Consider the following 57,671-nt stretch of genomic DNA (forward strand, 5'->3'; position numbering starts at 1 on the left):
GGATGCGCGCGACCATCTCGACCTTGTCGAGCGCGTGCGCGCGATAGGCGAACTGCTCGGTGCTGTCGTGGGTGGCCGACGAGTGCGGCGCCTCGGCGCGGATGTGGGTGGGCTGGTTCATGAACGTGCGGGCCAGCGTGATGATCGGGTCCGGCATGGTCGCCGAGAACAGCATCGCCTGACGCTGCGCCGGAATCTGCTTGAGGATCCGCTCGATGTCGGGCAGGAAGCCCAGGTCGAGCATCTCGTCGGCCTCGTCGAGGACCAGCGTGGAGAGCCCACCGAGCTGCAGGTGGCCCTGCTGGGCCAGGTCGAGCAACCGGCCCGGGGTGCCCACGACAACGTCGACGCCCTTCTGTAGGGCCTCGATCTGCGGCTCGTAGGGCCGTCCACCGTAGATGGCGGTCACGGTCAGCTTGCGGGTCTCGTCGGCGGTCAGGTATTTCGACGCCGCGACCAGGTCGCCGTGCACCTGGATGCACAGTTCGCGGGTCGGGACGACGATCAGCGCCCGCGGAATGCCGGATAGCGGACGGTCGGAGTCGGTGCTGATGCGATGCAGCAGCGGGACGCCGAATGCGTAGGTCTTGCCCATGCCGGTACGGGCCTGCCCAATGAGGTCGTCGCCGGCCAGCGCCAGGGGCAGGGTCAGCTCCTGGATCGCGAAGGCGTGTTCGATGCCGTACTCGGCGAGCGCGCGGACGATTTCCTCTCGGACGCCGAGTTCGGCGAAGGACGGAGTGGTATGCGGAGTAACGGGAGTCATGCTGAGTAGACGAAGCCTTTCACTGTTCGATCCTCATGCGTTGTCACGCGCGCACGAGTTGTGAAAGAGAACTTCGCCGGGCCCTGCGCTGAGGGGGCGGGCCACCGGAAACTCACATGTGCACGCACATTGCCAAGGTGTCTGCGACACGAACTTGTCGACGTGACCTGGTCTGTGATCTGCCGACGTGTGCCGACACCGTTGTCCATGGTAACGGGTCGTGCCGCCAAAGCCCGCACGCGGCGGCTGCTGCAGGCCCGGGAGTCTAGAGTTGCACCATGACTTCGACGCCGAGTTCGCCGCCGTCAGCGCCGGCCCCCGGGGAATCGGAAGTCTCCGCACCAGCCTCGCCGATCACCTCCGAGCATCCAGGGATCAACGAGCTGTTCGCGCTGCTGGCCTACGGCGAGGTGGCCGCGTTCTACCGGTTGACCGACGAGGCTCGGATGGCCCCCAACCTGCGCGGACGCATCAACATGGCCAGCATGGCGGCGGCCGAGATGAACCACTACGAGCTGCTGCGCGACGCGCTGGAACGCCGTGGAGTCGACGTCGTCCCGGCCATGACGCGCTACGCGTCGGCGCTGGAGAGCTACCACCGGCTCACGACGCCGAGTACGTGGCTGGAAGCGTTGGTCAAGACCTATATCGGCGACGCGATGGCGGCCGATTTCTACCTGGAGATCGCCGGATCGATGCCTGCCGAGGCCGCCGACGTGGTGCGGTCGGTGCTCTCGGAGACCGGGCACTCGCAGTTCGTCGTCGCCGAGGTCCGATCTGCCGTCACGGCCAGCGATCGGCAGCGCCACCGGCTGGCGCTGTGGTCGCGCCGTTTGTTGGGCGAGGCGATCACCCAGGCCCAGTTTGTGTTGGCCGACCACGACGAGCTGGTCGATCTGGTGATGTCCGGTGGCGGGCTGTCGCAGATGACGGACTTCTTCGACCGGCTGCAGCAGACCCACAACAGCCGGATCGAGGAGCTGGGCCTGGCCTGAGCGCTACCGGGTGCAGTTGGTGATCATCGAGTTGGAGTTCTGAGCGGCGATCAGCGAGCCGTTGGCGTCGGTGATGCTGCAGTTCAGCTTGCCCCGGACGCTGGTGGCCGTCACCGAGCTGAGGGTCACGCCGGGATCGAGCACCACGGTTTTCGACCACGGCAATGCGACATTGAGTTCGGTCTGCAACGCGCCCTGCTGGTCGGTGTAGATGATCGTCACCAGGTCGAGCAGCGCCCGGTCTCCAGTGACGCGGTAGGTGACCGTGCCGGGCGCGGCGGCCGGGGGCGGGGGAGCGGCCTGGGGTGGCGGCAGCACCGCGGTGGGCGCCGGCGGCGCAGCGGCCTCGGGGGTCGGGGTGACGGTGGTGACGGTCTCGGCGGGCAGCTGCTGTGACGGCGGAGCCGCGATACCGGGTGCGGGGCTGGGGGCACGCGAGGGGGTCGGTGCGGCCGCGCTCGGTGACTCGGAAACCACCGTCGCCGACACCGACCCGCTGTCACTACCGCTGAGCATCATGCTGACGACGATCACGGCGACAAACAGGATCGCCCCGGCTATCCCGCCGATCCACATCCAGCGCCGGTCCACCCGCGCCTCGTCGAGGTACTCGTCGTAGTCCTCGGCGGTGTCGTCCGGGTCGTAGGGCTCATAGGAGCTGTCGAACGGCGGAAGTGCGTCGGTGTCCAGGTCGGTGTAGCCATCAACGTCATAGCCGTCCCCGTCTGCGTAGCCGGTTCCGCCACCCGCACTGCGGAGGCGCTCGGTCGGTGTCAACGAGTACGGCGAATATGCGGTGTATGGCCTGTTCATCCTGCTGTCCCAGTCGTTGCTTCCGGTTGCAGGCCTGATGCTATCGAGACAGAAGTGACAGATGAGGCTGGCGCGCGTCGGTCGCGGTCACGGTCGGGACTCAGTTCGGTCGCCCCCGCATCGCGGCCGGCCCGGCGTTCGCCGACAGCTGAGGTGGCGGCGCGGCGGCACCCGGTCGACGTCCACTAGCCTGCTGGGATAGAAGTGCCGACAACGAACGGAAGGTGGGTTTTCAGTGGAGGTCAAGATCGGTGTCACCGACAGCCCACGCGAACTGGTGCTCAACAGCGCGCAGACACCGGCCGAGGTGGAGAAGTTGGTCACCGATGCTCTGGACGCCGGCACCGGTGTGCTGGCCCTGACCGACGAGAAGGGCCGCCGCTTCCTGGTGCCCAACGCGAAGATCGCCTACGTCGAAATCGGACCGGCCGAAGCGCGCCGAGTCGGGTTCGGCGTCGGACTCGACGCCGCCAAAGCGGCCGACTGAGCCCGGTGCACCGAACCCGGTCTCAGGACCGGGTCAGCGGCACGTGTGACAACCCGCCCCAGATGAACGCGACGGTGCCTTCGACGGCGTCGTCCTTGTCGATGGGGCGGTCGTTGTTGAGCCAGTAGCGCGCCGAGTCGACGCTGATGCTGACCAGACCGACCGCGATCATCCGCGCGCGGTGCGGTTCCAGGCCGGAGTCGTGGCTGATCAGGTCGAACACCGCGTCGGTGCACGACTCGGTGGCCACCTTGACCTGCGCGGCCACCTGCGGCTCGGTCACGTAATCGTTCTCGAAGATCAGCCGGTAGCCCTGACCGTCGTGTTCGATGAAGTCGAAGAACGCCTCCACCGCGGCACGTACCCGCTGGCGATTGTCGGTGGTGGTGCGCAGCGCCTGGCGCACTCCGGAGACCAGATTGTCGACGTGGCGTGCCAATACCGCCAGATAGAGCTCGACCTTCGACGAGAAGTGTTGGTAGAGCACTGGTTTGCTGACACCTGCGCGCTCGGCGATCTCGTCCATGCCGGCGGCATGGTAGCCACGGTCGACGAAAACCTCGCTGGCAGCTACCAGAAGCTGCCCTCGGCGCTCGTCACGGGGCAGGCGGTTACCGCGCCGCGCCACGCCGGCACCGGTCAGGCCGCTGCCGTTGGCGGGCTGACCGCTCCGCCGCTGCGCCGTCTTGGCGAGTTCGCTCATCAGAACCTCGACTGTCCCCGCCGGCGCGACCGGCGTCATCAATTACTCGCACTGACACTACTACTGTTCGCCGATCTCTCCTGTGAGGACATGTTTTCCGCCGTCGTGGCCGACCGGGCCGGTGGCGCGCCGCAACCGGTGCGGCCGGTGCACTGTGTCATCCTGGTCCGGTGACCTATGACTCCCGCATGCGTGGAGGACAGCAGGGTCCCGAGGGCCGCGAAGACGGTCGCGTACCGGTGTTGCGCGACGAGTGGCGCGAGCCGCTGCGCGCATTGCGCGACCCGCTGACCGAGCAACCCGGCCGGCCGCGCTCCAACCGTGACGAGCACAAACGGTGGCGCAAGCAGAGCTGGCTCGGTCGCTTCATCTCGACCTACGGTTGGCGCGCCTACGCGCTTCCTTTGTTGGTGGCGCTGACCGCGGTGGTCATCTACCAGACCATCACCGGGGCCAGCGCACCACCGCTGGTCGCCGACGGGGACGGCCCGGTGCAGGGGCCGCCGACCATCGGGGCGGCCGGCACCGAAATCGTCGGCGCGCCGCCGCGCGGACTGACCGAATTCGACGCGACCCTGCCGACCGGGATCCTGCCGGACGGCGGTCCGTTCACCCTGGCCGGTGAACGCACCTGGCGGGTCGTTCCGGGAACCGCTCCGCAGGTCGGCGACGGCACGACGAAGGTCTTCACCTACACCGTCGAGGTGGAGGACGGTGTGGACACCACCACCTTCGGCGGCGACGACGGCTTCGCGCGGATGGTCAGCGAGACGCTGGCCAATCCGAAGAGCTGGACGCACAACCCGCAATTCGCGTTCACCCGGGTCGACGCCGGATCGGGTATCCCACCGGACTTCCGGGTTTCGTTGACCTCCCCGATGACCATCCGGGACGGGTGCGGCTACGACATCCAGCTGGAAGCCTCCTGCTACAACCCGGCCTTCCAAGGTCAGCCTCGTGTCTTCATCAACGAGGCGCGCTGGGTCCGCGGCGCGGTGCCGTTCCAGGGCGACATCGGCTCGTACCGCCAGTACGTGATCAACCACGAGGTGGGCCACGCCATCGGCTATCAGCGTCACGAACAGTGCGCCAACGAGGGCGATCTGGCGCCGATCATGATGCAGCAGACCTTCTCGACCAACAACGACGACGCGGCCCGTTTCGATCCGGGCACCGTCGTCCCCGACGGCAAGACCTGCCGGTTCAACCCCTGGCCGTATCCGATCGCCTGACTTTTCTCACCTCGGTTCGATGTGGCACGGGAAGCAGCGGCCCCTCGTTGCTGTTGTGTTCAGTACCTGCTGAGATGGGTCCTAATCGCCAACCAAGGAGAACTCGGTGTCATCCCCGTTGCCGCCGCTGGTCGAGCCAGCGGCTGAACTCACCCGCGAAGAGGTCGCCCGCTACAGCCGGCACCTCATCATTCCCGACCTGGGCATGGACGGGCAGAAACGGCTGAAGAACGCGAAGGTCCTGGTGATCGGGGCCGGCGGGCTGGGATCACCGACGCTGCTCTACCTGGCCGCGGCCGGTGTCGGCACCATCGGCATCGTCGAGTTCGACGTGGTCGACGAGTCCAACCTGCAACGCCAGATCATCCACGGTCAGTCCGACATCGGCCGACCCAAGGGGCAGAGCGCGCGCGATTCGATCACCGAGATCAACCCGCTGGTCGAGGTGCGCCTGCACGAGTTGCGCCTGGAACCCGACAACGCAGTGGAACTGTTCGAGCAGTACGACCTGATCCTCGACGGCACCGACAACTTCGCCACCCGCTACCTGGTCAACGACGCGGCCGTGCTGGCCGGCAAGCCCTACGTCTGGGGCTCGATCTACCGGTTCGAGGGCCAGGTCTCGGTATTCTGGGAGGACGCCCCCGACGGGCTGGGCCTGAACTATCGCGACCTCTATCCCGAGCCACCGCCTCCGGGCATGGTGCCGTCCTGCGCCGAGGGCGGCGTACTCGGCATCCTGTGCTCGTCGATCGCGTCGGTGATGGGCACCGAGGCGATCAAACTCATCACCGGTATCGGCGAGCCGCTGCTGGGCCGGCTGATGGTCTACGACGCGCTGGACATGACCTACCGGACCATCAAGATCCGCAAGGATCCGACCACACCGAAGATCACCGAGCTCATCGACTACGACGCGTTCTGCGGTGTGGTGTCCGAGGACGCCGCCGCCGCCCTCGCCGACGCCACCGTCACCCCCCGCGAGCTGCGCGAGATGCTGGACTCCGGCAAGAAGTACGCGCTGATCGACGTTCGGGAGTCGGTCGAGTGGGACATCAACCGCATCGACGGCGCCGAGCTGATCCCGAAATCGGCCATCGAAGCCGGCGACGGCCTGGCCAAGCTGCCGCACGACCGGGTTCCGGTGCTGTACTGCAAGACCGGCATCCGGTCGGCCGAGGCGCTGGCCGTGGTGAAGAAGGCCGGATTCAGCGATGCGCTGCACTTGCAGGGCGGCATCGTGGCGTGGGCCAAGCAATACGAACCCGACATGGTCATGTACTAACGCGGGGTCACCGCCGGTTGCCCTTACGCTGAGGCGGTGACCGCAGAGCGACCACCAGAGCACGTACTCACGGCTTTCGGGCTGTCCGGGGTGCAGCCGGTGCCGCTGGGCCCCTCCTGGGAGGGCGGCTGGCGCTGCGGTGAGGTGGTGCTCTCGGTGGTACCCGACCACGCCCGCGCGGCCTGGTCGGCCAAGGTGCGCGAGACGCTGTTCGTCGACGGGGTGCGGCTGGCCCGTCCGGTGCGATCCACCGACGGCCGCTACGTCGTGGCGGGCTGGCGGGCCGACACCTATGTCGCCGGCACGCCCGAACCGCGCCATGACGAGGTGGTCTCGGCGGCTGTCCGGTTGCACGAGGCCACCGCCAAACTCGAACGACCCCGATTCCTGACCCAGCCGCCGGTTGCGCCGTGGTCGGACGTCGACGTGTTCACCGCGGCCGACCGCGCTGCCTGGGAGGACCGGCCGCTGCATTCGTTGCCGCCGGGTGCCCGGGTGGCCCCGGCTTCGGCGGACGGACAGAAGTCGATCGAGCTGATCAACCAGCTCGCCACGCTGCGCCGGCCCACCAAGAGCCCCAGTCAGTTGGTGCACGGTGACCTGTACGGCACGGTGCTCTTCGCCGGCACCGCAGCCCCAGGCATCACCGACATCACGCCCTACTGGCGCCCGCCGGCGTGGGCGGCCGGGGTGATCGTGGTCGACGCGCTGTCGTGGGGTGAGGCCGACGACGGTCTGATCGAACGCTGGAACGCGCTGCCGGAGTGGCCGCAGATGTTGTTGCGCGCCTTGATGTTCCGGCTCGCGGTGCACGCCCTTCACCCACGGTCGACCTCAGCGGCGTTTCCCGGTCTGGCCCGCACCGCCGCGCTGGTGCGGCTCGCCGTTTAGGTTGCCGCGAAACGCGAAACGCGAGCCGCGGGCCGCGGGCCGCGAGCCGCGGGCCGCGAAAGTGCCTCCAGCGTAGTGCCGAGGCCCCCGCAGCGACGCTGAGTGCACTTTCGCGGCGTCAGAAGCTGTGGCGGTACCGCGACAACGCAACCCGGCCGTCGTCGGCGAGGACGCCCTCAGCGCGCAGCCGCTCAAGTTGCGCGCTGCGCAGGTGCGGCGCCGGTTGGCCCGTCGCTCGCAGCACCCGGTGCCACGGCAAATCCGACGAGTCGGTGCGCATGATCCAGCCGACGATGCGGGGGCTGGACAGTCTTGCCGCGGCGGCGATATCCCCATAGGTCGCGACGCTTCCCGGCGGGATCGCGGCGACCAGCGCCCGCACCGTCTCGACCTGCTCGTCGGTGATCGCTGCCACGTCAGTCCAGGTGCCGGCGGATCAGAGCCGCGGTTTCGGCGGGACGCGCCAGCGGCACCATGTGGTCGCAATCCCATTCCAGCACCGTCAGACTCGGACCGAGTCCGGCATCGAGGGCGGTGAGCAGCTGGTCGGTGGCGTAGGGCGGCTGCACGCGGGCCGCGCGCACCAGTGTCGTCGCCGTGCCGTCCCGCGGTGTCGGCACGGGCCGGGTCAGCTCACTCCAGTAGGACAGCATCGCCGGAACGCTGATCCGCCAGCCCACCCGCCCGTTGGGCAGCTCGATGAGGTGCTCGTCGAGTTCGCGTTGCAGCTCGGTCTCCTCGACCTCGGCCCAGGAGCCGTCGACCTTCTCCTGACGCGCTTCGGCCCGGTCGGTGTAGTCAGGGCTGCGGTACATCTGGTCGGCGATCTCGCGCATGCGGGCCCCGTCCAACGCGACGGCCGGGTCGAGCAGCACCAGGCCGGACACGAGGTCCGGACGGGCGGCAGCGAGGTTGAGCGCCAGCGCCCCGCCGAAGGAATGGCCCACGACCACCACCGGATGCCGCTCGTCGAGCAATGCCGAGAGCGCCGCGATGTTGGCGTCGATGGACCACGGGGCATCCCAGGACGAACGGCCGTGGCCCAGCAGATCCGGTGCGAGCGTGGTGATGTCGGGCAGATGCCGGGTGAACAAGGTCTCCCAGCGCTTGCCATGGCCGGTCAGACCATGGATGGCCAGCACCCGGGCCGGTCCGGCCGGTCCGTAGCGGTAGGTGTGCAGCACGTCGGTCACAGCTGTCGATGCTGCCAGCCGAGCCGGAGTCGGGTCCAGCCGGCGTCGAGTTGTCAGACCCTCATGGTGTCATGCCCCCATGTCCGCGCCACACACCGAATTGACCCCAGAATCCCTGCGCCGTGGGGATCTGCGCGGCTGGGTGCGGGTGCTCGGTGGGCCCGGCACCGGCAAGAGCTCCCTGTTGGTCGACACCGCCGTCGCCCACATCCAGGCCGGTTGCGAGCCCGAATCGGTGTTGCTGCTGACGGGTTCGGCGCGACTGGGGGCACAGGCGCGGGCGGCGATCACGTCGCGCCTGCTGACCGCCGGCGCGCGACGTGCGGTGCGCGAACCGCTGGTACGCACGGTGCACTCCTACGCGTTCGCGGTGCTGCGGCTGGCAGCGCAGCGGGCCGGCAGCCCCCCGCCGCGGTTGATCACCAGCGCCGAACAGGACGGCATCATCCGCGAGCTGCTGGCCGGGGACGCCGAAGACGGTGACGACTCGCCGGTGCGGTGGCCGGCACGGTTGCGGCCGGCGTTGACCACCTCGGGTTTTGCCACCGAGTTGCGCGACCTGATGGCGCGCTGCAGCGAACGCGGGGTCGATCCTGTTGCACTGCAACGTATCGGGCGGCTGGCCGGACGTGACGAATGGCAGGCCGCCGGACGATTCGCCCAGGCCTACGAGCAGGTGATGCTGTTGCGCTCGGCGGTCGGGATGGCCGCTCCGCAGGCCACCACACCGGCACTGGGCGCCGCCGAGCTCGTCGGTGCCGCGTTGGAGGCCCTGGCCACCGACGCCGATCTGCTGGCCGCCGAGCGTGCCCGGGTCCGGGTGCTTCTGGTCGACGACGCCCAGCACCTTGATCCGCAGGCGGCGCAGCTGGTCACGGTGCTGGCCGGGGGCGCGGATGTCGCGGTGATCGCCGGTGACCCTCAGCAGAGCGTATTCGGTTACCGCGGAGCAGACCCCGCCCTGCTGGCAGGCGAGGGACCGGCGCTGCAGCTGAGCGACTCGCACCGGTGTGCGGCACCGCTGGCGGATGCCATTGGGGCCGTCGCGGCACGGTTGCCCGGCAGTCAATCGCGGCAGGAGTTCACCGGGCGGGTTGCCGAGGGTTCGCTTGCGGTGCGGATCGCCGCGTCCCCGCACGCCGAATCAGCGCTGATCGCCGACGCGTTGCGGCGGGCCCACCTGATCGACGGGCTGCCGTGGAGTCAGATGGCGGTGATCGTGCGCTCGGTTCCGCAGATGGGCGCCGCGCTGAGCCGGGCCCTTTCGGCCGCGGGCGTGCCGGTCGACGTGCTCCACAACGATGCAGCGCTGTCCGACCAGTCGGCGGTGCGGTCGCTGCTGACCGTGCTGCGCGTGACCGCAGAAGGTCTGGACCCCGCAACGGCGTTGGAGTTGGTGACCGGACCGATCGGACGCCTGGACCCGGTGTCGCTGCGCCAGCTGCGGAGGGCGCTGCGCCGGGTCGGCCGCCAACCCGCCGGCGGCGTCGGGGAACTTCTCGTCGACGCGCTGCGCAGCGACACCGAGGGCCTTTCCGATGAGCAGGCCCGGCCGTTGCGGCGGGTGCGCGCGGTGCTGGCCGCGGCTCGCCGCAGCGTGCAGGACGGGCACGATCCCCGGCACACGCTGTGGCAGGCGTGGCACCGCTCGGGTCTGCAACGCCGGTGGTTGACCGCCAGTGAACGCGGCGGCCCGGCCGGGGCGCAGGCCGATCGTGACCTGGACGCGGTGACGGCAATGTTCGATGTTGCCGAGCAGTACGTCACCCGGACGGCCGGGGCCACGGTGGGGGGCCTGATCGACCACCTCGCCGGTCTGGCGCTGCCTCCGGTGCGCAGCGAAGACACCGATACCGACGCGGTGTCGGTGCTCAGCGCGCATTCGTCGCTGCACCGGGACTGGGAGTTCGTCGTGATCGCCGGTGTGCAGGAAGGACTGTGGCCCAACGTCGCCCCACGCGGCGGTGTACTGGCGACCCAGCAGCTCATCGATGTGATCGGCGGTGTCACCGAGCCAGGCCAATCCGGGCTGCCCAGCCGCGCCCCGCTGCTGGCCGAGGAGCGACGTCTACTGATCGCCGCGATGGGCCGCGCGCGCAGCCGGCTGCTCGTGACCGCGGTGGACAGCGATGACAGCGACGAGGCGCTGCTGCCGTCGTCGTTCTGTCATGAATTGGCGAGCGTGGCCACCGAACCGGAACCCGAAGCGTCCGAGCCGATCCGCGCACCCCGGGTGTTGACACCCTCGGCACTGGTGGGCCGACTGCGCTCGGTGGTGTGCGCCGCGCCGGGCGCTGTGGATGACGTCGAGAAGGCCTGTGCTGCCGTGCAGCTGGCGCGATTGGCGCAGGCAGGCGTCACCGGTGCCGATCCCGCATCGTGGTACGGCATGGCGCAGGTGTCCACCTCGGATCCGTTGTGGGACGGCGCGGGTCACGTGGTCACGTTGTCGCCCTCGACACTGCAGACGCTGTCGGATTGCCCGCTGCGCTGGCTGCTGGAACGCCACGGCGGCAGCCGCGGACGAGATGTGCGCTCGACGTTGGGGTCGTTGGTGCACGCCCTGGTCAGTGAGTCCGGCAGAAGCGAGTCAGCTCTACTGGCCGAGCTCGAAAAGGTCTGGGGGGGACTGCAGTTCGATGCCCAATGGTACGCCGACAATGAGCTGGCTCGCCACGCCGAGATGCTGCAGACGTTCATGCGCTGGCGCAGCGGAACACGTCACGAACTGACCGAGGTCGGCACCGAAGTCGATGTCGAGGGCCAGATCGAGGGCGCCGAGGGCGACCTGCCCGGGGTCCGCGTGCGCGGGCGCCTCGATCGGGTGGAACGCGACAGCGCCGGCCGCCTGGTCGTCGTCGACATCAAGACCGGCAAGAGCCCGGTCAGCAAGGACGACGCACAGCGCCACGCCCAGCTGGTGATGTACCAGTTGGCGGTCGCGGCAGGTCTTCTCGCCGACGGCGACCAGCCTGGTGGCGGGCGACTGGTCTATCTGGGTCGGACCAGCCGCGGCAGTGCCACCCAGCGTGAGCAGGACGCACTGACACCCGATGGTGTCACGCAATGGCGCACCGAGGTGGCTCGAACCGCCGCAACGACGCAGGGTCCAGAGTTCGTCGCCAAGGTCAACGACGGCTGCGCACACTGCCCGGTGCGCGCCATGTGTCCCGCCCAGAACAGGAGTCAGCAGTGACCACAGCTCGTTACAGCCCCGCCGAACTGGCCGACGCTCTCGGGCTTTTCGCGCCGACCGACGAGCAGGCCGCGGTCATCGCCGCCCCGCCCGGACCCCTGGTCGTGATCGCCGGTGCCGGCGCAGGCAAGACCGAGACGATGGCCGCGCGGGTGGTCTGGCTGGTGGCCAACGGCTACGCACGCCCCAGCGAGGTGCTCGGTCTGACCTTCACCCGCAAGGCCGCCGGCCAGCTGCTGCGGCGGGTTCGGGCCCGGCTGGCTCGGCTCGCCGGCGCGGGCCTGGTGATCCCGAGTACCGAGCTCACCGACGACCCGGTCACCATCAGCACTTACCACGCATTCGCGGGCACGCTGTTGCGCGAGTTCGGGCTGTTGCTTCCCGTGGAGCCCGACGTCCGGCTGCTCGGCGAAACCGAACTGTGGCAGCTGGCGTTTCGGGTCGTCTGTGAACACCCCGCAGATCTGCCCACCGAGAAGTCGCCGGCCGCGATCACGGCGATGGTGCTCAGACTCGCCGGACAGCTCTCCGAGCACCTTGTCGACACCGGCGAGCTGCGCGACACTCACGTCGAACTCGATCGGCTGGTGCACACCTTGCCGGCCGGGCGCTACCAGCGTGACCGCGGCCCCAGCCAGTGGCTGCTGCGGATGCTGGCGACCCAGACCGAGCGGACCCTGCTGGTTCCGTTGATCGACGCGCTGCACCAGCGGATGCGCGAGGAGCGCGTGGTCGACTTCGGCATGCAGATGGCCTCGGCGGCACGGTTGGCCGCGCAGTGCCCGCAGGTGGGTGAGCAACTGCGGCAGCGTTTCCGGGTGGTGCTTCTCGACGAGTACCAGGACACCGGGCACGCTCAACGGATCGCGTTGTCCTCGCTGTTCGGTGGTGGAGCCGACGACGCTCTGGCACTGACCGCGGTCGGTGATCCGATCCAGTCCATCTACGGCTGGCGCGGCGCATCGGCGACCAATTTGCCACGGTTCGCCACCGACTTCCCGTTCTCCGACGGCAGCCCGGCGCCGGTGCTGGAACTGCGGACCAGTTGGCGCAACCCGGCCGAGGTGCTGCATGTGGCCAATGAGGTGTCCGCCGACGCGCGCCGACGTTCGGTGGCGGTGCGGGCGTTGCGGTCGCGCCCACACGCCGAACCGGGCGACGTGCGGTGCGCTCTGCTGACCGATGTCGAAGCCGAGCGCGAATGGGTGGCCGGGGAGATCGCCCAGCGCTACCACGCCGGCGTCGCCGCGACCGGTGGCGCGCCCACCGCCGCAGTGTTGGTGCGCCGCAATGCTGATGCGGCCCCGATGGCTGAGGCGCTGAGCCGGCGCGGTGTCGCGGTCGAGGTCGTCGGTGTCGCGGGGCTGTTGGCGGTGCCCGAGGTCGCCGACGTGGTGGCGATGGTCCGACTGGCCGCCGACCCGACGGCCGGGCCGGCCGCGCTGCGCGTGCTGACCGGACCGCGGTGGCACCTCGGGGCCCGCGACATCGCGGCGCTGTGGCGCCGGGCGGTGACGCTGCACGCCGGTGATCCGGTCCCGGCGGCCGGCAGTCCCGCCGAACAGGTGGTCGCCCAGTCGGGCCCCGATGCCGAAGAGGCCGCCCTGGCCGACGCACTGGCTGATCCAGGTCCCGCCGAGGCCTACTCGGCGCTGGGTTACCAGCGCATCGTCGCGCTGGGCCGCGAGCTGACCGCGCTGCGCGCCCACCTGGAAAGCCCGCTGCCCGAGCTGATCGCCGAAGTTCGCCGCCTGCTGGGTGTCGACGCCGAGGCGCGGGCAGCGCAGCCGGTCACTGCGGGCTGGTCGGGCACCGAGCACCTCGACGCGTTCAGCGACGTGGTCGCCGACTATGCCTCGCGGCCGGGCGCGACCCTGGCAGGCCTGCTGGGCTTTCTCGACACCGCCGAGGACGTCGAGAACGGTCTGGCGCCGGCCGAGATCAGCGTGGCGCAAGACCGCGTCCAGATTCTGACCGTGCACGCCGCCAAGGGCCTGGAGTGGCAGGTTGTGGCGGTACCCCACCTCAGCGGGCGGGTGTTCCCGTCGACGGCGTTGCCGCGCACCTGGCTCACCGATGCTGCCGACCTGCCGCCACTGCTGCGCGGCGATTGCGCCACAGTGTCCGAGCATGGTGTGCCGGTCCTCGACACCACTGCGGTCAGTGACCGTAAAGGACTGTCGGACACGATCTCCGACCACAAGCGCAGTCTCGAACAGCGGCGCACCGACGAAGAGCGGCGGTTGCTCTACGTGGCGATCACCCGGGCCGAGCACACGCTGTTGGTCTCCGGGCACCATTGGGGCGCCACCGAGTCCACGCCGCGCGGGCCGTCGACGTTTCTGTGTGAGCTCAAGGAGATCATCGACGCGTCGACCGCTGCGGGCACGCCGTGCGGCACTGTGGCCGCGTGGGCCGACGCGCCCGCCGATGGTGATCCCAACCCGCTGCGCGACCGTGTCATCGAGGCGAGGTGGCCCGTCGACCCGATCGCGGCCCGGCGCAGCGCCACCGACCACGGCGCCGCCCTGGTCGCCCAAGCGATGAACACCGAGGGATGCGACGTCGCGCCGGTCGACAGCCAGGGCTGGGCGGCCGATGTCGACGCGCTGCTGACCGAACGCGAGCGGGCCCAGCAGCGGCCGCCGGCGCCGCTGCCCGCAGCGCTGTCGGTGAGCACAGTGGTCGAACTCGGCCGTGACCCGCAGGCTGCCGCCCAACGGCTCCGGCGCCGACTGCCTCGGCGACCGGACTCGCATGCGCTGTTGGGCACTGCATTTCATGAGTGGGTGCAGCGCTACTTCCAGTCCGACAAGCTCTTCGACCTCGATGACCTACCCGGCGCAGTGGACGCCGACCGGCACGACCGTGCTGAACTGGAGGAACTGCAGACCGCGTTCGCGCTGTCGCAGTGGGCCGCCCGGACCCCGATCGAGGTCGAGGTTCCGTTCGACATGATGCTCGGCGACCGGGTGGTGCGCGGGCGCATCGACGCGGTGTTCGCCGACGACGACGGCGGTGTCACAGTGCTGGACTGGAAGACCGGCGAGCCGCCCTCGGATCCGGAAGAGCTGCAGCACAACGCGATTCAGTTGGCAATCTATCGCCTGGCGTGGGCGCAGCTGCACGGTTGTCCACTGGTCTCGGTGCGTGCGGTGTTTCACTACGTGCGGCACGGACAGACCGTGACGCCCGCCGATCTCCCCGACGCCGAGGATCTGGCCGCGCTGATCACGCGCAGTGATCAGGCGGCCTGACCGCGGTCAGGACTGTCGGTAGATCTTGACGGCCTGGGTGATCATCGGAATCTGCAGCGGCAGCCGGGCCAGTGCGGCGAGCCGCATCGGCAGCGGCTTGTCTTTCCACAGCCGGACCATGTTGACATTGGCGGGGAACACCGAGACGTACAGGGCGACCGCGGCAAGCGCGCCCAGGCGGCGGGTGCGTGGCGCCAGCAGCATGGCGCCGATGGCCACCTCGGCGGCACCGGAGGCGTAGGTGTAGGAGCGGGCGCTGCCGGGCAGTTCGGCCGGGACGATGTCGTCGAACGGTTTGGGGGCGATGAAGTGCAGCGCGCCGATGCCGAGCAGCATCGCACCGGTCCGGTTCGCGCGTGTCGCGGCCTGCTGTGCTGCCGTGGAGGGAGTGGTCATGATTACATTGTGCTGGTGCGGCAGGCTCACGCGATGACCGGTCCCGGTGGCTAAGGGGCGACTGCGGCGAAGGCTCAGCCGCATCAACCAGCCCTTGGCCGACCGTCCGGTGCATTCGCTCGTGGACCGGGTGCAGATCCCGCAGGACGTTGCCAGTCCGTGGGTGCGGATCACCAAGCGCATCGTGATCGCCCTGGCGGTGCTGTGCGCGGTGGTCGCGATCGTCTACCTCGACCGCGACGGATACAGCGACACTCAAAAAGATGGTCTCACCCTGCTCGATTGCTTCTACTACGCGACGGTGTCGCTGTCGACGACCGGATACGGCGACATCGCGCCGATCACCGAGCGAGCCCGGCTCATCAACGTCCTGGTGATCACCCCGCTGCGGGTGGCGTTCCTGATCGTGCTGATCGGCACCACGGTCGAGACGCTGACTACCGAATCGCGCCAGGCGTTCAAGATCCAGCAGTGGAGGAACAAGGTGCGTAACCACACGGTCGTCATCGGGTACGGGACGAAGGGCCGCACCGCCGTGGCGGCAATGGTCGGCGACGAGATCGCTCCGGGCGACATCGTGGTGGTCGACGAGGACACCGCGGCACTGGAACGGGCCAAGAGTGCCGGGTTGGTCACGGTGCGCGGCTCGGCCACCGATTCCGAGGTCCTGCGGTTGGCCGGCGCCCAGCACGCCAAGACCATCATCGTCGCCGCCAATCGTGACGACACCGCGGTGCTGGTCACCCTCACGGCCCGGGAGCTCGCCCCGAAGGCCAAGATCATCGCCGCGGTCCGCGAAACCGACAACGAACATCTGCTCAAGCAGTCCGGCGCCGACTCCACCGTGGTGACCTCGGAGACCGCGGGTCGGCTGTTGGGCATCGCCGTACAGACCCCCAGCGTCGTGGCGATGATGGAGGATCTGCTGACCCCCAACGCCGGATTCGCCATCGCAGAGCGCGAAGTGGGGCCCAAGGAGGTCGGTGGTTCGCCGCGGCACCAGGCCGACATTGTGCTCGGGGTGGTGCGCAACCAGAAGCTGTTCCGCGTCGACGATCCCGAGGTCGATGCACTTGAGCAAGGCGACCGGTTGCTCTACATCCGAAGCAACGAGAGCGAGCGATGAGCACCTTCCGGCTGCGTCAGGTGCCGTTGCTCTCCCGGGTGGGCGCCGACCGTGCCGACACGCTGCGCACCGACATCGACGCGGCCGTGGCAGGTTGGGCCGACGCCCTGCTGTTGCGGGTGGACCGTCGCAGTCAAGTGCTGATCTCGGCGGGCGCAGCCGTGTTGAACCGGGCCGCGTCGATCGGCGACTCGCCGCCCGAGCATGCGGTGTTCCTCGGCCGGCTCAACGACGGTCGCCACGTCTGGGCTGTGCGGGCCGAACTCGAACCGCCCGCCGACCTCGATACCCCCGTCGAAGTGCTCGACCTGCGCCGCACCGGCGACATTTTCGACGACGTCAGCGCCCAACTGGTCGCCACCGCCACCGCGCTGCTGAATTGGCATGACGCCGCCCGATTTTCACCTGTCGACGGCGCACCGACCACGCCGATCAAAGCGGGGTGGGGTCGGGTCGACCCGCGCACCGGACGCGAGGAGTTCCCGCGGATCGACCCGGCGGTGATCTGCCTGGTCCACGACGGCCACGACCGGGCGGTGCTGGCCCGTCAGACGGTGTGGCCCAAACGGCTGTTCTCCATCCTGGCCGGATTCGTCGAGGCGGGTGAATCGTTCGAATCCTGCGTGGTGCGCGAGATCGCCGAGGAGATCGGCCTGACGGTGACCGATGTCGAATACCTGGGCAGTCAGCCGTGGCCGTTCCCGCGCTCGCTGATGGTCGGCTTCCATGCGGTCGGCGACCCCGAGCAGCAGTTCGCGTTCAACGACGGCGAAATCGCCGAGGCGGCCTGGTTCAGCCGCACCGAGATCCGCGAGGCACTGCATCGGGGGGACTGGGGCTCGGCGGCCGACGATGCCAAGCTGCTGCTGCCCGGTTCCATCTCGATCGCCCGCGAGATCATCGAGTCCTGGGCCGCGGGGGACTGACGCCCGGCGGCACCCACTAAGCTGAATGACCACAGTCAGCGAACAGAACGGATGCCGCCGTGGAGACCTTGATTCCCGCCACCGTCAGGCAAGCCCGATGGCTGTTGGTCGGCGGCGCCTTCATGGCCGTGCTCGGCCTGCTGCGAGTGGTCGGGTTCGTCAACCACGGCGGCATCGTCTACCTCGGGATGGGCGCGCTGTTCCTGACCCTTGCGGTGTTGTCGGTATACGCCGGCGTCACCCGGATCCGGCGCGGCGAGGAGAACCGCAGCCAGCGCGGTTAGCCGGCGAGTTTGGCCTTGACCTGCTTGATGGACGGGTTGGTCAGCGTGGTGCCGTCGGGGAACTCCAGGGTGGGCACCACATGGTTGCCTCCGTTGACCGAGCCGACGAACTCCGCGGCCTCCGGGTTGGCCTCGATGTCGACCTCGGTCCACGCGATGCCTTCGGCCTTGAGCGCCGTCTTCAGGCGCGAGCAGTAACCGCACCACGTGGTGGTGTACATCGTCACAGTGGTTTCGTCAGCGCTCATAAGCACTTCAACGTAGTCGACGCGCCCGACATGCCCGTCCCGAGGTCCACGCTTGTCAGGCCGCGCTGCCATGATGGTCGCCATGGCCCCGACAGCGCGCGACAAGCTGCTCGGCGACCTCGACGACGAACAGCGTGACGCCGTGCTGGCCCCCCGCGGGCCGGTGTGCGTGCTGGCCGGCGCCGGCACCGGCAAGACCCGCACCATCACCCGCCGGATCGCCCACCTGGTCACCGGCGGTCACGTCGCCCCCGCGCAGGTGCTGGCGGTGACGTTCACCCAACGCGCAGCCGGCGAGATGCGGGCCCGGCTCCGCGGGCTCAGCGGTGACGAGGACGGTGCGTCCACGGCATCGGTGCAGGCGATGACGTTCCACGCCGCCGCGCGCCGCCAGCTGTCCTACTTCTGGCCCCGCGTGGTGGGCAGCACCGACTGGCAGCTGATGGACTCCAAGTTCGCGATCGTCGCGCAGGCGGCCAACCGCACCGGGCTGCCCACCGGAACCGAGAACGTGCGGGACCTGGCCGGCGAGATCGAATGGGCCAAAGCCTCACTGATCAGCCCGGAAACCTACCCGGCCGAGGTGGCCGCGGTGGGCCGCGACATTCCGTTCGACGCCGAGAAGATCGCCGCGGCCTACGCGGGCTACGAGTCGCTCAAAGCGCGCAACAGCGATCTCATGCTGCTGGATTTCGATGACCTTCTGCTGCACACCGCCGCGGCCATCGAGAACGACGCCGCGGTCGCCCAGGAGTTCCGCGACCGCTACCGCTGCTTCGTCGTCGACGAGTACCAGGACGTCACCCCGCTGCAGCAGCGGGTGCTCGACGCCTGGCTCGGCGACCGCGACGACCTCACCGTCGTCGGTGACGCCAACCAGACCATCTACTCGTTCACCGGCGCTTCGCCGCGCTACCTGCTGGACTTCTCGCGGCGATTCCCCGATGCGGCGGTCATCCGGCTGGAACGGGACTACCGCTCCACCCCGCAGGTGGTGTCGCTGGCCAACCGCGTCATCGCCGCCGCCCGCGGCCGGATGGCCGGCAGCAGACTGCACCTGATCGGCCAGCGTCCACCCGGCCCCAATCCGCAGTTCAAGGAGTTCCCCGACGAGGTCGCCGAGGCCGGCGCAGTCGCCGCCGCGGTCAAGAAGCTGGTCGAGGCGGGCACCCCGGCCGCCGAGGTGGCGGTGCTCTACCGGATCAACGCGCAGTCGGAGGTCTACGAAGAGGCACTGACCGAGGCCGGCATCCCATTCCAGGTCCGCGGCGGCGAAGGATTCTTCACCCGCCAGGAGGTCCGGCAGGCCCTGTTGGCGCTGCAGCGGACCGCCGAACGCGACCACGACAACGAGGAGCCGACCGGCGCGGGTCTGTCCGCGCTGGTCCGCACCACGCTGGAACCGCTGGGGTTGACCGCCGAAGCCCCGCTGGGCACCCGGGCCCGTGATCGGTGGGAGGCGTTGGTGGCGCTGGCCGAGTTGGTCGACGACGAGGTGGCCCAGCGTCCGGAACTGACCCTGCGGGCCGTGCTCGTCGAACTGCGCCAGCGCGCCGACGCCCGGCACCCGCCCGTGGTCCAAGGTGTCACGTTGGCCTCACTGCACGCGGCCAAAGGTCTGGAATGGGATGCGGTGTTCCTCGTCGGATTGGCCGACGGCACGCTGCCGATCTCACACGCGCTCAGCCACGGCGCCGACAGCGAGCCGGTGGAGGAAGAGCGGCGGTTGCTCTACGTCGGAATCACAAGGGCACGAGTGCATTTGACGCTCAGCTGGGCGCTGGCGCGCAACCCCGGCGGCCGTCAGGGTCGGCGGCCGTCGCGTTTCCTCAACGGCATTGCCCCGCAGTCGCAGCGCGAGGACAGCCCCAGCCGGCCGCGCAAAACCCGCGGGCCCGCTCCGCGGTGCCGAATCTGCAACGCCCCGTTGACCGCGTCGGCGGCGATCATGCTGCGGCGTTGCGAGAGCTGCCCGTCCAACATCGACGAACAGTTGCTCGCCGACCTCAAAGAGTGGCGGCTGCGGATGTGCAAGGAGATGAACGTCCCGGCCTACGTGGTGTTCACCGACAACACGTTGATCGCCATCGCCGAGTCGATGCCCAGCGACGAGGCTGCGCTGGTCGCCATCCCGGGAATCGGTGCACGCAAGCTCGAGCAGTTCGGCACCGATGTGCTCGCACTGGTCAAGAGCCGCCAATAATCGACAAGATCGTGCCAAAAGTACTGGTCAAAAATGAGTTGTGGGCCAGAAGTGCTAGCGTCTAGCCTCGAAGAACACGTGCGAAAGGAGGGTGCCGTAACCATGAAGAGCAATCACGCAGTCGATCACGCTGACAAAGGCGTAGCTGCTTCGGTCATGCCCGGTGCCCCCGCGTTCGCTGTCGCCGGGGCTCATCCCGCCATTGCCACCGCCGCTGCCGCCGCGCCGCGTAAGCGTCGCGCCGCCCGCGCAATTGCCGCGTCCGTGAGGGGCTTCCGTTAGGTAGACCCGCTCAACGCCTCCAGGCCACGGACCCGCAATCGGATCCGTGGCCTTTTTCGTTCGCCGGCCAGGTCACCGGATTCGTCCCAGACAACCAGCACACCGACAACCGACGACCGAGAAAGCAGAGGACCGCACATGTCTTCGCCGACATGCGATGCAACGAAGCTGGCGTTACCGTGTCACGTCGAGGACCCCGACCTGTGGTTCGCCGACGACCCGCAAGACCTCGAGCGCGCCAAGGAGCTGTGCGCGCAGTGTCCGCTGCAACGCGAATGCCTCAGTGCGGCATTGCAGCGTCAGGAGCCGTGGGGAGTGTGGGGCGGCGAGATTCTCGACCGCGGCTCCGTCATCGCCCGTAAGCGGCCCCGGGGCCGACCCCGCAAGGACGCGAAAGACCCTGTGGCCGCGTGAGGTTCGGCCGGCCCCGACGTCAGACGGCGTCGGGGTCGGCGAAGCCCGGCACGGACTCCTCGGCGATGCGCCTGGTGGGCACGTGGGCGTCGAGCTGACACGAGATCGCCACGATCGACGCGATCACCCGCATCGGGATCGCCAGCTTCGGCGGAATGTCCATCTGCCGGGCAGCCTTGATCTGCCCGGCGGCCTTGTCGAGTTCCAGGGTCGTCAGCCGCTGTAGCCACTTGCGGTTGTAGTGGAACACCGGAACCTCCAGCGGGTCGACGTACTGCTTGAGCATGTCGTCGATCTCGCGGGTGGACACCTGCTGACCCTTCTGGATGAAGCCGGCCTTCTGCATGGTGGGCAACAACTTGTCGTAGTTCTTGTCGACGGCGTAGCGCAGGGTCAGGCCGAGTTCGAGCGGCCAGCCGCCCGGCATCGGCGCCACCGCTCCGAAGTCGATGACGCCCATCTTGTCCTCGGGCATCAGCATGAAGTTCCCGGGGTGCGCGTCGCCGTGCACCATCTCCAGCCGGGTCGGCGCGTCGTTGCAGAACTCGAACAGCCGAGTGGCCATCAGGTCGCGCTGGTCCTGGGTGCCCTCGCGGATGATCTGGGAGAGCGGGATGCCCTCGATCCACTCCTGGATGACGACCTTGGGTGAGCTGGCGACCACATGAGGGACGACGAATTTCGGGTCGTCGGCGTAGGCCTTGGCGAACGCGCGTTGATTGTCGGCTTCGAGCCGGTAGTCCAGTTCCATCTCGGTGCGCGAGATCAGCTCGTCGACCACGCCCTGCACGTCGGCGCCGGGGGAGAGTTGCTTGAGCACACTGACCATGCGTTGCATGGTTTTCAGGTCGGCGCGCAACGCTTCGTCGGCGCCCGGGTACTGGATCTTCACCGCGACCTGGCGACCGTCAGACCAGACGGCCTTGTGCACCTGGCCGATGCTGGCCGAGGCCACCGACGTGTCGTCGAAGGACTGGAACCGGTCGCGCCACTTGGTGCCCAGTTGCTGGTCGAGCACCCGGTGTACGCGCGGGGCAGGCAGCGGTGGAGCCTCACGCTGCAGTTTGGTCAACGCCTCGCGGTAGGGCTTGCCGTACTGCTCGGGGATCGCGGCTTCCATCACCGACAGCGCCTGGCCCACCTTCATCGCGCCGCCCTTGAGCTCGCCGAGCACGGTGAACAGCTGCTGGGCGGCCTTGTCCATCAGCTCGGCGTTGACCTCGTCCTTGGACTTTCCGGTCAGACGCTTTCCGAAGCCCAGCGCGGCACGCCCGGCCATCCCCACCGGCAGCGACGCCAACTTGGCGTTGCGTGCTGCGCGGCCCCGCTTGATCTCACTCACGGCTCCATCATCCACGAATCGGCTGAACTTCGACCAACCAGTTGGCAACCCGGGATCGGTGGCGCGCTGTCAGCACCAGCAGTTCGGGTGCCGCGACCACCGGCGGGTGGCCACCGACCCGGTGCGGACGTCGAACTCGAGGGTGGTGTCCAGCGTCAACGGCGCCGGGGCCGGGGCGGTGCCGTCGTGGGCCAAGGCGCCCAATACGCGGTCGATCTCACCGAGCGCCAGACCGGCGGTGGCCAGCACGGTGGCCCGGTCCGCGGTGCCGACGGTCTGACACAACTGCGACGCGACAGCCGGCCACGCGGCATCCCGGTCGCTGCGGTGCATGTCGGCGCAGCGCAGACAACTGGTCACCCCGGGTATGACCAACGGCCCGATCAACCCGGTGCCGTCGCGCACCCGCACCGGGAGGTGGGCGACGCCGGCGTCCTGCAGGTCTCGCACCACACGAGGGTCGGCGACCAGGTAGTCGGTGAGCACCGCCAGCTCTGCCGACCCGGTGGAGGCGTGCGTGCGGCTGCTGCGACTGACCCGAACATTGTTGGCGCGCAATGCGGTACTGAGCAGATCCGACAGCGGCCCGCTGCCATGTATCCGTACCGCCGCCGAGCGCGCCCGCGGCGCAACGGCGGTGGTGGCCACCCCGGTGGAAAGCAGACCGGTGAGCAGGTCCGACACCGCGTCGGCGGGCACCCCGTGTTGGGCGGCCCTGGACTGCAGGTCAGAGACCGTCGCGGCGTCCTGCAATGCACGCAGCAACTCGGCCAGGACCGCAGCCGGCAGACCGTCGGGCGGGCGCACCACCACTGCGCGGCGCGGGTCCCAGCCCACCTGCACGCAGCCGTCTGGTCGGGACAGCACCGGCGTCGCCGGATCGAGCGCATAGCGCGTCATGTGACGACAGTGGCATGCGCGGACGACGACCCATGCAGTTATCCACAGGCGCTGCGCTACTGGGGAGAATCCGGACCGTTCTCGCGGTGCTCGCGCTCGCGTTCCTCGTCCAGAGCCTGTTCGATGGCGCTGTCGAGGTCGCTGGTGTCCCCGCCGATCACCCGGTCGATGAACCCCGCCGGCTCGTCGAGATCGGAGGCGCTGGGCAGCAGATCGGGGTGCTGCCACACCGCGTCGCGCGCGTCCGAGCCGACCGCCTGGGTCAGCTTGTCCCACAGTTGGGCGGCCTCGCGCATCTTGCGCGGCCGCAACTCCAGTCCGACGAGGGTGGCGAAGGTCTGCTCGGCCGGACCACCGGTGGCCCGACGACGGCGCAGGGTTTCACTCAGAGCCGAGGTCCCTGGAATCCGGTCGCCGAGCGCCGCGGCGACCACGGTCTGAACCCAGCCCTCGATCAGCGCGAGCAACGTCTCCAGCCGTTCCAGCGCCGCGGTCTGCTCCGGGGTGGCCTTGGGCTCGAAGATGCCCTGGTTGAGCAGCTGCTCCAGCTGGGACGGATCGGTCAGCGCGGACGGGTCGAACCCTTGGGCGAACTCCTCGATGCCGCTCATGTCGATCTTGGTGCCCTTGGCGAACGCTTCCACGGTGTTGAGCAGCTGCGAAGACAGCCACGGAACGTGGCTGAACAGCCGGTGGTGGGCGGCTTCGCGCGCAGCCAGGAACGTGACGATCTCACTGCGCGGCTGTTCGAGACCGTCGGCGAAGGCCTCGATGGCCTCGGGCATCAGCGCGGCCACCCCTTTGGGGCCCAGCGGCAGCCCGATGTCGGTGGAGGTCAACACTTCCCGCGACAACGTGCCCAAGGCCTGCCCCAGCTGCGAGCCGAAAGCCATGCCACCCATCTGCGACATCATCGCCAACAGCGGGCCCGCCATGGCTTGGGCTTCTTCGGGCAGCGCGGAGGCCCACACCGTGGAGATCTGCTCGGCGACCGGGTCGCACAACCGCTTCCAGGTCTCCAGCGTGTTGTCGATCCAGTCCGTCGGCGTCCACGCCGCGGTGCGGGTGCTGCCCGCAGGCAGCGCGGTGGCACCGTCGAGCCAGGTCTCGGCCAGCCGTACCGCGTCGGCCAACGCGGTGGCGGTGTGCTCCGGGATGGGGGCGACGAAACCGATCGAGCTGGCCGCCAGCTGACGTGCCAGGTCGTAGTTCACCGGACCGGCGGCCTTGCCGCCGGCCATCGCGGTGCCGGCGCCGCTGAACATCTCGCCCAGTTTGCTGAAGATCTGGCCGAGCTGGGACATGTCGAACTCGTTACCGCCCGCTGCGGCGAACGGGTTTCCACCCGGGAACCCCCCGAAGGGGTCACCGCCGGCCGGGCCGGAGGAGGGATCGTTGCCCGCACCGGAGCCGGGATCGTTCTTGCGCTTGTCACGCTCGGGGTCGTCCCCGGGGGAGAACCCGAAGGGCAGGTCAGCCATGCCCTCAACGGTACTCATCGCCGACCGGTCGCGCGCGGACGCGGGTCACGCTGAGAGTGAACCCCGGATCTGGCCGTGAGCGCTGCGGCCGGCGACCTTTACTGTGGGCGGCGTGAACAGGCGGATATCGACCCTGCTCGTCGCGCTGGTGCCGATCCTGATCTTCGGGGTTGTGCTGACCATGGTGACGGTGCCCTATGTCGCGCTGGGCCCAGGCCCGACGTTCGACACGCTCGGGGAGATCGACGGCAAACGCGTCGTGGACATCGAGGGCGCCGATCTGCATCCCACCAGTGGTCACCTCAACATGACCACGGTCTCCCAGCGCGACGGACTGACGCTGGGCCAGGCACTGGTCTTCTGGGCGTCGGGTCGCGATCAGCTGATCCCGCGCGAGATGGTCTACCCGCCGGACAAGAGCCGCGAAGAGATCGACGAAGCCAACAACAGGGACTTCCGCAGGTCCGAAGACAGCGCCGAGTACGCCGCGCTGCATTACCTCGACTACCCGATGGCGGTCACGATCTCCACCGTCGACGAAGAGGGGCCCTCGCACGACAAGCTGCAGCCCGGCGACGCGATCGACGGTGTCAACAACCGGCCGGTCGCCAGCCTCGAGGAATTCCAGGCCCTACTCGCCGACACCGAGCCCGGCGAGACGATCCAGGTGGACTACCGCCGCAAGAACGCCCCGGCCGGGGTCGCCGAGATCACGTTGGGTGAGCACCCGGACCGTCCGCACGGGTTCCTCGGCATCGGGGTGCTCGACGCGCCGTGGGCGCCGTACTCCATCAGCTTCAACCTGGCCAACGTCGGTGGCCCGTCGGCGGGTTTGATGTTCAGTCTGGCGGTGGTGGACAAGCTGACCACCGGTGAGCTCAACGGCGGCAAGTTCGTCGCCGGCAGCGGCACCATCACCGGCGACGGCAAGGTGGGCTCGATCGGCGGCATCACCCACAAGATCATCGCCGCCGAGGACGCCGGTGCGACGGTCTTCCTGGTACCGGCCGAAAATTGCGCGGAAGCCAGATCCGTCGACACCGACAGCATCGAATTACTCACCGTCGACACCCTTGAGCAGGCCATTGACTCGCTGCGGGTGTTGTCCGCCGGTGGTGAACCCCCGCGCTGCTGATCTGCTGTCTTCGCGTCGATGCGTAGAGTGATGCCCAAACAGTCTGCGCTCTCTGTGTGCGCGGCCGTGACCGATAGTGCTGGCAAACGTGAGACTGGAGTGACCTAGTGGGTATGCGGCCCGCGGCGAAGATGCCGAACATGACGCGACGAAGCCGGGCGATGATCGCGCTTGCGGTCGTGGTGGTGCTGCTGTTGCTGCTCGGCCCGAGGTTCATCGACACCTATGTGAATTGGCTGTGGTTCGGCGAACTGGGCTACCGCTCGGTGTTCACCACCCAGCTGCTGACGCGTCTGACCATCTTCGTGGTCGTCGCGCTGTTCATCGGCGCCATCGTGTTCGCCGCACTCGCCCTGGCCTACCGCACCCGGCCGGTGTTCGTCCCGACCGCCGGACCCGACGACCCGGTTGCGCGTTACCGCACCGCGGTGATGACGAAGCTGCGCCTGATCGGCATCGGGGTGCCGGTGTTCATCGGCCTGCTCGCCGGTCTGGTGGCGCAGAGCTACTGGGACCGGGTGCAACTGTTCCTGCACGGCGGCAGCTTCGGCATCCAGGACCCGCAGTTCGGCATCGACCTCGGCTTCTATGCCTTCGATCTGCCCTTCTACCGGCTGGTGCTGACCTACCTGTTCGTCGCGACGTTCCTGGCGTTCGTGGCGAACCTGCTCGGCCACTACCTGTTCGGCGGCATCCGGCTGGCAGGGCGCACCGGCGCGGTCAGCCGGGCCGCCCGGATCCAGCTGATCTCGCTGGTCGGGCTGTTCATCCTGCTCAAGGCGGTGGCCTACTGGTTCGACCGCTACGAACTGCTCAGCCATACCCGTGGCGGCAAGCCGTTCACCGGAGCCGGCTACACCGACATCAACGCGGTACTGCCGGCCAAACTGATCCTCGTCGCGATCGCCGTCATCTGTGCAGCCGCGGTGTTCTCCGCGTTGGTATTGCGCGATCTGCGCATCCCCGCCATCGGCGTCGTGCTGTTGCTGCTGTCCTCGCTGGTCATCGGTGCCGGCTGGCCGCTGGTGGTCGAGCAGATCAGCGTGCGTCCCAACGCGGCGCAGAAGGAAAGCGAGTACATCGCCCGCAGTATCGCGGCCACCAGACAGGCCTACGGTCTGGAAGACGACGTGGTCACCTACGAGGACTATCCCGGCAACGCCGCCGCGACCGCGGCCCAGATCGCCGCCGACCGCGCCACGACGTCGAACATCAGGGTGCTCGACCCCAACATCGTCAGCCCGGCGTTCACGCAGTTCCAGCAGGGCAAGAACTTCTACTACTTCCCCGAGCAGCTGGCCATGGACCGCTATCGGGATGACGACGGCAACCTGCGCGACTACGTGGTCGCTGCGCGCGAGCTCAACCCCGACCGGCTGATCGACAACCAGCGGGACTGGATCAACCGTCACACCGTCTACACCCACGGCAACGGCTTCATCGCGTCGCCGGCCAACACGGTGCGCGGGGTGGCCAACGACCCCACACAGAACGGCGGGTATCCGGAGTTCCTGTCCAGCGTGGTCGGCGCCACCGGCGTGGTGTCACCCGGACCGGCCCCGCTGGCCCAGCCGCGCATCTACTACGGCCCGGTCATCGCCAACACCCCCGCCGACTACGCGATCGTCGGTGAGAACGGCGCGCCGCGTGAATACGACTACGAGACCAACGTCGAAACCCGCAACTACACCTACACCGGTGAGGGCGGCGTCCCGATCGGGAGCCTGTTCACCCGCAGCGTGTTTGCCGCCAAGTACGCCGAGCGGAACTTCCTGTTCTCCAACGTGATCGGGGAGAACAGCAAGATCCTGTTCAACCGCGACCCGGCTGACCGGGTGAAGGCGGTGGCGCCGTGGCTGACCACTGACACCACCGTGTACCCGGCGATCGTCAACGAGCGGATCGTCTGGATCGTCGACGGTTACACCACGCTGGACAACTACCCGTACTCGGAGCTGACGTCGTTGTCCTCAACGACCGTCGACTCCCAGGAGGTGGCGCTGAACCGGCTGCAACCCGACAAGCAGGTGTCCTACATCCGCAACTCGGTGAAGGCGACCGTCGACGCCTACGACGGCACGGTCACGCTCTACGCCCAGGACGAGGACGACCCGGTGCTGCAGGCGTGGATGAAGGTCTTCCCCGACACCGTGCAGCCCAAGTCCGAGATCTCCGAGGAGCTGCAGGATCACCTGCGCTATCCCGAGGACCTGTTCAAGGTGCAGCGCGCGTTGCTGGCCAAGTACCACGTCGACGACCCGATCACGTTCTTCTCGACGTCGGACTTCTGGGACGTTCCGCTGGATCCGAACCCGACGGCCAGCAGCTTCCAACCGCCGTACTACATCGTGGCCAAGGACCTTGCCGCGGAGAACGGCGCAGGATCGTTCCAGCTGACCAGTGCGCTCAACCGGTTCCGGCGCGACTTCCTGGCCGCGTTCATGAGCGCCAGCTCCGATCCGGAGACCTACGGCAAGATCACGGTCCTGACCATTCCGGGCCAGGTCAACGGTCCCAAGCTGGCATTCAACGCGATCAGCACCGACACCGCGGTGTCCCAGGACCTCGGCGTCATCGGCCGCGACAACACCAACCGGATCCGGTGGGGCAACCTGCTCACGCTGCCGGTCGGCCCGGGTGGGCTGCTCTACGTCGCGCCGGTCTATGCGTCGCCGGGCAATACCGATGCGGCGTCGACTTATCCGCGCCTGATCCGCGTGGCGATGATGTACAACGACAAGATCGGCTACGGCCCGACCGTGCGTGACGCGCTGACCGAGATCTTCGGCCCCGGTGCGGACGCGACGGCCACCGGTCCCGCGGCGACCGAACCCCCTGCCACCGGCCAAGCGGCTCAACAGCCTGCGCCGGCGCAGAACAATCTGCCGCAGGCCGCGACGCCGCCGCGTCCGCAGCAGGGTGATTCACCGCCGGCCCAGCAGCCGGCGGGCACCCCGGCAGCCGCAGTTCCGCCGACCGGGCCGACGCAGCTCTCGGGCGGGAAAGCCGCTGCGCTGCAGGATGTCAACACTGCGCTGGACGCGGTGCGCAATGCCCAGCGCAGCGGTGACTTCGCGCAGTACGGAGAGGCGCTGCAACGCCTCGACGACGCGATGAACGAGTACCAGAACGCGGAATAGCCGCGCACGGCGGTGCAGTACCGGTTGCTCGGGCCACTGCAGGTGGTCCGCGGGGGGAGCCCGATCGACATCGGTCCGCGTAAGCAGCGCGCGGTGCTGGCGGCCCTACTGCTTGCGCAGGGGCGGGTGGTCTCCACCGATCGGCTAGCCGACGCGGTGTGGGGCGACGACGTCCCGGCGAGCGTGACGGCGAGTCTGCAGGTCTACATCTCGAATCTGCGCCGGGCGCTGCGCGACTCGCAGATGGCCTCACCGATCGTGCGCCAGCCGCCGGGTTATTACCTCGACGTGCACCACGATGCGGTGGATCTGTCCGTGTTCACCGCCGGTTGTGCTCGCGCGGGCGCGGCGATCGAGGGTGAACGCTGGGAGGAGGCGCTCGCCGAGGCCGATGTGGCGCTGAACCTGGTGCGCGGGGATCTGCTCGAAGACCTCGCCGATGCGCACTGGGTGCGCGAGGACGCTGCCCGGGTTGCCGAGATGCGCACGGAGTGCCTGGCCAACAAGGTGATTGCGTTGTTGGCGTTGGGAAAGGTGCCGACCGCGCTGACCGAGGTGTCGCGGCTACGGGAAGTCGACCCGCTGGCCGATCGCGGATGTCGCCTGCAGATGCTCGCGCTGTATCGGGCCGGCCGCACCGCGGACGCGCTGGACACCTATGCCCGGCACGCGCGGTTGCTCGACGCCGAATTGGGCTTGGCGCCGGGGCCCGAGCTGAAAGAACTGCAGACCGCGGTGTTGCGTCAGGCGCCCGAACTGGCCGGCTGGCCGCGCCGGCCGGAGTGGACCGGCGCCGCGCCGACGGCTGCACCCGATCCTGCGTCCGGCGTCCCGGTTCCCGACCAGGCCCCGGCGCAGCGAGCTCTGCTCGTCGGCCGGGAGCGTGAACTAACCCTGGCCGCACAGATGGTGGCTCGGGTCGCCGCCGGTGCCACGCGCTGGCTGGTGCTCTCGGGTCCGCCGGGCATCGGCAAGACCCGGCTGGCCGAGGAGGTGGCAGGTCAGGTCCGCGCCCGCGGCGGAGACGTCGCGTGGGTGAACTGTCCCGATGAACGCGCCACCCCGCCGTGGTGGCCGATGCGCCATCTGGTCAGAGCGTTGGGCGCCGATGCCGACCTGCTCGCCGTGCCGGACAACGCCGACCCCGACACCGCGCGATTCCTTGTCTACGAACGGATTCAGCGGCTGATCGAATCCGCGCCGCGACTGCTGGCCGTCGTGGTCGACGATGTGCAGTGGTCGGACATCACCTCGGCGGCCTGCCTTGCCTACATCGCCGGGGCGCTGCGGGACCGCCCGGTGCTGATGATCGTGACCGTGCGCGACGGGGACCACAGCCCAGAGATCGCGCGGCTGCTGAGCACTGTCGCCCGCGGTGAGGACAACCGCCTCATCGAGGTGCCGGCGTTGTCGTCGACCGACGTGGCCACGCTGGCCAATGAGGTCGCCGAGGAGGTGGTGACCGCGGCCGAGGCCGCCGAGCTCGCCGACCGTACCGGCGGCAACCCGTTCTTCGTCTCGGAATACGCCCGACTGCCCAGAAACGAACGGGCCGCCCACGAGATTCCCCATGCGGTGCGGTCGGTACTCGATCGGAGGCTGGCGGCGCTGGATCCCGCGGTGGTGCAGGTGCTGCGGGCTGCCGCGGTCATCGGTGACGTCGTCGACGCGGCGGCGGTGCCGGTGTTGGCGCGAGCCACCCGGCTCGACCTCGACACTCTGGCCGACTATCTGGACGAGGCCGCCGACGAGCGCATCGTGATTCCGACGCACTCCGGGGACGGGTACTCCTTCGCCCACGGTCTGCTGCGCGAGCAACTGCTGGCCGGCCTGCCCGCGTTACGCCGGCAGCGTCTGCACGCCACGGTCGCCGAGGTGCTGGCCGACAGCAGCGCCCCGGACGCGCCCACACGTCGCGCCCAGCACCTGATCGCGGCACAGCCCCTCGTCGAACCCGCGATCGTGGTGCAGGCGTGCCGGATGGCTGCCGAACAGGCCACCGCCCAATGGAGTTCGGACATCGCCGCCGGGTGGTGGCAGGCTGCTCTGGATGCCTACGACCGGCAGCCGGTCTCGGCGCGAGACGACGGCGAGCGCGACGCGTTGACCGTGGAGCTGCTCGAGGCGCACTCCCGGGCCGGCCGCGGCCAGTTGGTCCTCGACAGCGTGCAGCGCTACCTGGGGGAGGCCTTGGGTACCGGGCGGGCGGCCAGTGCGGGCCGGGTTGCCAGCGCGCTGTTGCGGGCCAGCGGCGGCTGGCCCTGGCTGGCGCCGGGCAACGACGCGGGCGATCTGCTCGGCCTGTTGGAGCGGGCCGCTGCGCTGTCGGACAGTGAACCGTCCTCGGCGGCGCGGGTGCTGCCGGCGCTGGCGGTGGGCCACTGCTATCACCCGGATCCTGCCGTGGCGCATACCCTGCTGGACCGAGCCGACAGGCTGGCCCAGGACACCGCAGATCCCGACGTTCTCGCCGATGTCCTGGTGGGCCGGCTCATCACGTTTTCCGGGGTGGCGACATTCAGCCGCGAGACGTTGCAGTGGGTGGACCAGTTGAATGCGCTGGGCCACAACAGGTCACGCGAAGACGCCGTGATCGCGCATTCGGTGGCGACGATGGCGGCGATGAATCTCGGTGACGTACCCGGTGCCCGCAGACATGTCGAGGCCGGGATTGCCGGCAGCGAGGAGCTACACCTTCCGGTGCTGCGCGCCCAGTTGCGCTGGATGGAAGCGGTATTGGCGATGTGGATCGGTGACTTCGCCGAGGCCGAACGCCATCATGCGATTGCCGCGCACGTGCATGAGCAGACCGAGCTCTACGAGGCCGGCAGTGGTCTGCTGGCGACTGCGTCGCTGCTACGGGAGCGCGGTGGCCCGATCGGTGCGGATTGGGCGGGTGTGCACGCACAGAAGGACGACGGCGGCCAGGGCATGGTCGGCGTGGTGCGGACCGCGCTGCTGACATTGGACTCCGGGCCGCAGGCCCGCGGCGAGGCGGTTCGCACCCTGCAGCGGTCGGCAGGCACCCAGGGCAAGGCGCACGTCTGGACGACTCTGGGCCATCAGACGCTGTTGGCGCACCTGGCAGCAGACCACGTCTTGCCCGACTTCGCCGGCCCGTTGCTGACCGCGTTGGATCCGTTCCGCGACCGGATCGCGGTGATCGGGCAGGTCGGAATGGCCGGCCCGGTGGCCCTGGCTACCGCACGGCTGCACGCACTGCGCGGTGACCTCACACGTGCGCGTGCCGACCTGGTGGCCGCCCGCGAGAACGCCGAGCGCAACGCCGGGATACCTGCGCTACTGCGCTGCCGACTGGTGGACTGCGAACTGGCCGAGCCGGGCGCCGAACGGTCGCGACGGGCCGCGGCGCTGGCAGAGGAGGCCCAAGCCGTCGGCATGGCCGCCGTCGCCGCTGCGGCGCGTGCCCTCTTGGACATTCCTTAAACCGGAGTTCCAAGGCACCTTTAAGGGCCTTCGGTGACGCTCTAGTCCGAATGAGGACGGATCAGAGAGGACTCCGATGACAATTCCGACCGAGCTGACGCGCGACGAGGTGCTGCGCACGCTGTGCGGGCACGTCACCACGCCCGTCGCGCTGTCCGGTGAGCCGGGATACGAGCGCTGCCTGCCGTGGAACGTCGCGGCGCCGGTGGCACCGGCCGCGGTGGTGCTGGCGACGACGGCCGAGGACATCGCGGCGACGGTCAGGTTCGCCGCGGCGCACGCGTTCACCGTGACCGTGCAGGCGACGGGGCACGGTGCCGTCGGCGTCGGTGCCGACACGATCCTGGTGCTGACAGCGGGGATGACCCACTGTGAGGTGGACGTCGGCCATCGCACGGCGCGGGTGAGTGCCGGTGCACGCTGGCAGCACGTGCTCGACGCCGCCGCGCCGCACTGCCTCGCGCCGCTGTGCGGCTCGGCTCCGGGTGTCGGTGTGGTCGGTTACCTGACGGGCGGCGGAATCGGCCCGCTGGTACGGACTTTCGGGCTGTCGTCAGATTACGTGCGGGCGTTCGACGTCGTGACCGGTGACGGACGCTTGCTGCGTGCGACTCCGGACGAGAACGCCGACCTGTTCTGGGGTCTGCGCGGCGGTAAGGCCACGCTGGGCATCGTCACCGCAGTCGAGATCGATCTGCTGCCGATCCGCGAATTCTACGGCGGATCAGTGTATTTCGACGGCACGGATACTGCAGCGGTGTTGCACGCGTGGGGCCGGTGGAGCCGCTCGCTACCGGAGACGGTGAACACGTCGATCGCGGTGCAGCAGCTGCCGCCGCTACCGGGGGTGCCGGAGCCGCTGGCGGGCCGGATGACGGTGGCGGTGCGCTACACGGCCGTCGGAGATGTCGCCGACGCCGAGCGGCTGCTGGCGCCGATGCGCGAGGCGGCGGCGCCGATCCTCGACAGTGTGGCCGTGCTGCCCTACGCGGCGATCGGTGCCGTCCATGCTGACCCCGTGGATCCGATGCCGATCAACGAGGATCAGGCGCTGCTGTCCGCGCTGCCGGCCGAAGCGATCGACACGCTGCTGGCGCTGGTGGGCCCGGGCTCCGGATCACCGCAGGTGATCGTCGAGCTGCGATTGCTCGGGGGAGCGCTGGCCCGCGAGCCACAACACCGCAGCGCGTTCTGCCACCGCGACGCGGCGTATTCGCTGGCGGTGATCGGCGCCCTGGTGCCGGAGATCGCCGGGGTGGTGGTCGACCACGCACGGGCGGTCACCACGGCCGTCGCGCCGTGGGCCACCGGCGGACAAATGCCGAACTTCGCACCCTCCTACGACCCGGCCCGCCCGGCGCGGTTGTACAACGCCGACACGCTGCACTGGCTGGCCGCCCTGGCCGACCGCTACGACCCGGCGCGGGTGTTGGCCACCGGGCAGGTGATCCGCAGCTGACCAGGCTCGCTAGTATTTTTCTCCCGGCATCCGAGGTCGTCTTGTCGAAGGGGAGAGCACATGGCCGCGCACGTCGAGCAGCTCGAGTTCCAGGCGGAGGCACGCCAGCTTCTGGATCTGATGATCCACTCCGTCTACAGCAACAAGGATTCGTTTCTGCGCGAACTGATCTCGAACGCCTCCGATGCTCTGGACAAACTGCGGCTGGAGTCGTTTCGGAACAAGGACCTCGATGTCGACACCTCCGATCTGCACATCGAGATCGAGGTCGACAAGGATGCGCGCACCCTGACCGTTCGCGACAACGGCATCGGTATGACCCGCGACGAGGTCGTGAACCTGATCGGCACTCTTGCCAAGTCGGGGACGGGTGAGCTGCGTCAACAGCTGCGTGAGGCCAAGGACAAGGACGCGAGCGAGGAACTGATCGGTCAGTTCGGGATCGGTTTCTACGCGAGCTTCATGGTGGCCGACCGTGTCGAGCTACTCACCCGCAAGGCCGGTGAGAGCGAGGCCACTCGGTGGGAGTCCAGCGGGGAGGGGACCTACACGATCGAATCGGTCGACCAGTCCGCCGGCGCGGTGGCCCAGGGCACCTCGGTCACGTTGCACCTCAAACCCGAAGACCGCGAGGACGAACTGCACGACTACACCTCGGAGTGGAAGCTCCGGGAGCTGGTCAAGCAGTACTCGGACTTCATCGCCTGGCCCATCCGGATGGACGTCGAGCGCCGCACGCCGGCACCGGACGAGGGTGGCGAAGAGACTGTCACCGTCGAGACCCAGACCCTCAACTCAATGAAGGCACTGTGGGCCAGGCCCCGCGACGAGGTGTCCGACGAGGAGTACACGGAGTTCTACAAGCACGTCGCCCACGCCTGGGACGAGCCGCTCGAGGTCATCGCGATGAAGGCGGAGGGCACCTTCGAGTACCAGGCGCTGCTGTTCATCCCGTCGCATGCCCCGTTCGATCTGTTCAACCAGAACGCCGCGGTCGGTGTGCAGCTGTATGTCAAGCGGGTCTTCATCATGGGGGACTGCGATCAGCTCATGCCGCCCTACCTGCGGTTCGTCAAGGGCGTCGTCGACGCCCAGGACATGTCGCTGAACGTCTCCCGGGAGATCCTGCAGCAAGACCGGCAGATCAGGGCGATCCGGCGCCGGCTCACCAAGAAAGTGCTCTCGACGCTCACCGAGATGCAGACCGAGCGCCCGGAGAAGTACCGCACGTTCTGGACCCAGTTCGGCAGAGTCCTCAAGGAGGGCCTGCTGAGCGACACCGAGAACCAGGAGACACTGCTGCGGGTGTCGTCGTTCGCCTCGACGCACAGCGAGGACGAACCGACCACACTGGCCGAATACATCGAGCGCATGCCCGACGGGCAGAGTCAGATCTTCTACGCGACGGGTGAATCGCGCCAGCAGCTGCTGCACTCGCCCCATCTGGAGGCATTCAAGGCCAAGGGCTACGAGGTGCTGCTGCTCACCGACCCGGTGGACGAGGTTTGGGTGGAGTCGGTCCAGGAGTTCGACGGCAAGGCGCTGCAGTCGGTGGCCAAGGGTGAGGTCGACCTCGACGCCGAGGATTCTGGCCAGGAGGCCGAACGTGAGCAGCGGGAGCAGGAATTCGCCGACCTGATCACCTGGCTCAAGGACGCGCTGAGTGACCACGTCAAGGAAGTGCGGTTGTCCACCCGCCTGACCGATTCACCGGCATGCCTGATCACCGACACCTTCGGCATCACCCCCGCGCTGGCCCGGATGTACCGGGCCTCCGGGCAGCCGGTGCCGGTCGAGAAGCGGATTCTGGAGCTGAATCCGAACCACCCCCTCATCACGGGTCTGCGGGAGGCGCACACGGCCCGCGGAGCCGATGCCGGCTTGCGCGACACCGCCGAACTGCTTTACGGCACAGCGCTTCTGGCCGAAGGGGGAGTGCTCGACGATCCGGCGAAGTTCGCCGGTCTGCTCGTCGACCGACTGACCCGGACGGTGGGGGAGCAACCGTCGTGGTGACGACGTTTATCGCTCGGGCATCAGCGCGTTGAGCAGGCGATTTGGACCGTTCGCCGCCGTTGGGTAACCTTGCGTTCGCCCGTCGCGGGGTGGAGCAGCTCGGTAGCTCGCTGGGCTCATAACCCAGAGGTCGCAGGTTCGAATCCTGTCCCCGCTACTAAGTGAACGGCCCTCGGAGACCTTCCGAGGGCCGTTTTCATGGGTTTGAAGAGACGCTTGAGAACATTAGCTTGGCTAAGAAAAATCGAGAGTTCGAGTATGGCGTCCAGCAAGACGCGCGCAGCTCAGCGTGGCGGCGGCATGTGCAAGATCAGCTGAAGTAGGAGCTTCTGCGGCGAGCGTCGAACGAAGCGAGGAGACTCTCAGAGTCACGGTGCGGTTGTAGGCGCTGGGGGTCGCCTCCACGCGGCATCGAAATGTGGACTACTGCGCAGGCGACGGGACTTCGGCTCGTAGGCTTCGTAGCTCGCTTGCCACGTACTTGCCGAGCAGTCCGTCGCGGCCTGGGGTTTCGCTTCGCATAGTGGTGAGGAGTGCGTATAGGCCGAGCAGGAAGAACACGGCACTGTGGAACGCGTCGACATCGGCGAAGACTTCGCCCCGGTTGCGGGCGCGCATGATTTCCGCAGCAAGCAACACAATGGTGGGATGGTCGGTCCACTCGTCGTTCTCAGGCCGAGTCGGTGAGAAATACAGACCGATCACATCCCGAAACAGCGCGCTGCCCCAACGGTTTTCAAGGTCAACGACCAGTCTGACGATTTCATTGAGAACGGTGGCGAGATCGCGAGCGGAGTCCAGAAACCTGCCGAGCTCTGCGGCAACCCGTGCTTCCTCCTGGCGAATCAACTCGTGGAGGACGTGCTCTCTGGTCGGAAAGTGAAAGTAGAACGTTCCCCGCGATACTCCAGCGGCCTTAACCACGGAGTTGATGTCGGCGGCCGCTGTGCCGGCGCGTTTGAACTCTACGATGGCGGCATCCAGCACTCGCTCGCGTGTCTTGCGCCGCTGAGCTTCGTGCTTGTTGGTTGTCGCCTCCACACTCATATTCTGCATCACCGCGTCTCAGTACTTGACGAACGTCAATAAGTGTTATCAGCAGTCAATGATCGCTAGAACCTCGATCCGCTACTGTGCCGAGCTCTTGGCGACGTGGACGCGGCGATGTAAGCCCAGATAGAGCGTTGGTTATCGTGGTTGCGCGCCAAGTCGCGCGGCGAGTCAGCGTTGTGCAAAATGTTGACATCTGTCAGCATTTTCGTTAAACATGGCTCGCACGCTGAACCGTTATGTGGGGTTGGAGCGTGCTCTACCCACCGCCGGTTCAACGGGAGAGTGACTGAGATGACGAAGCCGGAGACGCGACCGCCCACCAACGATACGAACAAGAGCAGTAGTCGACTGGTGATCGGCCTGTGGTGGGTGTTCGGGGTCGGAATGCTGGTTCTGATCGGGCTGAATGCCCAAGTCGGTGCCAGCGAACCACGAATCGCCAACCCCAATGTGACTGACGAAGCACGAGAGTCGGTTGCGGGCATCACGAGTTGGGCATCGCTGTGCAATATGTGGACCGCCGTGATGATGGTGGTCGGCATCACCGCCTTCATCATCAGTTGGAGACGGCATCCGAAGCACCCGTATCTGCTGCTGGTTCTCGCAGGCACTGTGCTGGTCTGGCTCGACCCGTTCGCCAACTGGGTGTCCTACTCGGCATTCAGTCCCGACCTGTATCACTACCCGGTCGACTGGCCGTGGGTGTCGCTTGCGCCGTTGGTGGAGCCGTTCGTCTGTATCGCGTATGCGTCGGTGTTGATCGTGCCCACGTTCGCCGCGATTCCTCTGCTGCGACGCTTACAGCAGGGGCGTTCGACAGACAGCTTCGTGTGGCGTCACCCTCTGATCACACTGAGTGCGATCACCATCGTCATCGGCTTCGCCCTGGATGCTGTGGTAGAGATCTTCTGCGTCAGCAAGCGCGTGTACGCCTACACTCAGGTGCCGGAGTTCGGGTCGATCTTCGTCGGTCAGTACAACCAATTCCCGTTGCTATGGGAAAGCGGACTGGCGACCTCGATGATGGTCGCCGCGTCGATCTCCGTGTATCGGGACGATACGGGAAAGACGTATGCCGAGAAGCTGGCCCAGCGGCTGCGACTGCTCCCGACCAAACCCGCACTGGCATCCTTCCTCATCATGATCACCGCTCTGAGCGTCACCTACGCCGGGGTGTACGGCGGAGTCTTCACGATTATTCGCGCCTCAAAGTTCGCGACGTCGGTCGCATGCCCCTGGCCGTTCCCAGAGTCGAAGGTGTACGACCCTCAGGGGTTCTATGAGATGGCCGGCCACCCCGGACCGTTCTTCGAGGGCAAGTGGAGCACCTGGATGTCAGGGCAGCCCGACGGGCGCCCGGTGATCGAGGGGCCGGTCCCGCCCGGTCGCTGCGGCCCCGGCCGTGACTGACGCCGCTGATCGCCCTACTGAGGCGACTCGACGAACGAGGTGCCGTGGTGGCTGACGAATCGACAACAGACGAACTCATTCCGCACTTCGACATCCTGGCGGCGGCTGTGGCAGGTAGGACGCTGCGGGTTGCTCGCGGCCGTCCCGGCGAGAAGTGTTGGACAGATGGCAAACTCGTCTACATCGACGTCACGCTGCCTGAGCGGGACCAGATCGCTGCCACACTTGTGCAGGCATCGCTCGTCTCAGCGGGGAGTCTGGCGCCAGAGCTGATGCGGCAGCTGCACCGGCGCGGCAAGCTCGCGCAGCGGTACCTCGTGGTAGAGGCACACCGGGCGTTACAGGCACACAGCGCCGTCCTTCCCCCGGCGATGAACCTGCTGGTGGATCACGCTCTCGCTGCGCGCTCCACATCGCCAGCTCAATCACTGGCACTGGCCAAGTCTGCCGTCTCTCTCGCATCCCCGTCGCCGCTGTTCGGCGCCCTCAACCCCAAACGGGTCATCGCCGCGGCGCGCGAAACGGGGATGTCGGACAGCGAAGAAGGTCACGCGCCCAAGCAGCAGGACAAAGCGTTGGAAGAGATCGATGACAACGACTTCGCTGACGCCGACGAGGGCGCTGCAATCGACATGTTCTCCGTCGGTGGGGTATCAAGTGTCTTCGGCCGTTTGATGCAGCGCCTTCTGAAGTCCATGCGCAGACGCGAGCCCAGCGGCGGCAACCCCGGTACGGACTCGGCAACTCACCTTTCGCGCGGACTCGCGCAGCGACGAGACAACGGTGTACTTTCCCAGGCTGCAATGGGGGTCGCCGACGGCGAAGCGCCGAGAGACGGTGGAACCAAGTACCCCGAATGGGACACGAAGCGCAAGGCGTACCGACGAGATTGGTGCACGGTCAACGAGATTGAGCCGCCCCGTCGGGAGGTGGGAGACGCAAGCCTTCCCGACACGGCACGACTTCGCCGGTCACTGGGCCGCCTCGCTCTTGGCCTCGATCAATGCCATCGACGGTCCCATGGTGACGACATCGACATCGACGCCGCCATGGAGTCCTACGTCCAAGCAGCGGCGTCGTCCACTCCAGACGACAACGTCTACATCGCGAGCCTGCGCCGTCGTCGCGATCTCTCGGCCATGGTGTTGCTCGACATCTCGGGTTCTGCCGCTGAACCGGACGGTTTCGGCAGTAGCGTCCACGAGCGCCAACGCGCTGCAGCAGCCGCCATCACCTCGACACTTCACGACCTCGGCGACCGCACCGGGCTCTACGCCTACAACTCGCAGGGACGATCCTCGGTCCAACTGGTGCCGATCAAGAGGTTCGATGACCGCTTCAATGCCGACACCATGCGCCGGCTACACCGCCTCACACCGGGCGCATTTTCCCGACTCGGAGCGGCCATCCGCCACGGAGCTGCTGTCTTGGAATCCCAGGGCGGGACATCGCGCCGACTGCTCATCGTTCTCTCCGATGGACTGGCCTACGACCACGGCTACGACAAGGCCTACGGGGCCGCCGACGCACGACGGGCGCTCACCGAAGCCCGCAATCGGGGAATCGGCGCCCTCTGCCTCACATTCGGCGTGCACGCCGACGAGGACTCACTGGAACGCGTCTTCGGAACAGCAGCGCACGCAACCGTTTTCAATCAAGACCACCTAGCTCACGCAGTCAGTGCGCTCGTCCACTCAGCCCTGCGATCCGCCGACGTTCGCCGACGAGTGTCCTAACCACCCCAGCGCAACCTAAAGGAGCAGAAGAAAGCCGATGACCTCCGTCGACACCCACAATGCAATTTCCAGCCTGCCGAAGACGCACGATCCACGACCCTTCTACGTATCCACCGGAGACGAGGAGCAACACTTCAAAGCCGCCTACCGCCAAGGGCTGTCCATTGTCCTCAAAGGGCCGACCGGATGCGGTAAAACACGCTTCGTCGAAGCGATGGCACACGACCTCAACCGACCGCTGATCACCGTGTCCTGCCACGACGACCTGACCACCGCCGACCTCGTCGGTCGCTTCCATCTACGCGGCGGGGAAACCGAATGGGTCGACGGTCCGCTCACCCGCGCGGTCCGCGAAGGAGCCATCTGCTACCTCGACGAGGTAGTAGAGGCTCGGCAGGACACCACCGTCGTGCTGCATCCCCTCGCCGACCACAGACGCCAACTTCCCATCGAACGTCTCGGAGTGACCTTGGACGCGGCCCCAGGGTTCGGCCTGGTGGTGTCGTACAACCCCGGCTACCAAAGCGTCCTCAAAGACCTCAAGGACTCCACCCGTCAACGAATGGTCGCTATCGAGTTCGGCTTTCCGGCACCCGAGACTGAAGAGAAGATCCTGATCGAAGAGGCGGGCATCGCCCACGACACCGCCGCGACCCTCGTCCGATTCAGCCAAGCCATACGACGGCTTGAGACACCGGGACTGCGCGAAGTCGCGTCCACGCGCGTGCTGATCGCCGCAGGAAGACTCATCGCCGAAGGTCTCACACCACACGACGCCGCACGGATCGCGATCGCGGCACCTCTGAGCGACGACCCAACAGTGCAGGCCGGCCTCTTGAAGATGATCGACGCTTACGTCGGCGGTCAGGCCGGCGGGGAGTCGTGAATGCGCCAAGAAGAATGTCGACGCCGCGAGACGACCCGCCCAGAGGGTCGCGGCTGACACGGCCGCCGAGCCTCGCAACTCAGGTAGTGAGATGCCGCCGCCTACCCGCCACTACTCCCTCTCAGTACCGCAATGAGCACAAGCAACACGACGACTACCAGTCAGAATGACGCCGCCGAGCACACCTGGGAAAGCGCGATGGCCGCCAGCTACGAGGTGGACCCGCCCTTCATGACGGCCTTCGCTAACCACTACAACGCCATGATCGCCAAGAACGCCTTGGTGATCGCGCTCATCGAAGGTCCCCAGGTGTGCTCACCGCCACGCCATCAGTCTGGTGCGCAGCGAGCTGGTTGGCTTCATCGCCGTGGTGTTTGCACCTCTTCATGGGGAGGACATCCGAGACCACCTCGAAATCGCTTTCGATGCGGGGCCGCCAGTGTTGATTTAGAACGAGGCTGGAGCACCGTTCAGTATTGTCGGCTACCCGCGGACCGCGCGCCGTCATGCACGGCGATGATGTCGTGTTGCTGGCCATGGACGGTGACGGAGTCACAGAATTCGCTTCTGCGCTCAGAAGCACCCAGCAACAACGACGTTGGAATCTCGAACACGGTGGCTTTCACCACGAGTTCTTTGTTGAAGCGGGTCAGTCCGCTGTTGAACTCGGCGATGATCGAATTGTGTGGCGACTCGACCAGGCCAAGGTGAGCGAGTTGGTCGGCGCTTTGAACACCCTTGTGGATCGCGGCGGTCCAAGCCATCAGTACGTCGACATCTCGCGGCCGACCGATACTTTGGTGCTCTCGCGAGACGAGTACATCTATCCCTCGTAGATGCATGATGGGTGCTTGCTCCGCAGTATCGCAAGCGTCCTACCTGTGGAGGCGGGGCGAGGGACACGGCGGCAGGCCGAGTATCGGCGTCAGGATCAGCCCGCCGCCCACTGTTTGGCCGCATCGAGTTCGTCGAGGCTGAACAGCGCCACCTCGCCGGGGATCATCCACGACAGCGCATGGAGTGTGTGGCCGATCCACTCCTTGTCGGTGACGACCGCTGTGCGCTTGAACGCGCGCAGGTGGGTCAGAGTGCTGAAACCCTGTTTGACATCGGCGAGTAACCCACCAGGGCCGAAGCCCTCGTAGTCGGGACCGATGACTTCGACGAAGCGAATCTCATCGGTGTCCAACATCCGGTCTATGGTGGGTTTGAAGTCACGGAAGTCGTCGGCGCTGACCCGCCCCGACACTCGGATACCGAGGACGCCGTCGGGGACGTCCTGCAATTCTTCGATCATGGGAACCTCCTATGGCGGAATCGACGGTAGGTCGGTAACCCCGACGCGACCAGAGACTTTGGTCACCTGGGAGGGCTGAGGCTCGGCACCACCATGACCGGGCGGTGAGACTGGTGCAACGTGCCCATTGCCACACTGCCAAGCAGGATCTCACGCGCCGCAGAACGTCCCCGCGATCCGACGACCACCACGGCCGCGTTGTGGTCGGTCGCCACGGCGACAAGGGCGTTCGAGATGGCGCGACCGGCGAAACCGCGACCGCGTTCGGCGGTCAGCACGACGACCTCTCGGTCTCCTGCCACCGGCAGATCGACCGAGGGTGGCGAAACATCGTCTCCGTCGACCGACACAAGCAGCACCGTACGTTCGGGGAACAATTGGGTGGCCGCCGCGAACGCTTTTTCGGCACCCGCCGAGCCGTCCCAGCCGACAACCACCGGGCCGTCGGGTAGCGCTGCATACTCGGCAGCGAGCATCGGATACCGGACCACGATCACCGGGAGCTCCGAGTAGTGCGCCACCATGTCCGACACGCTGCCCAGCACCGCCTTGGCGCCACCCAGTCCGCGCGACCCGACGAGCACGACGTCGGCGTGCATCTCCTTGGCGGCCTGTGCGATGCGCAGACCTTCCGAGCCCCAGGTCTGTCGGAGCAGCGGTTCGGCGTCCCATCCGGCGGCGCGGGCCAGTGTCACGCCCATTGCCACAAGCCGCTGCGCCTCGACCTCACCTTCTCGCTCGACCATCTTGATCAACTCATTGACGTCGTGAGCGAGGGGCCACAGCCGCGCACGGACCGTCGGGCTGGCAAACGGCGGCGTCCACAGGTGGGTGATCCAGCTGCGCGCACCTGGGAACAGGGCTGCGCCTGCCTCGACCGTTGCATTCGACGCCGGCGATCCGTCGTATCCCACGATCGCTGCCACGGACATAGGGGATCTCCTCGAAAATTTCGGCGCTGCCGCGGGGTGAAGGTCCTAGCTGGAGGCGTGTGCCGGTTCTCTGCGTAGTGCCGACGCCCAGCCGGCGTAGGTCAAGTACAGACCGACCAGCCCGATCACGACCACGCCGACCTGCCACCACACCCCGGCGTCGAGAACCGACTCGCCGAAAGAAATGTAGGCGCGGGGGAATGTGAGGCACATCAGCCCCTCCAGGGCGGTCCACCAACCCAGCACGGACACGATGATCGCGGCGGGACCGCGCCAATATGGATGAAGCGCAATGACGATGAGACCCAGCAGCAGAGTGAACACACCCGTGACGAAGGGCAACGCTGTGTCGGCGCCGAACTCGGACATCAGGGTATCCATGTCCGATGGGCGCATCAGCGCCGCGGCGGCGACGATCACGAGGAACGGGCCGATTACCCGGGAGAACATCCGTGTGCTGTCCTGGGACTGTTGCGGCAAGCTCATGAAAATGCCTCCTCCGGAATCGATGTCGTGCGTGAACGCACGACCGTGATCGGTAGGGCTCAGGTGTTACCCATAGGACCATTCGACCGAGAAGCGCAGGAGTGTTGTAGGGACCAAAGTCCCATCTCGGAGGGGGCATTCGTCGGCGGCCCGGTCTCCTCGTGCCGCAGCCCCGAAATGACGCTCAGTTCTGATCGAGGCGGGTGACCAGGCCTCGGTCGCCGTCGACCCGGACCCGGTCGCCGGTCTTGAGCACCTGGGTGGCGATCAGCGTGTTGACGACACAGGGCAGGCCGTACTCGCGCGCCACCACCGCACCGTGCGACACCGAGCTGCCGATATCGGTGACCAGCGCCGCGATCACGGTGAAGTACGGAGTCCATCCGACATCGGTGACCGGTGCGACGAGGATCTCGCCGCGCTGCACGTCACCTGCATCATGAATCGATCGTGCCACGCGCACAACACCGTCCACCGTTCCTCGGCTGGCGGGCCGGCCGGGGATCTGATCGTCGGTCCGCAGACTCGGCGGCGTGGCGACCACCGGCCGGGGCCGTCCCACCGAGACATCCTCGAATTCGAGAGCATCCTGGTAGGCCAGCGCTTCGCGGCGCGCCAGCGCCCGCTCAACCAAGTCCTCGAGACCATCGCCGGCGACAAGGCGCGCAAGTTCGCCGCGGTCGAAAAAGAACACCAGGTCGGGGTCGGGCAGACGGCCCGACCGCGCCAGCACCACGCCCAGGTGGCGGTAGCCGCGCTTGAGCGCGTAGGCCATCAGCGCCATCTTCGATTTCGTCTCCTCGCGTCCCCGCGCACCGCCCTGGGCGAGACGGGCGAGGAGCCGAACGGCCCGAGATGTCGGCGGCGCGGGGGTGTGACTGTGCAGGGCAGCGCGCGCCGACCCCGGGTCCCGTGCGGAGCGCAGCATGGTCTGCATCATCGACCCCAGAGCGGCGGGATCATCGGCCCAGGACGGGTCGCGCATGCACAGCTCGCGGTAACCGCGGTGGCCGTGCCGAATCAGGAACTGCCGCAAAGCCTCCCCGCCGGAAGTGGCCGAACCCCGTAGCTCGGTGACGGCATCGGCCGCATCGGCGGACAGGAACCGATGCGCGGCGGCCGCATCGGCGGCGAGAGTGCGCACCACCGCGTCGAGGTGTTCGACCATCAGGGCGCTCTCCACGTCGGTGGCCCCTGCCATCAGACGCATCGCCTCGGCTTGGCCGTGCTCCTCGCCGCGACCATCCTTGACCGCGCGACGCACCAGCGTGCTCTCCAGGATGTTGGCCGCGACCGCGGCGCGCGACGACGACCGCACATGGGTCAGCGTCACGTCACAGTACAGCTCCACGCCGGACTCCAGTCGCGCAAGAATCGCGCGTGCGTCGTCGTTGGTGGGGACGGTGAATCCCGCGATCTGCTTCTGCAGCCGCCCGATCGCCGGACCGGCCGACAACGCGTACGCGCTCAGCCGGACGGTGTTGACCAGCTTGCGCAGGAACGGTTGTGGTGGTTTGGCTTCCAGCTCGTCGACCACCCGACCACAGATCGACATGGAGAACTGCTCGCGCGAGTTCCCGAGAATGCCCGAGCTCAACGCGGTGCCCTCGGTGAGGTTCAAGAACATGTGCCCGTAGAAGTACCCGACCTGCAGCCACGGCTTCTCGTAGCGCGGCTGAGCACGTGCCACCACCTGCGTCATCTGCATCGCATAGTCGATGGCGTATCCGGACACCGACGCGGTCAGCGGACAGAACGCGCCGGGCATCATCTCGCCGATGTTGCACCGGGTGTAGACGTGATCCGCACTGGCCACGGGACTGTCCATCTCGTTGAGATCGCCTGGCAGCGTGGTGATCGGCCGTGCTTGGAGCCACCACAACGTGCCGGCTCGGTCGATGGCCCATTCGAGGTCCATCGGCCGGCCCCAGTGCCGGGAAGCGCGCAGGGCCCCGTCCCGGATCGCGGCGATGTCGTCGGCAAGCAGGACCGGCACCCCACCCACCTCGTGGGCGGCGATGCTGCCGTCGGTGTGTACCACGACGTGGTCGGGGGAGGCCGAGCCATCCACCAGGGCCTCACCGAGTCCGGTGACGGCGTCGATCACCATCAGGTCGCGCCGACCCGACGCAGGGTCCGCGGTGAACACCACCCCCGCCGCGCGCGCGTCGACCATCTGCTGGACGACGACGTTCATTGTCGCAGTGGACTCCCCGCTGTAGGACGAAGCCCGTGCAGAACCCACGGATTCGACGCAGCGGCGCACCGCAGCGACGAACTCGTCCTCGGAATCGACGCCCAGGACGGTGTCGTACTGCCCGGCGAAGGATTGCTCCTCGCCGTCTTCACCCACGGCTGACGACCGGACCGCCACCGGAGTTGCGCCGGCAGCTGCCAGCGCGCTGAATCGGATCGTGGCGTCGTCGACGGCACCGGGCCGGGATGGGTCGGCGATGACGAAGCCCGTCGGCACGGCCAGCCCGAGGCGGCGCAACTCGGCCAGCCCGGCCGCCTTACCCCCGTAGCGGCCGTCAGTGATCGCGTCGAAATCCACTGTCGATGCTGTCATCCCAGTGCGTCCACGATCTCGGCGAGCGCGTCGACAGGGATGGGCCCCGGCTGGTAGAGGCAGATCCGGTTGGAGATTCCGTTGACGCGATCACGGATGTGATCGGCAATCTCGGCGGGTGTACCGCACGCGGCGATGGTGTGCAAGATCTCGTCGTCGATCAGCGTGGCCATCTCCTGCCACCGCCCCTGCTTGGACATCGTGTTGAGCTCCGGCTGTAGATCACCCCAGCCGTGCGCATCGAGCACCGGACGGTAGGCAGGGGTGGAACCATAGAACGCCAACAACATTCGCGTGGAATGGTGGTCGCGGTTGGTCTCCGAGTCGACGGAGACGATGATCTCGGGTACCACCGCGAAGTCGTCTCGGCTGCGCCCCGCCGCGGCCAGTCCGGCACGCACCTGAGGCATCGTCTTTTCGTGCAGGTATCGCTTGGACCCGAACGGCATCACCAGCAGACCGTCGGCCACTTCGGCGGTGGCCCGCGTCAGGCGCGGACCCAGCGCCCCCAGGTAGATCGGCGGAGGACCGTAGGGATTGGGTCCCGGTACGAACGTCGGCGTCATCAGCGTGTGGCGGTAGAACTCACCACGGAAATCCAGGCGCGCGCCCTCGTTCCAGGCGGCGAAGATCGCTCGCAGCGCCCCCACCATCTCCGTCATCCGTGCCACCGGACGGTCGAACGCGACGCCGTAGCGCTTCTCGATCTGTGCGCGCACCTGCGTGCCCAGGCCGAGGATGAAGCGCCCTTCGGTCAGCAGCTGCAAGTCATTGGCCTGGTGGGCGAGCTGAATCGGATTGCGGGGAAACGCAATCGCGACGTTGGACATCACTTCGAGTCCCTTGACCGCCGACGCCAGCACCAGCGGGGTGAACACATCGAAGGGACCTTCGAAGGTGAACACTCCAGAAGCGCCGGCTTCACGCAGAAGGGCCGCCCGTTCGGCAGCATCGGTGGGCCCGTAGAGGGCCGTCATGATCTTCATCGCTGCCTTCTCCACTGCGGGCTCAGGGTCATGATTCTCCCATAGATACGATACGCACTGTATCGGTATTAGTCTGGAAGTATGACAGCAGATCGGCGCGGCGATGGCAAGGCGCCGGTACGGCCGACCTCAGGTCGCCCCCGAGACGCCAGGATCGATGCCGCGATCATCGCAGCCACCCGCGAGTTGGTCGTGCAGACAGGTTATTCCGCGTTGTCGCTGTCAGCGATCGCCGCGCGTGCCGGCACCACGACCGCCGCGATCTATCGGCGGTGGTCAGGCAAGGCACATCTGGTGCACGAGGCGGTGTTGTCGGATGCGGCGCTGTCGGTTCCCGACGGCTCCGGCGATATCGGGCGAGACATCCGGGCACTGGTCGAAACCACCCGGGCGATGTTCGACCGCCCCGAGGTGCGGGTGGCACTGCCGGGTTTGATCGCTGACACCGTCGCCGATCCGCAGCTACACGGCCTGATGATCGCCCGCCTGGCCGGGAACCTGACGGAGTTCGAGAGCCGCTTCGGCCAAGAACGGCGCGAGGACGACGCGTTACCGATGTTGGCCGAAGTCGTGGCCGGCAGCGCCATTTTCCGCATCTTGATCCGCGAAGACGCCGCCCTCGACGATGCCTGGGTGAATGCGATGACCTCGCTGATCACCGAGCGTTGGCCGACGGGGGCCTGAAGCGGCAGCGAGTGTGCACTCAGCGTCGTTGCGCGGCAGCCGCAACGACCGTGGAGGCACTTCCGCGGCAGGCGGTCAGACGCAGTAGCCGTCGGCGACGTCCAGCGCCGCGTCGAGGATGCGCAGTCCTTCGGCGACCTCGTCATCGCTGACGTTGCACGGCGGCACCGCGTGGATGCGGTTGAAGTTCGCGAACGGCAGCAGACCGCCGGATTTGCACGCGGCCAACACCGCCGCCATCGCGGGGCTGGAACCGCCGTAGGGCGCGAGAGGCTCCCGCGTCTGCTGGTTGGCCACCAGTTCGATCGCCCAGAACACGCCGAGGCCGCGGACTTCGCCGACGCTGCGGTGCCGGGCCGCGAGCTCGCGCAGCCCGGGGCCGAGGACCTCGCGGCCGATGCGCGCAGCGTTGGCGACCATGCCCTCGTCCTCCATGGTGTTGATGGTCGCGACCGCGCACGCGGTGGCCAGCGGATGTCCCGAGTAGGTGAGGCCGCCGGGGTAGGGGCGGTCGGCGAAGGTGGCGGCGATCGCGTCGTTGATCGCCACCCCGCCCAGCGGAACGTAGCCGGAGGTGACACCCTTGGCGAACGTGATCAGATCGGGCACCACGTCGAAGTTGTCGATCGCGAACCACTGTCCGGTGCGGCCGAATCCGGCCATCACCTCATCGGCGATGAACACGATGCCGTAGCGGTCACAGATCTCGCGGACCCCGGCGAGATAACCCGGCGGCGGCACCATGATGCCCGCGGTGCCAGGCACCGACTCCAGGATGATGGCCGCGATGGTCGACGGTCCCTCCAGCTGGATCAGCCGGTCCAGATACTCCAGCGCCCGCTGGGACTCCTGCTCCTCGGTCTCGGCGTAGAACGCCGACCGGTACAGGAACGGCCCGTGGAAGTGCACGATGCCCGCGTTGCCGTGGTCGTTGGGCCAGCGGCGCGGGTCACCGGTCAGGTTGATCGCGGTCTCGGTGCCGCCGTGGTAGGACCGGTAGCGCGAAAGCACCTTGTAGCGGCCGGTATGCAGACGTGCCATCCGGACCGCGTGTTCGACCGCTTCGGCGCCGGCGTTGGTGAAGAAGATCCGGTTCAGGTCACCGGGGGTGCGCTCGGCGATCAGCCGGGCCGCCTCTGAACGCATGTCGTTGACGTGCTGCGGCGCGACGGTGCACAGCGTCGCCGCCTGTTCGGCAATGGCGGCAACGACTTTCGGGTGCTGGTGACCGATGTTGGTGTTGACCAGCTGGGAGGAGAAATCCAGCAGCTTATTGCCCTCGCCGTCCCAGACATAGGAGCCCTGGGCGGCCAGCACGGTCATCGGGTTCAGCTGCGCCTGTGCCGACCACGAGTGGAAGACGTGCTGACGGTCGAGCTCGTAGGCGCGTCGACCGCGCGCGATGGCAGAGTCGAGGTCTTCGCCGGTCGGCAGGCTGCTCACGGGGGTGATCGTCATGGTGGGAGTCTCTGTGTCCTAACCGTTCTGCGGGAAGCCGAGGTTGATGCCGCCGTGGCTGGGGTCCAGCCAACGTTGGGTGACGGCTTTCTGCCGGGTGAAGAAGTTTACGCCGTCGAGGCCGTGGGCGTGGGAGTCGCCGAACAGTGAGGCTTTCCAGCCGCCGAAGCTGTAGTAGGCCATCGGGACCGGGATGGGCACGTTGATGCCGACCATGCCGACCTCGACCTCGTTCTGGAAGCGCCGCGCCGCGCCGCCGTCGTTGGTGAAGATCGCGGTGCCGTTTCCGTAGGGGTTGGTGTTGATCAGGTCGAGGGCTTGGTCGTAGGTCTCGACGCGTACGACCGAGAGCACGGGCCCGAAGATCTCGTCGGTGTAGACGCTCATCTCGGGGGTGACGTTGTCGAGCAGCGTGGGTCCGAGCCAGAAGCCTTCGTCCGCCCCGTCCGGGGTCACGGCGCGGCCGTCGACGACGACTTTGGCGCCGGCGGCTTCCCCGGCGTCGATGTAGGAGGCGACCTTGTCGCGGTGGGCTTGGGTGACCAGCGGTCCCATGTCGGCGTCGCGGGTGCCGTCGCCGGTGCGCAGGCCGGTAGCCCGTTCGGCGATCTTGGCGACCAGGTCGTCGGCGATGGGGCCCACGGCCACACACGCGCTGATGGCCATGCAGCGTTCCCCGGCCGAACCGAAACCGGCGTTGACCATGGCGTCGGCGGCCAGGTCCAGGTCGGCGTCGGGCAGGATCACGGCGTGGTTCTTGGCCCCGCCGAGGGCTTGGACGCGTTTGCCGGCGGCGGTGCCGGTGGAGTAGACGTACTGCGCGATCGGGGTGGATCCGACGAAGGACACCGATTTGATCTTCGGGTTGGTCAGCAGTTCGTCGACGGCGGTCTTGTCGCCGTGCAGGACGTTGAACACCCCGGCGGGCAGGCCGGCTTCCTTCCACAGGTCAGCCAGCCACAGCGAGGCCGACGGGTCTTTCTCCGAGGGTTTGAGCACCACGGTGTTGCCGCAGGCGATCGCGAGGGGGAAGAACCACATCGGGACCATGGCCGGGAAGTTGAACGGGGAGATGATCGCCACCGGGCCCAACGGCTGGCGCAGCGAATAGGTGTCGACGTTGGTCGAGGCGTTCTCGGTGAACCCGCCTTTGAGCAGGTGGGGGATCCCGCAGGCGAACTCGACGACTTCCTGGCCGCGGCTGACCTCACCGAGAGCATCGGAGACGACCTTGCCGTGCTCGGAAGTGATGATCTCGGCCAGCTCACCCTTGCGCTGGTTGAGCAGCTCCCGAAATCGGAAGAGCACCTGAGTCCTTTTGGCCAGCGAGGTGTCCCGCCAGGCCGGGAACGCCGCTGCGGCCGCATTGATGACTGTGCGGGCATCCTCGACACTGGCCAGCGCCACCTGACCGGTCACCACACCGCTGGCCGGATTCGTCACCGGCGCAGTCTCCGGACTGGTCCCGGCGAACGGCTCGTTGTCCAGCCAATGCGGAATGGTTGTGGTCATGGGGCTCCCTCGCGTGTCGTGAGCTTCCAGTGTGCGGCGTGAGACGCCCGCCGGAGCTGTGCATGTCGTAACGCATTTGATCAGTCGCTTTACACTATGTAAATGGCGATCACGGTGGGCGAAGTCATCGAATTGCCGGTCGTGCTCCACGGTGGCCCGGAGGTTCTCAGTTCGCGCCGGTTCTCGGAACCGATCCGCTGGCTGCACGTCGGCGGAGTGGCCGACCTGTCGTCGTTGTTGCAGGGCGGTGAGCTGGTGCTGACCACCGCCGCCGGATTGGGTCGTGCGCCGCGACGGTACCTGCACGGGCTGGCCGACGCGGGAGCCCTCGGGGTGGTCGTGGAGCTGGGCACCGCAGCGGCCCGGCTCCCGGAGTCGCTGACGACGCTGGCGCACCAGCTCGATCTCGCGCTGGTGGTGCTGCACCGGCAGATCCGATTCGTCGACGTCACCGAAGTGGTGCACCGCCGCATCGTCGCCGAACAGTATGACGAAGTCGCTTTCGACCGGCGGGTCCACGAGGTCTTCACCGAGTTGAGCATCCGGCGTGCCTCGGTCACCTCCATCGTCGACGCCGCGGCCGACATCCTCGACGTGCCCGTGGTACTCGAAGATCTTGCCCACCAGGCGATTGCGGTATCGGCCGGCGGCGCCAAAACCGCCACGGTGCTCGACGATTGGGAGAGACGGTCGCGTCGTCAAACGGCGGGCGCGGGTCCGGAGCAGTGGACGCTGACCGTGGTCGGCCCCCGGGGCGAGGAGTGGGGCCGACTGATCGCTCCGTTAGCGGTGGTGAACCGACCGCGGGTGACGATGGTGCTCGAACGGGCGTCGGCTGCACTGGCCCTCAACCGCATGATCGAGCGCAACGACACCGGTCTGCACCAGCAAGCGCAGAGCGGACTGATCGACGACGTGCTGCAGGGTCGGTTGGCCGACAGGTCTGAGGCAGCGGCGCGGGCACACGCACTCGGGTTGGGCAAGGCCACCCGCTATCACCCACTCGTGGTGCGGGTCGAGCGAATCGGCGCCGGGACCGATCCGCTAGCGGTGCAACGGCGCAATCTCGCTCTGCTCGATGCTGTGGCCCACACCGTCAACGCGGCCGGACACACCGGACTGTTCTCCAGCCACCGCGACGGCGAGATCGCGGCGTTGGTCTCGCTGAACACCGCGCGCGGTGGGCCGGACCGGGCGCTCACCGACATCGGCGAACGACTGGCCGCCGACCTGAGCCGCGTCGACGCGGTGACCCGGTCGGTGTGCGCGGTGGGCACACCGGAGGCCGACGTCACCGACGCGATCCGCGGGTTGGCCGAAGCGGGCCACGTCGCAGAGGTGGCGCTGGCCCTGCGCGACGATGCCCGAGCGTACTTTCGCGCGTCCGACGTCCGGTTGCGCGGGTTGATGACGTTGCTGCGCGATGATCCGCGGGTGCAGCGGTTCGCCGAGACCGAACTCAAACCGCTGCTGGACCGCGGGGTGGCCTCGGATCTGCAGATGCTGCGTGAGTACCTGCGGCTGGCGGGGAACAAAGCGGCGCTGGCCGCGCGGTTGCACATCAGCCGTCCGGCGCTCTACAAGCGGCTGGCCGCGATCGAACAGACCCTCGGCGTCGACCTCGATGACGCGGAATCGATGACGTCGTTGTCGGTGGCGTTGATGGTGCTCGATGCGCGGCGTCGCATCGAGCCCATCAGCCTCGCTCGATCAGGCCGACAGTGACCGCGACGGTCGCCAGGCCACAAAGCCGATGATCAGGCCCACGAACGGGATTGCGGCCAGAACGGTGCTCAGCGTGGTGCTCCCGCCGGTGACCAGCGTGAAGTTCGACAGCACCAGCCACAGGCTGGCCAGCAGCCCGGCCACCGCCAGCGCCGGAGCGATCCGCGTGGTCCAGACCCGGCCCGACGCCTGCTCGCGCTCACGCAGGAAGAACACCAGAACGGCGATCGAGGTGGTCAGCATCAACGTGACCATGCCGACGGTCGCGACACCGGCCATCGAACCGAAAACCCCCACCAGCGGGTCGATTCCGAGAAGCGCGAACACCCCGATGATCACGGTCGCCGTGACGGTCTGCACCACCGAGGAAAACGACGGCGACTGGTGGCTTTGGTGCACCTGCGCCAGCCGGGCGGGCAGCAGTCCCTTACCGGCCAGCACGAACTGGTAGCGCGCGATCACGTTGTGGAACGACAGCACACAGGCGAACAGGCTGGTCAGCAACAGGACGTTCATGATGTCTCGACCGAGCCCGCCCAGCATGTCACCGGTGGTGTCCAGCAGCATGTTGCCCTCACCATCGAGGGTGCGCTGGGCCACCGCACCCACCTCGTCTGGCCCGATCGCGACGACGAATGCCCACGACGTGATCGCGTAGAAGGCGCCGATCAAAATCACCGCGGCATAGGTCGCACGCGGGATCGTGCGCTGCGGGTCGCGTGCTTCGTCGCGGAACACCGCCGTGGCCTCAAAGCCGATGAATCCGGTCAGCGCGAACAGGATCGCGATGCCGATGGCCCCTTGGGTGAAGGTCGCCGGGTCGAACGACGTGAACGTGATGCCGGCCGGGCCGGGGTTGGTGACCATCACGGCGTCGAGGATGACGACGATGCCGATCTCCAAGGTGAGCGCCACACCCAGCACCTTCGCGCTGAGATCGATATGCCGATAGCCGAGGACGGCGACAATCGCCAGAATGGCGAACGAGTATACCGGCCAAGGGATCACCGGCCCGTTGTAGTGCGCCACGGTGTCGGAGATCGCCCAGCCGATGTATCCGTAGATTCCGACTTGGATCGCGGTGTAGGCGATCAGCGCGACCACCGCGATGCCCTTGCCCATGCGCTCACCGAGCCCGACGGTGACGTAGGAGTAGAACGCCCCGGCCTCGGGCACGTGCGGCGTCATCGTCACGAACCCGATGCTGAACACCAGCAGCACCAATGCGGCGATCGCGAACCCGACCGGCGCGCCGGCCCCGTTGCCGATCCCCATCCCCAGCGGCATGTTGCCGCCGATCACGGTCAGGGGGGCGGCCGCCGCGACGACCATGAACACGATGGCCACAGGGCCGAGATGCCCGGTGAGGCGCCGGCTTTCGCTCTTCGCGGGTGCAGTGGTCACGAGATCTCCTGGGGTGGTGGGGTGTTGACACGCAGGGCCTGCGTAAGCAGGCCGTGGTCCAGTGCATGGGCGGTGAAACCGTGCCGCCCGGTCATGGTGGTCGCGGCGACCATCGCGTTGACGATGGCTTCCTCGGTGGCCTCGATGGTCAGGTCGAACAGCCGGGTCATCAGCTGCGGGGCGACCATGCGCACCGCGACCTCGGGTTGGGCGGCGGTGGGGTCCTCGTCCCACGCGTAGGGCGGGATGCCGCGATTGCCGGTGGAGAACGCCAGCATCAGGTCGCCGCTGTATTGCTCGCCGGTCCCGCCGAGTCGGGCCACAGCCAGGGCCGCGCGCTGGGCCAGCCTGGTGCACTGGTGGGGGAGCAGCGGGGCGTCGGTGGCAACGATGACGATGATCGAGCCCGACCCGGGCTCATACCTGGCGGGCAGCTCGGGCAGCGGGACCTCGCTGGGCCCGATGAGTTCGCCGACCGGGACACCGTTGATCTGGAGTCGTTCGCGGCGGCCGTGATTGGCCTGCACCAGCACACCGACCGTGTACCGGCCGGTGGCGGTGTCGGTGACGCGCGACGACGTGCCGATCCCGCCTTTGAAGCCGTGGCAGATCATGCCGGTGCCGCTGCCGACGTTGCCCTCGGCGGGCCGTAGGCCCGATGCGCTCTCCAGCGCCGCGCGGACATGCTCGGGCCGAACGTGGAACCCGTTGATGTCGTTGAGCAGGCCGTCGTAGGTCTCGCCGACCACCGGCAATGACCAGTACAGGCCCTCGCCGCGGGCGCGCACCTGGGCGGCCACCAGTTCGTCGCGCACGACGCCGACGCTGTGGGTGTTGGTCAGCCCGATCGCGCTGGTCAGCTCGCCCGACTCGCGAATCCATTCCAGGCCGGTCAGCTCGCCGCTGCCGTTGAGCCGGTGCGATCCGGCGAACACCGGCTCGGTCCAGATGTCGTCGTGCGGGACGACGACGGTGACTCCGGTGTGCACGGCCGGCGGTCCGTCGGAGTCGAGGGTGGTGTGCCCGACCCGTACGCCTGAGACGTCGGTGATGGCATTGGTCGGTCCTGGGGGATGGTCCCCGATCACCACGCCGAGGTCTCTGGCACGCACTGATTGCACTCGTTCCTGCTAGTTTTTTTACTAAGTGGAAAAGAACTATCCGCCGGTGTGACCTCCGACGCAACCGGAACGGCAGAATAAGTTGAAACCCAGCCCACGGCGCAGGAGGTGAGCACGATATGGCACGGCCGAATCGGCAGGTGGAACGGCGCGGCGACATCATGGATGCCGCGATCGCCCTGATCGAGCGCCACGACCTGGCCACCCTCAAGCTCGCCGACGTCGCCGCCGAGCTCGGGCTGACGACCAATGCGGTGCGCTATTACTTCAAGGACATGTCCGAGTTGCTGTCGGAACTGGCGCTGCGCTCCGACGTCCGGTTCTACGACGACCGCCGACGGCTCGCCGCCGAGGCCGGGGACCCGCCGGCCCAACTGGCGGTGACCATCGCCGCCGGCCTGCCCACCGGGCCCGAGGACGCCGAATGGCGTGCCATCTGGCGGGCCGTGCTGGCCGCCGGATTCGAGCTGGACCGGCGCATCGATGTGCAAAGCATCTACCACCGTCAGGTCGGGCTCTACGCCGAATTGTTGGACGCCGGCGCCCGGTCCGGGTGGTTCACGCTGACGAGTCGCGCCCACGACATCGCGATGACACTGATGTCGATGGAGGACTACTTCGGGTACCGCATCGTCGCCCGCGATCCCGCGCTGAATCGTCCGACCGCGCTGCGGCTGATGCGCCAGTACGCCGAGTTGGCCACCGGGGCACGGCTACCCGAGACGGTCTGAGCCGTCAGGCGGGGTGGCTCGGTCACATATGCGAGCCACCGTCGATGCGGACCTCGGTTCCGGTGATGAAGAACGCGTCGGGGCTGCCGAGCATCGCGACCACGCCGGCCACCGCGTCCGGACCGGCGAACATCGCCCCGCCCGGCAGCGGCAGCATCGGGGCCACCTTGCCGAACAGCGTGTAATCGGCGTCGTCGGGTAAGCCCGGCCCGATGCTCTGCCGCGAGGATCCGGTGCCGTCGGTCATGCCCGACGAAATCGACCCTGGCTGAACGCAATTGAACCGAATTCCGGCCTTGGCGAACTCCAATGCCCACGCGTGGGTCATCGCGAGCACGCCCCCTTTTGAGGCGGCGTAGGCTGCCATGTAGGGGTGCGCGAAGTGCGCCGAGGTCGAGCTGAAATTCACCACCGCCGGACCGTTGCCCTCATGCAGTGCGCCGATGGACTGCCTGGTCACCAGGAACGTCCCGATCAGGTTGATGCGCAAAACCTTTTCGAAGTCGGCAAGTGTGGTCTGGGCCAGGTGAGCCGAACGCAGGATGCCTGCGGCGTTGACCAACGTGTCCAGTCCGCCCAGCGTGGCCAGTGCCGCGGTGACACCCTGGGCCACTGAGTCTTCGTCGCCGACGTCCATCGCGACAGTGCACAGACCTGCGGTGAGTCCACCGGCCTTGTCCACGGTGTCAGCGAGACCCTCGGCACTGATGTCGGCCGCCACCACCTGACCGCCCTCGGCCAGGATGCGCAGCGTGCATGCCTGCCCGATGCCCGACCCCGCACCGGTGATCAGGACGCGCCGGGCGGTGTAACGCGACAGCTGTGGTGACTGAGGTGGGGCAGTGGAAGATTGCTCCGCCGACGGTACGGCCACGACATGACTCCTGTCTGCTCGCGGTCCTGGTGGACCCGACGCAGTGTGTGCCGCGCTGTCGAGGGCTGTCAACGGTGCGGCTCTGGGAGAGCCGAGGGCGCTGCGGTACGCAGGGCCACCCCGCTGCGCAGCAGCTCGGACGCGGTGAGCCCGAACGTCTCCCGGAACCGGTCGGACAGGTGTGACGGGCTGGCGAAGCCGGCTTGCGCAGCGGCCTCGGTCAGACCGGCGCCGTCGGTCATCGCCCTTCCGGCCCGCATCAACCGGATCCACAGCCGGTAACGGCGCACACTGGTGCCCGTCTGTGCCCGGAACAGGTGCAGGAAGCGCGACTCGGACAACCCGACATTCTCGGCCAGCGCACAGGCGGACGGAGCGCCGTCGGGGTCGGAGGCGATGCGCGCCGCGGCCGACCGGATCCGCGGGTCGATCGGCCGCGCCGCACCCGGGGCCGCAACATCCAGCCAGCGCATGGCGCCGTCGTCGTCGGCCGGCGCGGATGCCAGAATCTGTTCGCTCACATGCCGGTGCCGCACATCGCCGGTGCGACTGCGGCACTGGGTGCGGATCGTTTCGATCCGATCCGAGGACGGGTCGAGGTAACAGGACACCAGCCGGCCGCCGTGGGTGTCGAGCTGGTGGACCAGCCGCGGCGGGATCAGCACGCTGCGGGCGCGCACCCGGTGTTCGTCGGCGGTGACGGTGAGAACGCCGTCGACGCCGACCGCCAGACACCAGACCGCCCCGGAGTGCGGACGCAGATTCAGGCCGGGACCGGCATACAGCGCCCGGCCCGGCCACAGCCACACCACCGGGCAGCAGGTTTGTGGAAGCGGCGGATCGTCGGGTTCTGCCATGGTGACCTCCATACACCGGTGAAAAGAGGCTAACGTGACCGCATTGGCAGCAACTGTCCTCGTCGTCGCGGCGTTGTTCTTCGCAGCCATGGGCACGTACGCCCTGGTTGTGCCGACCAGATTGACCGCCCCGTTCGACATCACGCTCGGGTCGGCGGTGGCGCGCTCAGAGGTGCGCGCGGTCTACGGGGGGTTCGGGTGGGCGATCGCGGTGATGCTGATGGTGGCGGTGGCAGACCCGCAACTGCGTGCCGGCATCGTGATCACCGTGGCCGCTGCGCTGGCCGGGATGGCGGCCGGGCGCGTGCTCTCCGCACTCGACGGTCGAACGGC

Annotated in this window: 47 protein-coding genes and 1 tRNA gene (2 of these 48 running past the window's edge); 26 read left to right on the forward strand and 22 right to left on the reverse strand. The window is 67.7% G+C overall.

Features of this window, described 5'->3' with window-relative positions; translation table 11 throughout:
• Positions 1-766 carry the 5' portion of a DEAD/DEAH box helicase gene (locus KXD98_RS07115; protein WP_260762779.1) on the reverse strand. Its footprint begins 749 nt before the window's first position, so only the first 766 of its 1,515 coding nucleotides appear in the window; it begins with the start codon at positions 764-766; the stop codon falls past the left edge of the window.
• Between the two features lie 278 nt (positions 767-1,044).
• Between KXD98_RS07115 and KXD98_RS07120 the strand changes: the two genes are divergently transcribed.
• Positions 1,045-1,761, forward strand: coding sequence for a ferritin-like domain-containing protein (locus KXD98_RS07120; protein WP_260762782.1), 717 nt, complete (start codon positions 1,045-1,047; stop codon positions 1,759-1,761).
• 3 nt (positions 1,762-1,764) lie between these two features.
• Here KXD98_RS07120 and KXD98_RS07125 read toward each other — a convergent pair whose 3' ends face one another.
• Positions 1,765-2,574: a hypothetical protein gene (locus KXD98_RS07125; protein ID WP_260762783.1), complete on the reverse strand. Its 810-nt coding sequence runs from the start codon at positions 2,572-2,574 to the stop codon at positions 1,765-1,767.
• A gap of 235 nt (positions 2,575-2,809) precedes the next feature.
• Between KXD98_RS07125 and KXD98_RS07130 the strand changes: the two genes are divergently transcribed.
• A complete protein-coding gene (locus KXD98_RS07130; RefSeq protein WP_260762785.1) occupies positions 2,810-3,061 on the forward strand; it encodes a DUF3107 domain-containing protein in 252 nt (83 codons plus the stop codon).
• Positions 3,062-3,083: 22 nt separating this feature from the next.
• On the opposite strand, the gene KXD98_RS07135 is transcribed toward KXD98_RS07130, so the two are convergent.
• Complete coding sequence (locus KXD98_RS07135) at positions 3,084-3,764, reverse strand: TetR/AcrR family transcriptional regulator (protein ID WP_260762786.1); 681 nt, start codon at positions 3,762-3,764, stop codon at positions 3,084-3,086.
• 188 nt (positions 3,765-3,952) lie between these two features.
• Between KXD98_RS07135 and KXD98_RS07140 the strand changes: the two genes are divergently transcribed.
• From KXD98_RS07140 to KXD98_RS07150, 3 genes are all read left to right on the forward strand, one after another.
• Positions 3,953-4,996: a DUF3152 domain-containing protein gene (locus KXD98_RS07140; protein WP_260765042.1), complete on the forward strand. Its 1,044-nt coding sequence runs from the start codon at positions 3,953-3,955 to the stop codon at positions 4,994-4,996.
• A 106-nt stretch (positions 4,997-5,102) separates the two neighbouring features.
• On the forward strand, positions 5,103-6,281 hold the full coding sequence (moeZ, locus tag KXD98_RS07145; RefSeq protein WP_260762788.1) for an adenylyltransferase/sulfurtransferase MoeZ: 1,179 nt from the start codon (positions 5,103-5,105) through the stop codon (positions 6,279-6,281).
• 36 nt (positions 6,282-6,317) lie between these two features.
• Positions 6,318-7,172 (forward strand): TIGR02569 family protein, encoded by an 855-nt coding sequence (locus KXD98_RS07150; RefSeq protein ID WP_260762789.1) that lies wholly within the window; start codon positions 6,318-6,320, stop codon positions 7,170-7,172.
• A 118-nt stretch (positions 7,173-7,290) separates the two neighbouring features.
• On the opposite strand, the gene KXD98_RS07155 is transcribed toward KXD98_RS07150, so the two are convergent.
• Together KXD98_RS07155 and KXD98_RS07160 are read right to left on the reverse strand one after the other, a co-directional pair.
• Positions 7,291-7,587 (reverse strand): MGMT family protein, encoded by a 297-nt coding sequence (locus tag KXD98_RS07155; protein WP_260762791.1) that lies wholly within the window; start codon positions 7,585-7,587, stop codon positions 7,291-7,293.
• Between the two features lies 1 nt (position 7,588).
• Positions 7,589-8,365: an alpha/beta fold hydrolase gene (locus KXD98_RS07160; RefSeq protein ID WP_260762793.1), complete on the reverse strand. Its 777-nt coding sequence runs from the start codon at positions 8,363-8,365 to the stop codon at positions 7,589-7,591.
• Between the two features lie 79 nt (positions 8,366-8,444).
• Here KXD98_RS07160 and KXD98_RS07165 point away from each other — a divergent pair, with 79 nt between their 5' ends.
• Both KXD98_RS07165 and KXD98_RS07170 read left to right on the forward strand, forming a co-directional pair.
• Positions 8,445-11,561, forward strand: coding sequence for an ATP-dependent DNA helicase (locus KXD98_RS07165; RefSeq protein ID WP_260762795.1), 3,117 nt, complete (start codon positions 8,445-8,447; stop codon positions 11,559-11,561).
• The gene (locus KXD98_RS07170) at positions 11,558-14,818 is read left to right on the forward strand and encodes an ATP-dependent DNA helicase (protein WP_260762798.1); all 3,261 of its coding nucleotides are present in this window, start codon (positions 11,558-11,560) and stop codon (positions 14,816-14,818) included. The genes KXD98_RS07165 and KXD98_RS07170 overlap by 4 nt, the downstream gene beginning before the upstream one ends.
• Positions 14,819-14,824: 6 nt before the next feature.
• On the opposite strand, the gene KXD98_RS07175 is transcribed toward KXD98_RS07170, so the two are convergent.
• Positions 14,825-15,214, reverse strand: a complete 390-nt coding sequence (locus KXD98_RS07175; RefSeq protein ID WP_260762801.1) for a hypothetical protein — start codon at positions 15,212-15,214, stop codon at positions 14,825-14,827.
• Positions 15,215-15,260: 46 nt separating this feature from the next.
• On the opposite strand from KXD98_RS07175, the gene KXD98_RS07180 reads away from it, so the two are divergent.
• The 3 genes from KXD98_RS07180 to KXD98_RS07190 are packed head-to-tail and all read left to right on the forward strand — an operon-like array spanning position 15,261 to position 17,550.
• A complete protein-coding gene (locus KXD98_RS07180) occupies positions 15,261-16,340 on the forward strand; it encodes a TrkA family potassium uptake protein (RefSeq protein ID WP_260762802.1) in 1,080 nt (359 codons plus the stop codon).
• The gene (gene nudC / locus KXD98_RS07185) at positions 16,337-17,266 is read left to right on the forward strand and encodes an NAD(+) diphosphatase (RefSeq protein WP_260762804.1); all 930 of its coding nucleotides are present in this window, start codon (positions 16,337-16,339) and stop codon (positions 17,264-17,266) included. The genes KXD98_RS07180 and nudC overlap by 4 nt, the downstream gene beginning before the upstream one ends.
• A gap of 59 nt (positions 17,267-17,325) precedes the next feature.
• Positions 17,326-17,550 carry a hypothetical protein gene (locus KXD98_RS07190; RefSeq protein ID WP_260762807.1) on the forward strand — a complete coding sequence of 75 codons (225 nt, stop codon included), beginning with the start codon at positions 17,326-17,328 and terminating at the stop codon, positions 17,548-17,550.
• Here KXD98_RS07190 and KXD98_RS07195 read toward each other — a convergent pair.
• On the reverse strand, positions 17,547-17,798 hold the full coding sequence (locus tag KXD98_RS07195; protein WP_260762809.1) for a mycoredoxin: 252 nt from the start codon (positions 17,796-17,798) through the stop codon (positions 17,547-17,549). The genes KXD98_RS07190 and KXD98_RS07195 overlap by 4 nt on opposite strands.
• Before the next feature lie 82 nt (positions 17,799-17,880).
• Between KXD98_RS07195 and KXD98_RS07200 the strand changes: the two genes are divergently transcribed.
• Both KXD98_RS07200 and KXD98_RS07205 read left to right on the forward strand, forming a co-directional pair.
• Complete coding sequence (locus KXD98_RS07200; RefSeq protein ID WP_260762810.1) at positions 17,881-20,001, forward strand: ATP-dependent DNA helicase UvrD2; 2,121 nt, start codon at positions 17,881-17,883, stop codon at positions 19,999-20,001.
• 420 nt (positions 20,002-20,421) lie between these two features.
• On the forward strand, positions 20,422-20,697 hold the full coding sequence (locus KXD98_RS07205; protein ID WP_260762812.1) for a WhiB family transcriptional regulator: 276 nt from the start codon (positions 20,422-20,424) through the stop codon (positions 20,695-20,697).
• A gap of 19 nt (positions 20,698-20,716) precedes the next feature.
• On the opposite strand, the gene KXD98_RS07210 is transcribed toward KXD98_RS07205, so the two are convergent.
• From KXD98_RS07210 to KXD98_RS07220, 3 genes are read right to left on the reverse strand one after another with little or no spacing between them, the layout of a single operon-like run.
• Positions 20,717-22,054 carry an AarF/ABC1/UbiB kinase family protein gene (locus KXD98_RS07210; RefSeq protein WP_260762815.1) on the reverse strand — a complete coding sequence of 446 codons (1,338 nt, stop codon included), beginning with the start codon at positions 22,052-22,054 and terminating at the stop codon, positions 20,717-20,719.
• Between the two features lie 54 nt (positions 22,055-22,108).
• On the reverse strand, positions 22,109-22,939 hold the full coding sequence (locus KXD98_RS07215; RefSeq protein ID WP_260762817.1) for a cyclodehydratase: 831 nt from the start codon (positions 22,937-22,939) through the stop codon (positions 22,109-22,111).
• 56 nt (positions 22,940-22,995) lie between these two features.
• Entirely contained in the window at positions 22,996-24,420 is a 1,425-nt protein-coding gene (locus KXD98_RS07220) for a zinc-dependent metalloprotease (RefSeq protein WP_260762819.1), read from the reverse strand.
• A gap of 112 nt (positions 24,421-24,532) precedes the next feature.
• Between KXD98_RS07220 and KXD98_RS07225 the strand changes: the two genes are divergently transcribed.
• The 6 genes from KXD98_RS07225 (at position 24,533) to KXD98_RS07250 (ending at position 35,774) form a co-directional block, all read left to right on the forward strand.
• Positions 24,533-25,555, forward strand: a complete 1,023-nt coding sequence (locus KXD98_RS07225; protein ID WP_260762821.1) for a PDZ domain-containing protein — start codon at positions 24,533-24,535, stop codon at positions 25,553-25,555.
• Between the two features lie 107 nt (positions 25,556-25,662).
• Entirely contained in the window at positions 25,663-28,695 is a 3,033-nt protein-coding gene (locus KXD98_RS07230) for a UPF0182 family protein (RefSeq protein ID WP_260762823.1), read from the forward strand.
• Between the two features lie 24 nt (positions 28,696-28,719).
• Positions 28,720-32,142 carry a BTAD domain-containing putative transcriptional regulator gene (locus KXD98_RS07235; RefSeq protein ID WP_260762825.1) on the forward strand — a complete coding sequence of 1,141 codons (3,423 nt, stop codon included), beginning with the start codon at positions 28,720-28,722 and terminating at the stop codon, positions 32,140-32,142.
• 76 nt (positions 32,143-32,218) lie between these two features.
• Entirely contained in the window at positions 32,219-33,601 is a 1,383-nt protein-coding gene (locus KXD98_RS07240; protein ID WP_260762827.1) for an FAD-binding oxidoreductase, read from the forward strand.
• Positions 33,602-33,661: 60 nt separating this feature from the next.
• The gene (htpG, locus tag KXD98_RS07245) at positions 33,662-35,617 is read left to right on the forward strand and encodes a molecular chaperone HtpG (RefSeq protein ID WP_260762830.1); all 1,956 of its coding nucleotides are present in this window, start codon (positions 33,662-33,664) and stop codon (positions 35,615-35,617) included.
• Between the two features lie 83 nt (positions 35,618-35,700).
• Positions 35,701-35,774, forward strand: a tRNA-Met gene (locus tag KXD98_RS07250).
• Positions 35,775-36,040: 266 nt separating this feature from the next.
• Here KXD98_RS07250 and KXD98_RS07255 read toward each other — a convergent pair.
• Positions 36,041-36,664, reverse strand: coding sequence for a TetR/AcrR family transcriptional regulator (locus KXD98_RS07255; protein WP_260765043.1), 624 nt, complete (start codon positions 36,662-36,664; stop codon positions 36,041-36,043).
• Between the two features lie 297 nt (positions 36,665-36,961).
• Here KXD98_RS07255 and KXD98_RS07260 point away from each other — a divergent pair, with 297 nt between their 5' ends.
• The 4 genes from KXD98_RS07260 to KXD98_RS07275 all read left to right on the forward strand — a co-directional run bounded on the left by KXD98_RS07260 (position 36,962) and on the right by KXD98_RS07275 (position 41,538).
• Positions 36,962-38,080, forward strand: coding sequence for a spirocyclase AveC family protein (locus KXD98_RS07260; RefSeq protein WP_260762832.1), 1,119 nt, complete (start codon positions 36,962-36,964; stop codon positions 38,078-38,080).
• 47 nt (positions 38,081-38,127) lie between these two features.
• Positions 38,128-39,816, forward strand: a complete 1,689-nt coding sequence (locus tag KXD98_RS07265) for a nitric oxide reductase activation protein NorD (RefSeq protein WP_260762834.1) — start codon at positions 38,128-38,130, stop codon at positions 39,814-39,816.
• Positions 39,817-39,853: 37 nt separating this feature from the next.
• Positions 39,854-40,702, forward strand: coding sequence for a CbbQ/NirQ/NorQ/GpvN family protein (locus KXD98_RS07270; RefSeq protein ID WP_260762837.1), 849 nt, complete (start codon positions 39,854-39,856; stop codon positions 40,700-40,702).
• Between the two features lie 506 nt (positions 40,703-41,208).
• Complete coding sequence (locus tag KXD98_RS07275; RefSeq protein ID WP_260762839.1) at positions 41,209-41,538, forward strand: hypothetical protein; 330 nt, start codon at positions 41,209-41,211, stop codon at positions 41,536-41,538.
• A 95-nt stretch (positions 41,539-41,633) separates the two neighbouring features.
• Here the strand turns inward: KXD98_RS07275 and KXD98_RS07280 are convergent, their stop codons facing one another.
• The 5 genes from KXD98_RS07280 to KXD98_RS07300 all read right to left on the reverse strand — a co-directional run bounded on the left by KXD98_RS07280 (position 41,634) and on the right by KXD98_RS07300 (position 46,972).
• On the reverse strand, positions 41,634-41,999 hold the full coding sequence (locus KXD98_RS07280; RefSeq protein ID WP_260762841.1) for an STAS/SEC14 domain-containing protein: 366 nt from the start codon (positions 41,997-41,999) through the stop codon (positions 41,634-41,636).
• Positions 42,000-42,061: 62 nt separating this feature from the next.
• Complete coding sequence (locus tag KXD98_RS07285; RefSeq protein ID WP_260762843.1) at positions 42,062-42,931, reverse strand: universal stress protein; 870 nt, start codon at positions 42,929-42,931, stop codon at positions 42,062-42,064.
• A gap of 45 nt (positions 42,932-42,976) precedes the next feature.
• Positions 42,977-43,417 carry a hypothetical protein gene (locus KXD98_RS07290; RefSeq protein WP_260762845.1) on the reverse strand — a complete coding sequence of 147 codons (441 nt, stop codon included), beginning with the start codon at positions 43,415-43,417 and terminating at the stop codon, positions 42,977-42,979.
• 184 nt (positions 43,418-43,601) lie between these two features.
• Positions 43,602-45,986, reverse strand: coding sequence for a PEP/pyruvate-binding domain-containing protein (locus KXD98_RS07295; RefSeq protein WP_260762846.1), 2,385 nt, complete (start codon positions 45,984-45,986; stop codon positions 43,602-43,604).
• Complete coding sequence (locus KXD98_RS07300) at positions 45,983-46,972, reverse strand: TIGR03617 family F420-dependent LLM class oxidoreductase (RefSeq protein ID WP_260762848.1); 990 nt, start codon at positions 46,970-46,972, stop codon at positions 45,983-45,985. Before KXD98_RS07300 ends, KXD98_RS07295 begins: the two co-directional genes overlap by 4 nt.
• An 81-nt stretch (positions 46,973-47,053) precedes the next feature.
• Between KXD98_RS07300 and KXD98_RS07305 the strand changes: the two genes are divergently transcribed.
• Positions 47,054-47,656, forward strand: a complete 603-nt coding sequence (locus tag KXD98_RS07305) for a TetR/AcrR family transcriptional regulator C-terminal ligand-binding domain-containing protein (RefSeq protein ID WP_260762849.1) — start codon at positions 47,054-47,056, stop codon at positions 47,654-47,656.
• A 75-nt stretch (positions 47,657-47,731) separates the two neighbouring features.
• Here the strand turns inward: KXD98_RS07305 and KXD98_RS07310 are convergent, their stop codons facing one another.
• Entirely contained in the window at positions 47,732-49,114 is a 1,383-nt protein-coding gene (locus KXD98_RS07310) for an aspartate aminotransferase family protein (RefSeq protein WP_260762851.1), read from the reverse strand.
• A gap of 18 nt (positions 49,115-49,132) precedes the next feature.
• Positions 49,133-50,626, reverse strand: coding sequence for a CoA-acylating methylmalonate-semialdehyde dehydrogenase (locus KXD98_RS07315; protein ID WP_260762852.1), 1,494 nt, complete (start codon positions 50,624-50,626; stop codon positions 49,133-49,135).
• 102 nt (positions 50,627-50,728) lie between these two features.
• On the opposite strand from KXD98_RS07315, the gene KXD98_RS07320 reads away from it, so the two are divergent.
• Entirely contained in the window at positions 50,729-52,351 is a 1,623-nt protein-coding gene (locus KXD98_RS07320; RefSeq protein ID WP_260762854.1) for a PucR family transcriptional regulator, read from the forward strand.
• On the opposite strand, the gene KXD98_RS07325 is transcribed toward KXD98_RS07320, so the two are convergent.
• Entirely contained in the window at positions 52,337-53,683 is a 1,347-nt protein-coding gene (locus tag KXD98_RS07325) for an APC family permease (protein WP_260765045.1), read from the reverse strand. The genes KXD98_RS07320 and KXD98_RS07325 overlap by 15 nt on opposite strands.
• Positions 53,684-53,751: 68 nt before the next feature.
• The gene (locus KXD98_RS07330; protein WP_260762856.1) at positions 53,752-54,867 is read right to left on the reverse strand and encodes a P1 family peptidase; all 1,116 of its coding nucleotides are present in this window, start codon (positions 54,865-54,867) and stop codon (positions 53,752-53,754) included.
• Positions 54,868-54,995: 128 nt separating this feature from the next.
• Between KXD98_RS07330 and KXD98_RS07335 the strand changes: the two genes are divergently transcribed.
• Positions 54,996-55,607, forward strand: a complete 612-nt coding sequence (locus KXD98_RS07335; protein ID WP_260762858.1) for a TetR/AcrR family transcriptional regulator — start codon at positions 54,996-54,998, stop codon at positions 55,605-55,607.
• Between the two features lie 22 nt (positions 55,608-55,629).
• Here KXD98_RS07335 and KXD98_RS07340 read toward each other — a convergent pair whose 3' ends face one another.
• Positions 55,630-56,427 carry an SDR family NAD(P)-dependent oxidoreductase gene (locus tag KXD98_RS07340; RefSeq protein ID WP_260765047.1) on the reverse strand — a complete coding sequence of 266 codons (798 nt, stop codon included), beginning with the start codon at positions 56,425-56,427 and terminating at the stop codon, positions 55,630-55,632.
• A gap of 122 nt (positions 56,428-56,549) precedes the next feature.
• Complete coding sequence (locus tag KXD98_RS07345) at positions 56,550-57,338, reverse strand: AraC family transcriptional regulator (protein WP_260762859.1); 789 nt, start codon at positions 57,336-57,338, stop codon at positions 56,550-56,552.
• A gap of 43 nt (positions 57,339-57,381) precedes the next feature.
• Between KXD98_RS07345 and KXD98_RS07350 the strand changes: the two genes are divergently transcribed.
• Positions 57,382-57,671 carry the 5' portion of a DUF4345 domain-containing protein gene (locus KXD98_RS07350; protein ID WP_260765049.1) on the forward strand. 70 nt of this gene lie beyond the right edge of the window, so the window shows 290 of its 360 coding nt (coding positions 1-290); the start codon lies at positions 57,382-57,384; the stop codon falls past the right edge of the window.

It is taken from the genome of Mycobacterium sp. SMC-4, assembly GCF_025263265.1.
Classification (GTDB): domain Bacteria; phylum Actinomycetota; class Actinomycetes; order Mycobacteriales; family Mycobacteriaceae; genus Mycobacterium.

Excerpts from the sequence above, each read along its gene's own strand:
- KXD98_RS07295 (WP_260762846.1), bottom strand. The coding sequence starts at position 45,986 with ATGACAGCATCGACAGTGGATTTCGACGCGATCACTGACGGCCGCTAC.
- KXD98_RS07120 (WP_260762782.1), top strand. The coding sequence starts at position 1,045 with ATGACTTCGACGCCGAGTTCGCCGCCGTCAGCGCCGGCCCCCGGGGAA.
- KXD98_RS07315 (WP_260762852.1), bottom strand. The coding sequence starts at position 50,626 with ATGACCACAACCATTCCGCATTGGCTGGACAACGAGCCGTTCGCCGGG.
- KXD98_RS07165 (WP_260762795.1), top strand. The coding sequence starts at position 8,445 with ATGTCCGCGCCACACACCGAATTGACCCCAGAATCCCTGCGCCGTGGG.
- KXD98_RS07195 (WP_260762809.1), bottom strand. The coding sequence starts at position 17,798 with ATGAGCGCTGACGAAACCACTGTGACGATGTACACCACCACGTGGTGC.
- KXD98_RS07310 (WP_260762851.1), bottom strand. The coding sequence starts at position 49,114 with ATGACGATCACCCCCGTGAGCAGCCTGCCGACCGGCGAAGACCTCGAC.
- KXD98_RS07260 (WP_260762832.1), top strand. The coding sequence starts at position 36,962 with ATGACGAAGCCGGAGACGCGACCGCCCACCAACGATACGAACAAGAGC.
- KXD98_RS07335 (WP_260762858.1), top strand. The coding sequence starts at position 54,996 with ATGGCACGGCCGAATCGGCAGGTGGAACGGCGCGGCGACATCATGGAT.
- KXD98_RS07255 (WP_260765043.1), bottom strand. The coding sequence starts at position 36,664 with ATGAGTGTGGAGGCGACAACCAACAAGCACGAAGCTCAGCGGCGCAAG.
- KXD98_RS07205 (WP_260762812.1), top strand. The coding sequence starts at position 20,422 with ATGTCTTCGCCGACATGCGATGCAACGAAGCTGGCGTTACCGTGTCAC.
- KXD98_RS07290 (WP_260762845.1), bottom strand. The coding sequence starts at position 43,417 with ATGAGCTTGCCGCAACAGTCCCAGGACAGCACACGGATGTTCTCCCGG.
- KXD98_RS07135 (WP_260762786.1), bottom strand. The coding sequence starts at position 3,764 with ATGAGCGAACTCGCCAAGACGGCGCAGCGGCGGAGCGGTCAGCCCGCC.
- KXD98_RS07300 (WP_260762848.1), bottom strand. The coding sequence starts at position 46,972 with ATGAAGATCATGACGGCCCTCTACGGGCCCACCGATGCTGCCGAACGG.
- KXD98_RS07215 (WP_260762817.1), bottom strand. The coding sequence starts at position 22,939 with ATGACGCGCTATGCGCTCGATCCGGCGACGCCGGTGCTGTCCCGACCA.
- KXD98_RS07125 (WP_260762783.1), bottom strand. The coding sequence starts at position 2,574 with ATGAACAGGCCATACACCGCATATTCGCCGTACTCGTTGACACCGACC.
- htpG (WP_260762830.1), top strand. The coding sequence starts at position 33,662 with ATGGCCGCGCACGTCGAGCAGCTCGAGTTCCAGGCGGAGGCACGCCAG.
- KXD98_RS07240 (WP_260762827.1), top strand. The coding sequence starts at position 32,219 with ATGACAATTCCGACCGAGCTGACGCGCGACGAGGTGCTGCGCACGCTG.
- KXD98_RS07220 (WP_260762819.1), bottom strand. The coding sequence starts at position 24,420 with ATGGCTGACCTGCCCTTCGGGTTCTCCCCCGGGGACGACCCCGAGCGT.
- KXD98_RS07285 (WP_260762843.1), bottom strand. The coding sequence starts at position 42,931 with ATGTCCGTGGCAGCGATCGTGGGATACGACGGATCGCCGGCGTCGAAT.
- KXD98_RS07270 (WP_260762837.1), top strand. The coding sequence starts at position 39,854 with ATGACCTCCGTCGACACCCACAATGCAATTTCCAGCCTGCCGAAGACG.
- nudC (WP_260762804.1), top strand. The coding sequence starts at position 16,337 with ATGAGCACCTTCCGGCTGCGTCAGGTGCCGTTGCTCTCCCGGGTGGGC.
- KXD98_RS07345 (WP_260762859.1), bottom strand. The coding sequence starts at position 57,338 with ATGGCAGAACCCGACGATCCGCCGCTTCCACAAACCTGCTGCCCGGTG.
- KXD98_RS07140 (WP_260765042.1), top strand. The coding sequence starts at position 3,953 with ATGCGTGGAGGACAGCAGGGTCCCGAGGGCCGCGAAGACGGTCGCGTA.
- KXD98_RS07320 (WP_260762854.1), top strand. The coding sequence starts at position 50,729 with ATGGCGATCACGGTGGGCGAAGTCATCGAATTGCCGGTCGTGCTCCAC.
- KXD98_RS07275 (WP_260762839.1), top strand. The coding sequence starts at position 41,209 with ATGCACGGCGATGATGTCGTGTTGCTGGCCATGGACGGTGACGGAGTC.
- KXD98_RS07305 (WP_260762849.1), top strand. The coding sequence starts at position 47,054 with ATGACAGCAGATCGGCGCGGCGATGGCAAGGCGCCGGTACGGCCGACC.
- KXD98_RS07200 (WP_260762810.1), top strand. The coding sequence starts at position 17,881 with ATGGCCCCGACAGCGCGCGACAAGCTGCTCGGCGACCTCGACGACGAA.
- KXD98_RS07280 (WP_260762841.1), bottom strand. The coding sequence starts at position 41,999 with ATGATCGAAGAATTGCAGGACGTCCCCGACGGCGTCCTCGGTATCCGA.
- KXD98_RS07325 (WP_260765045.1), bottom strand. The coding sequence starts at position 53,683 with ATGGTCGTCGCGGCGGCCGCCCCCCTGACCGTGATCGGCGGCAACATG.
- KXD98_RS07175 (WP_260762801.1), bottom strand. The coding sequence starts at position 15,214 with ATGACCACTCCCTCCACGGCAGCACAGCAGGCCGCGACACGCGCGAAC.